This is a genomic window from Arthrobacter psychrochitiniphilus, assembly GCF_003185915.1.
Taxonomy (GTDB): Bacteria; Actinomycetota; Actinomycetes; order Actinomycetales; family Micrococcaceae; genus Specibacter; species Specibacter psychrochitiniphilus.
On record NZ_QHLZ01000011.1, the window covers coordinates 1 to 55,384 of the forward strand.

Sequence of the window (55,384 nt, forward strand, 5' to 3'; positions counted from 1 at the left end):
ATCATGGCCTCCGGCGTGTCCGTTCCCTGGGCGTTGGAAGCACAAAGAATCCTTGCCCAGGAATGGGGCGTCGCAGCCGATGTTTGGTCCGTTACCTCCTGGACCGAACTCCGACGCGATGGCCTCGCAGCCGAAGAAGAAGCCTTCCTCCACCCCGAAAATGAGCCCCGCACCCCGTACATCACCGCTAAAATGGCTGATGCACAAGGACCCATCATCGCCGTCACCGACTTCATGAAAGCCGTCCCGGACCAGGTACGCCAATTCCTGCCCAACGACTTCGCGACCCTCGGCGCCGACGGATTCGGATTCTCCGACACCCGCGCAGCAGCACGACGCTACTTCAAAATCGACTCACACTCAGTAGTAGTACGCACACTGCAAATGCTCGCAAAAGACGGCAAAATCAGCCCCGACACCGCACGCCAAGCAGCCACCAAATACGACCTGCTCAACGTCAACGCCGGCACCACCGGCAACGCCGGCGGCGAAGGCTAGTCCCCACGCCCTCCCGTTGTTTAGCTCGCAAGCGAGCTAAACAACGGGCCCCCCGGGCGCGGGGCCCCACCCACCGACTCACCCTCGCCGGCGTGGTCCCACCCCTCGCACTCCTCATAGAAGCAGCCGCCCGGTCTCACCAAAACGGTGGACCGGGCGGCTGCTTTTGTGCTTGCTACTATTCCACGCCCTGACTCTCTCTGGCTGCCTTCAACCCAAGATAAATCACGTCCCGGGCCAGCGGCAGCGAGGTGAAGCGCACACCCGTAGCATTGCGGATGGCGTTGGCCAGGGCCGGTGCCACAGGGTTAAACGGGCTTTCACTCATGGACTTCGCACCGAGCGGGCCCACTGTGTCATGGGTTCTGGCGAAGTAGACTTCGCTGCGCGGCACGTCAGCAAAGGTAGGAATATGGTACTGACGCAGGATGTCTGAGGCCACCGACCCGTCGGGGCGAATCAATACCTCCTCATACAAGGCAGCGCCTAGAGCTTGGGCTATCCCGCCCTCGATCTGGCCTCGGCATTGCCTCGGGTTGACCACCACCCCTGCATCCGCTGCCTGCACGCTTTGAAGGATGCGTAATTCTCCCGTCCCGGTGTTGACGGCCACCCGGAAGCCTTGGACGTTGAAGGCCACCGAACGGGGTGTCCCACCCCAGCGCCCATCTGCGCACAGTCTTTGCTTGTTGGACGCCGCCAACGAAAATACTCTGGTCAGGGGCAGCAGTGTCCCGCCGCAGTCAACACCATCTGGCACCAGCGTGCAATCAGCCGCGGCGGTTCCACTCATTGCTGCCGCCGCCTTGGTGATCTGCACCGCCAGCTCCTCTGCCGCCAACAGTGTGGCCTTGCCCGCCACCACGGTACCCGTGGAACCAAAGGCTCCTGTGTCATGTTCAGTCAGGTCAGTGTCAGATTGGCGAACAGAGACAAAGTCGGCGCGGCTGTTCAGCGCCGTCGCCGCTATTTGGGCATGGACTGTGGTGGTGCCGTTGCCGAATTCGGCCGTGCCCACCCTCACCTCAAAGCTGCCATCGGCCAACAGTTCCACCGCGGAGTGGGCAAAGTGTCCACGCGGCGGGACGGTGTCAATCATGCACAGCGCCGTACCCGTCCCAACGGCCCAATCGGGACCCAGATCATTTTGTCCGGCCTCTGCATACCGTTGTTCCCCGCGGGCCAAGGCGTCGGCAACGAGTTCCACACACTCATCCAGTCCATAGCTGCCGTAGTGAACGTCTGCCTGCGGTTCTTCCGAGGCCGAAAGCATGGGCGTCCCATCCCGCACCATATTGCGACGGCGGAATTCCAGCGGGTCCATGCCCAGTGCAACGGCCAGCTCGTCCATGGCCGATTCCACGGCAAAAAACATCTGGCTCAGTCCGTAGCCGCGGAATGCTCCCGAGGGCAGGGTGTGCGTGTACACGGCACGGGCGTCGATCTTCTTATTGGGGCATTGATAGAGGGCCAAGGATTCCCCGCAGCCGTGGAACATGACCCCGGGGGCATGGTTGCCGTAGGCGCCGGTGTTCGTCACCACATCCACAGCGAGGGCGGTCAGTGTGCCGTCATTTCTGGCCCCGGCAGCGATCTTGATGGTGAAGGGGTGGCGTGTGGTGGATGCTGTGAGCTGCTCGGTGCGTGTGTATTCCAGTTGCACGGGGCGGCGCAGAGCCAGCACCGCGAGCGCCACAATATCCTCCGTGAGCATCTCCTGCTTGCCGCCAAATCCGCCACCTACACGCCCTGCAACAACGCGCACATCCTCCTCGGGCAGACCGAACACACGGCACAGTGCCCGCCGGGTCAAAAAAGGGGTCTGCGTCGAGGAACGCACGTGGAGCCGCCCACCGGCGTCGAGGGTGCCAATGGCGGCGTGCGTCTCCAGCGCCGTGTGCTGCACCCGCTGAGTTGTGTAAATTTCCTCATGGAGCACGTCGGCGCCAGCCAGTCCCGCCGCCACATCGCCGAGCTCTGTGTGCAATTCCGCCACAATGTTCCGCACCGGGTCCCCAATACGGCTGGCTTTGGCGTCCTTGTCTCCGTGGACTGCCGCAGCTCCCGGACGCAGGGCCTCCTGCGGGTCAAAGACGGCGTTGCGTTCCTCATAGTTAACGACCAGGGCCCGGACGCCGGCTTCGGCCTCATGCACGGAATCGGCCACTACGGCGGCCACCCGTTGACCCACATAACGCATGATGGAATCCAGCACGAGGGTGTCATCCGGGTCATCGGTGAACAACTCGTGCTGGGCGGTGGAAAAAAGCTGTGCGGGTGAGTCGTGGTGAGTGAAGACGGCGCGCACGCCCGGCAGTGCCAGCGCTGCTGTGGTGTCGATGGAGAGTACCTTGGCGTGCGCGTGCGGGGAACGCAACAATTTCATGTGGAGCAGGCCGGGGTAGTCTGCGGGGTCCACATCGAGGGTGTACCGGGCTGCCCCTGTCACCACTGCTCGGCCGGCGGGAGCTCCCGGGCTGTCCCCCACATGCCCGCCACAGCTTTGCTCTGTTTCCGTGGACACCCCGAGCACAGCGTCCTCTATGGCCCGGTAACCGGTGCAGCGGCACAGATTCCCCTTGAGGTTCCGCGGTAGGTTCTCTTTTTGCTTCTGGTCGAAGGTTACTGCCGTCATGAGCATTCCCGCCGTGCAGAAACCGCATTGGAAGCCCTGTGCAGCCAGGAACTGTTCCTGGACGGGGTGCAAGGTGCCGCCGTCGGCCAGGCCTTCCACCGTGGTGATGGATTTACCCTGCGCACGCACGGCGGGATAAAGGCAGCTGTGGATGGGGGTGCCGTTCACGTGGACGGTACAGGCACCGCAGTCACCGCCGTCGCAACCCTTTTTGACGCCTAGCGCGCCTTCTTCGCGCAGGAAGGTGCGCAGGCATTGGCCGGGTCGTGGCTCGTTACCGTGGTGTGTTCCGTTGATGTCCATAGCCATGGTTTAGTTTCCTTCCGGCAAGTAACCATCCGCCAGCGGCGCGTCCGGCAGGTGGCTCTGCAACAATTCGATCCGTATTTCCTCGGCCAGCCGGTAAGTCATGTCGCGGCGCCAGAGCGGATCTCCGTGGACGTCGTCGTGGTACAGGGTCCCGGGGATGGCCTCGTCCAGAGCCCGCCGAAGCGCCGCTGCGTCCGGACGGGGATTCTGCGGGAAAAGATGGCCGTGCACCACGGCCGCACCGGGCAGCGGCTGCACTGCCGCCGCACCGAAGCGCAACTGAACGGGGTGCTTCGTTGAGGCGGTCACGGTGATGACCAGCCCGCCCTCGTCCCCCAGCCTGCCAATCAACAGCACCCCGGAGCGCCCCAGATTACTCAGAGAGAGCCTGCGGAAAGCCGTTGTGGCGCGCAGTGCCGCGGCCGGCAGGTGAATGCTACGTAGTAACTCCCCCGCGGCCAAGGAGGTGCTGGCATCCCCCACCACAAGATCAGCCACGGGTACCTGACGCTGCCCGCCGGCGGGCGTCATCACCGTCGCCACCCCGTCCAGTGCGGAGCAGAAGCTTGTCATGGGCCCGGCGGGCAGTGCCGTGCAGATGTTCCCGCCCACGGTGGAGACGTTCCAGATTTTAAAGGACGCTACAAAGGCCTCGCAGCACTGGCGTACCAGTTCCAGTGCGGGCCAGTTGTTGGGCAGGCCCGCATGGGTGGGCAGTTCGTACAGTTCAGCAACAGTACAACTGGCGGCTAGATCCACCCCGTCCGGGGTGCTGGAGATCGCCAGCCAGCCGGCCGTGGTGAGATCCAACAGGCGGCGTATGGAGACGCTGCCATAGGAAAATAACACCGTACCTCCTGCAAGCCAGGCATCACCCGCGCGCCATTGGGCGGGATCTGTTGTGGGGACCACCGCCTCAATCGTGTTCATATCCATGATTCACTCCTAGGAGAGCTGGGAAAATGTGGCCATGAGCGCCTTGCGAAAACGGATGCTGCATTCGCACACGGGCACCTTACCCCCGGTTCATGGAGCGGGCCTAGTAATCAATCCGGGTCTCAAGCGCGTTCCAGGCGTTGAAGGGCGCTAACGCGTCCACGGCCCCTGGCTCTAGCTGGCGCACGGGCAGGGGACGCAGTTCCACAGGCGTATCGAAGTACTCGTAGAAGGCGGCATCGTCAAAGCCGGCCCGGGCGGCGTCGTGCCTGTCAGCGGCAAAGTAGATCTTCTCCACGCGTGCCCACAACGATGAAGCCAGGCACATGGGGCAGGGCTCGCAACTGGTATACAGCGTGGCCCCGGAGAGGTCGAAGGTGCCCAAACTGGCGCACGCGTTGCGGATGGCGGTGACTTCGGCATGAGCGGTGGGATCATTATTGGCCGTCACCCGGTTGATGCCTTCGAATACCTGGCCGTCCGCTGTGACAACAATGGCACCAAAAGGCCCGCCCTTGCGCAGAACATTTGCCGTGGCTAAATCTACTGCCTGGGCCAGAAAATCCTGGCTGTTGCTCTCGTTGCTCTTCATGATGACTTCCCTTGTCACTGGGGCAACCGGCGGCGTTGGTCTTGGCGGATGCGCAAGGAAACAACAACGGACCGGTTTGCGCTTGGACGTATTCAAGACTCGGACATATTCAAGAACAGCCCGGTAGATAGCCACCTCGAAGGGCGCCCGCCATAGACATGGTCATGACACTAACATCGCGCTGTGAGCTACGCAACAACATACGGGAAACCAATTTCATATGCCGGAAACAGCGGGTGGCCAAGGGCGCTAGCTCTGACGGAGCCTCACCTGCTCTGCACCGGCCCTGCAGCGGCCCAGCTCTGCTTGCGCCTGTTTTGCAAGCGCCGCTTCGCTGCGCGTTAGTTTCGGTTGAGTTCGGCTGAAATGACCGCCGCAGCCCTGCGCAGCATGGGAACCGCCCGCTCGGCAAAGGACTCATCAACGCGTTGGACAGGTCCCGAAACGGAAATCGCCGTCGGTGTGGGTGCATCGGGAACAGCCATGGCGAAGCAGCGGACGCCAATTTCCTGCTCTTCCTCATCGATCGCGTAACCGCGCTCCCGGATAACATCCAAATCTGCCAGCAGGCTCTCAACGGTGCCGTGGCTCTTGATGGTGGGGGTGGGCATCCCGGTCCGTGTCACAATGTTTCGCACAACGTCATTCTCAAGCTGCGCCAGCAGCGCCTTGCCCACGCCGGTGTCGTGAGTATGCGCACGGCGTCCCACCTCCGTGAACATGCGCATGGAGTGAGGCGAGGGAACCTGGGCAATGTAGATGACCATGTCAGTGTCCAGCACAGCCATGTTGGCTGTCTCTCCCAATTGCTTTACCAAACTATCCAGCTGTGGCATGGCCATCGCGCCTAGTTGCTTCGTGGCGCCTTCGCCGAGGCGGATCAGGCGGGGCCCCAAAGCGTACCTGCGGCTGGGAAGCTGGCGGATGTAACCCAGAGACACAAGAGTGCGCAACAGCCTGTGGATGGTGGGAAGGGGTAGCTCCGTGGAGGAGGAGAGCTCGCTGAGGGTCACATTGCCACCAGCTTCAGTGATGAGCTCTAGCAGTTCAAAGACGCGCTCCACGGACTGGACGCCGCCGCTAGCTTTTGCCGCCATGGTCAGTCTCCTACTAAGGGGTATATGTCAACGATTAATTCGCATGATGGTATTCAAGTTCCAAATCCCCAACATACATCATTCCGCACAGCGGAAGATAAACGCGGGCAGGGCTTGAATTTCCACCAGATAGATAATAATATCCATTCTACGAGAACAATCGTAAATGTCGACCGCCCTCACGGGCCTACCTTAAGGACCTTCAATGGCGAATCCTAGCCCCGGCAACTCCATCACCCTTCGCGTTAGCGCTCCCTCCAACTTCACGGTCACCAGCGAGCTCGCAGCAGCAGCCGCTTCGGCCGGCGCCGCAGTCACAGCCCTGGACATCGTGGAGTCCCAGCATGAGAGCATCGTTGTCGACATCACGGCCAACACCACCGACGACGCCCACGCTGACCGAGTCAAGGATGCCTTGGAAGCACTTGACGGCGTTCATGTTCAGCACGTCTCGGACCGCACCTTCTTGATGCACCTCGGTGGCAAGCTTGAGGTCAACTCCAAGTTCGTCATCCGTAACCGCGATGACCTCTCCCGCGCCTACACCCCCGGTGTTGCCCGTGTCTGCATGGCCATCGCCGAGGATCCTTCCGCTGCCCGTAACCTTACGATCAAGCGCAACACCATCGCTGTTGTCACCGATGGCACCGCCGTCTTGGGCCTGGGCGATATTGGCCCTGCCGCAGCACTGCCCGTCATGGAGGGCAAGGCCGCACTGTTCAAGCAGTTCGCCAATGTCGATGCCTGGCCCGTATGCCTTGACACCAAGGACACTGAAGAGATCATCATGATCGTCAAGGCCATGGCCCCGGTCTACGGTGGCATCAACCTAGAAGATATCGCCGCCCCGCGCTGCTTTGAAATCGAGCGCCGCCTCAAGGAAGAACTGGACATCCCGGTCTTCCACGACGATCAGCACGGAACCGCGATCGTGACCCTCGCGGCACTGACCAACGCGCTGAAGGTCGTTGAGAAGAACATTTCAGACGTGAAGATTGTTGTGGCAGGCGTAGGCGCCGCCGGCAACGCCATCATCCAGCTGCTGCTGGCCCAGGGCGCAAAGAACATTGTGGCCTGTGGACGCAACGGCGCCGTCAACCGCAGCGAAGAATACACTGACGCACACCGCACCTGGCTGGCCAACAACACCAACCCGGATAACTTCACCGGCACCCTCCACGAGGCAGTGGTTGGCGCAGATGTGTTCATCGGTGTCAGCGGACCCAACGTCATCGGCGAAGCCGAAGTGGCTGCTATGGCCCCGAAGTCCATTGTCTTCGCCATGGCCAACCCCACCCCCGAGGTTGATCCTGTGATCGCCTCCAAGTACGCAGCCGTGGTTGCCACAGGCCGTAGCGACTTCCCGAACCAGATCAACAACGTCCTGGCATTCCCCGGATTCTTCCGCGGATTGCTGGATGCGCACGTATCTGACATCTCGGATGAGATGCTTGTGGCAGCAGCTACGGCCATCGCCAACCGAGTCGATGCCTCCGAGCTGAACGCAAGCTTCATCATTCCTAGCGTCTTCGACCCGCACGTAGCCGGGGACGTAGCCGCCGCAGTGGCTTCCGCAGCCGCTTCAACACTCGCCGAGAGGGCCACCCTATGAGCACCCAGTCAGTAACCGTCACAGACCTTACACCCATCCCGCGGGCGGCTGAGATCCTCACGCCCGAGGCTCTGGAATTTGTGGGCGAACTCAACCGCCGTTTCAACCCGGTCCGTGAAGAACTCTTGGCTGCCCGCGGCACCAAGCGGGAAGTGGTTGCCGCCACCGGCAAGCTGGATTTCCTGCCGGAGACCGCCTCTGTGCGCGCAGGTGATTGGAAGGTTGCCCCCGCACCTGCCGCATTGACGGACCGCCGCGTGGAGATGACAGGACCTGCCTCACCGGCCAAAATGGCTATCAACGCGCTGAACTCAGGCGCCAAGGTATGGCTGGCAGATCTTGAAGATGCCTCCACCCCGCTCTGGGCCAACGTTGTTGACGCCGTCCTGAACCTCAAGGATGCCGCTGCCGGCACCTTGGAGTACACCTCCCCCGAGGGCAAGGAGTACCGGCTGCGCACCGACGCGCCGCTGGCCGTTGTTGTGGCCCGTCCCCGCGGCTGGCACCTGACGGAAAGCCATATACTCCTCGACGGCGCACCCACCTCGGGTGCACTCGTGGACTTTGGTCTGCTCTTCTTCCACACGGCCAAGGCACTCATTGCCAATGGTCAGGGCCCGTACTACTACCTGCCGAAGATGGAAAGCTACCTTGAGGCACGCCTCTGGAATGACATCTTCGTCTTTGCCCAGGACTACCTCGGAGTCCCCCAGGGCAGCATCCGCGCCACCGTGTTGATTGAAACCATCCCGGCCGCCTTTGAAATGGATGAGATCCTTTACGAACTGCGCGATCACGCATCAGGGCTCAACGCCGGGCGTTGGGACTACCTCTTCTCCATCATCAAGTACTTCCGTGATGCCGGCGAAGCCTTCACCCTCCCGGACCGTGCACAGGTAGCCATGACGGCCCCCTTCATGCGCGCCTACACCGAGTTGCTCGTGAAGACCTGCCACGCCCGCGGCGCCTTTGCCATGGGTGGCATGGCCGCGGTCATCCCCAACCGCCGCGAGCCCGAGGTAACGGCTGCAGCGTTTGAAAAGGTTCGCAATGATAAGACCCGTGAAGCCGGTGACGGCTTTGACGGTTCATGGGTTGCCCACCCGGACCTGGTTCCCGTGTGCCAGGAAGTCTTTGACGCTGTCTTGGGCGACCGCCCGAACCAGCTGGACAAGCAGCGCCCCGAGGTCAATGTCACCGCGGATCAGCTGCTGGATATTCCCTCCGCAGCAGGCACGGCAACAGAGGCGGGCCTGCGCCTGAACCTATATGTCGCCGTGGCTTACACCGCCGTCTGGATTTCAGGCAACGGTGCTGTGGCCATCCACAACCTCATGGAAGATGCCGCAACAGCGGAGATCTCCCGTTCACAGGTCTGGCAGCAGATCCGTAACAAGACCACCCTCGCCGATACCGGCAATGTTGTTACCAGGGAACTGGTCACCACCATCCTCGCCGAGGAAACGCAGAAGCTGCGCGGCGAAGTGGGCGAGGAGTCCTTCCAGAAGTTCTACAAGGATGCCAGCGCACTGATCAGCGATATCTGCCTCTCCGAGGACTACACGGACTTTTTGACCATTCCGGCCTACGAACTGGTGGGCTAAGAATGAGCGTTACCCCTTCACTAGACGCCGCCGATTTGGCGCACATCGAAGCTGCGTGCGCCGCAACGGATCAGTTGCTGGACCGCAACTACCCGGGCGACGATGGCAGCCGTCAGCCGGTTCACACTGTCTACGTTCCGGCAGATAAGTTCAACTCCACCTTTGCCGCCGACTGGGGCGCACAGGGCCTGGCCGCCATCGAGAACTATGGTGGTTTGGAAAAGCTCGGCACCTTGCTGGGCCAGGACGCCGAGCTGGCAGAGGCCGTGGCAACACGGGTGGCCGCCAAACTCACCAGTGAACCCATTGAAGATCTGCGCCTCGATTTTGAGGACGGCTTCGGGGATCGCGGCGACGAGGCAGAAGATGCTGCAGCAGTGGCAGCTGGCAAGGCTGTCAGTGCAGCAGTCAACGCCGGAACGGCACCGCCGTTCATCGGCATCCGTTTCAAGTGCTTTGAACTGGCTACACGGGCCCGCGGCGTGCGCACCTTGGACCTGTTTGTCTCGGCCCTGGCCGAGGCAGGCGAGCTCCCCGACGGGCTCGTGCTGACACTGCCCAAGGTGACCACGGTGGACCAGGTCAAGGCCATGGACTTCGCGGTTAGCCGCCTAGAGGAAATTCATGCTCTGCCCGCAGGGCGTCTCCGTTTTGAGGTGCAGGTGGAAACCCCGCAGCTCATTCTTGGCCCGGAAGGCACCTCTCCCGTGGCCCGGTTGGCCCATGCAGTGCCCGGACGCATCAGCGGCCTGCACTACGGCACCTATGACTACAGCGCTTCGCTGGAAATCTCAGCGCAGTACCAGTCCATGGAGCACCCCGTGGCGGATTTCGCCAAGGAAGTCATGCAGTTGGCTGTCGCTGGAACGGGCATCCGCCTCTCCGACGGCTCCACCAACATCATGCCTGTGGGCGATGGCGCCGAGGCTGCTTGGGCCTTGCACGGGCGCCTGGTGCGCCGCTCCTTGGAGCGCGGCTACTACCAGGGCTGGGATCTGCACCCGGCCCAGCTGCCCAGCCGTTTCAGCGCAACCTACGCGTTCTACCGTCAGGGGCTGCCCGCAGCTGCTGTGCGGTTGCGCAACTATGTTGCGCAGACCCCCGGTGCCGTCATGGATGAACCGGCCACGGCACGCGCCCTGGCGAACTTCATCCTGCGCGGACTTATCTGTGGCGCTGCCAGCGCAGAGGAAGTACTCTCGCTGACCAGCCTGGACCAAAACCAACTTACGGCGCTGGCTCACCCCCGGCTCGCTACCGTCTCTCGCTAAAGGACTTTACTCATGAGTAAGTACTACTCCCCCGCAGGCGGCCTGCCGCCGCAAACGCACCTGACCACAGAGCGCGCCATTGTCAAGGAGGCCTACACGGTCATCCCCAAGGGCGTCATGACGGATATTGTCACCAGCACCCTGCCGGGTTTCTCCAACACCCGCTCCTGGATTCTGGCCCGCCCCATCTCCGGCTTCGCCACCACCTTCTCCCAGCTCATTGTGGAGATTGCACCCGGCGGCGGCGCCCCGCGCGCCGAGTTCGAGCCCGGCGTCGAAGGCGTCATCTTTGTCACCAAGGGCAAGGTCAACCTCACCCTCGAAGGCGAACTTCACCAGCTTGAGGAGGGCGGCTACGCATACCTCGCCGCCGGTGACATCTGGGGACTGGAAAACGTCTCCGACGGCGTTGTCACCTTCCAGTGGATCCGCAAGGCCTACGAGCGCCTTGAGGGCTATGAGGCCACCTCCTTCGTCACCAGTGACGCTGAAGTGGAACCCACTGCCATGCCGGATACCAACGGCGCATGGAAGACCACCCGCTTCACGGACTCTTCCGATCTGGCACATGACATGCAGGTCAACATCGTCACTTTCCAGCCCGGCGGCGTCATTCCGTTCCCCGAGACTCACGTCATGGAGCACGGCTTGTATGTCCTGGAGGGCAAGGCCATGTACCTGCTCAACAACGACTGGGTTGAGGTGGAAGCCGGCGACTTCATGTGGCTGCGTGCGTTCTGCCCGCAGGCATGTTACGCCGGCGGCCCGGGCGAATTCCGCTACCTGCTGTACAAGGACATGAACCGTCAAATCAAGCTGACTTAAGCTGCCGCTACGGTTTATGCGCCCGCTTCCCATTTTTGCGCCCGGTCTACCGGGCGCGAGAACGGGGGGCGGGCGCATTTTTTTGGCTCTCCCTGCACTGGGGTGTGTCGAACCGGAGAAAACTCCCCTTGACGTGGGTCACATCATTCTCTAGACTTTTCATAAAGCAGAAACTAATTTCCACAATATGAAATGCATGGAATGAAGAATTCCTTGGAAGGACCTACAATGACGTACACCGTGAACTGCTCCATCCTCTTGACCGAACTGCCCTTGCTCGAACGCCCGGCCGCTGCAAAGGCAGCCGGATTTGATGCAGTTGAGTTCTGGTGGCCCTTCGAATCCAACGTTCCCGGCGATGCTGAACTCACCGCTTTTGAGCGCGCCATCACCGATGCCGGCGTCCAGCTCACAGGCCTGAACTTCAACGCCGGCAACATGCCCGGCGGTGACCGCGGTCTGGTCTCCTGGAAGGGCCGCTGCTCCGAGTTCAAGGACAACGTTGACGCCGTGGTCGGCATTGGTGAGCGCCTCGGAACCAAGGCTTTCAACGCCCTCTACGGCAACCGTCAAGACGATTACACCCCGGCGGAGCAGGACGAGCTCGCCGTGAAGAACCTGGTCTACGCAGCCCAGGGTGTAGCCAAGATTGGTGGCACAGTACTTCTGGAACCCGTCTCCGGAACCCCGGCCTACCCGCTGAAGACCGCTGCTGACGTTCTGGCAGTCATCGCCAAGACCCAGGAAGCGGGCGTGGATAACGTCAAGCTGCTGGCAGATTTCTACCACCTTGCAGTCAACGGTGACGATGTCCCGGCAGTGATTGAAAACCATGCCAAGGACTTCGGCCACATCCAGATCGCCGACGATCCGGGCCGCGGAGCCCCCGGCACCGGCACCCTCCCGCTGGGCGAATGGATCACTCGCAGCCGCGAGCTCGGCTACGCGGGCCCCATCGGCTTGGAATACAAGTCTGCCGCAGCGGATGCGTTCAGCTGGACCATCCGCCAGCAGGCCAACTAATCCACGCCTCCTCCTTCTTCACCTCCATACTTCACGCAAAGGACACATTATGAGCAACGTTGCAGTAATCGGACTCGGCATCATGGGACTGCCCATGGCAGTCAACCTCGTCAAGGCCGGCCACACGGTTTCTGGCTTCAACCGCAGCCAGGGCGCCATTGACAAGCTCGTCGCAGCAGGTGGCAACGGTGCCACTTCCATTGCTGACGCCGTCAAGGATGCCGAATTCATCATCACCATGGTTCCGGACTCCCCCGACGTCGAAGGTGTTGTCAGCGGTAAGGACGGCCTCTTCGCCACTGCCCGCAAGGGTGCCATCTGGATCGATGCCAGCTCCATTCGCCCGGACGTGGCCAAGCGCCTCTCCGAAGATGCGCTTGCAGCCGGTATCCGCCCCTTGGACGCCCCGGTTTCCGGTGGCGAGCAGGGCGCCATTGACGGAGTTCTCTCCATCATGATTGGTGGTGCCGCAGAAGATTTCGCTGCTGCACAGGACGTTTTGAACGCCGTCGGCAAGACAATCGTCCACGTTGGCCCCTCCGGCTCCGGCCAGACAGTCAAGGCTGCGAACCAGCTCATTGTGGCCGTCAACATCCAGGCCCTCTCCGAAGCAATCGTCTTCCTTGAGGCCTACGGAGTAGATACCGACGCCGCATTGAAGGTCCTCGGTGGCGGCCTCGCCGGCTCCAAGGTCCTGGATCAGAAGGGTGCGAAGATGCTCGCCCGCAACTTCGACCCCGGCTTCCGCCTGGCCCTGCACAACAAGGACCTGGGCATTGTCACCGCAGCAGCCCGCGAAGCAGGCGTCACAGTTCCGCTTGGCAGTGCAGTTGCCCAGCTCGTCACCTCCATGGTGGCCCAGGGCGACGGCGCCTTGGATCACTCCGGGTTGTTCAAGGCCGCACTGGCCTCCTCGGGCCGCAAGTAACCCCTTGCCCCACGGGTTCATCCCCACTAAACCTCCCGCCGTCGAGTGAGTGTCGAAGCGTTCGACGGCGGGAACCATCCCTTTCGCAGTACCGGCCGGCCCACAGCGGCTATGGCCCCACACATTTTGAAGGAGCAATACCATGGCAAAGATGCGTAGCGTAGATGCAGCCGTTTTGATTTTGGAAAAAGAAGGCGCCACCGAGATCTTTGGTCTCCCCGGAGCAGCCATCAACCCGTTCTACTCCGCCATGCGCGCCCATGGTGGATTGAACCACACCTTGGCACGCCACATGGAAGGTGCCTCACACATGGCTGACGGTTACTCCCGCGCAGCCGAAGGCAACATCGGCGTGTGCACCGGTACCTCCGGCCCCGCCGGCACCGATATGATCACCGGACTGTACGCAGCCCAGGCCGATTCCATCCCGATGCTGTGCATCACCGGCCAGGCCCCCGTTGCCAAGTTGCACAAGGAAGACTTCCAGGCTGTGGACATCGAGTCCATCGCAGCTCCCCTGACCAAGCTCTCCATGACCATCAAGGAGCCCGGCCAGGTTCCCGGTGCGTTCCAGAAGGCGTTCTACCTGATGCGCTCAGGGCGCCCCGGCCCGGTCCTGTTGGATCTGCCGATCGATGTGCAGATGGCCGAGATTGAGTTTGATATTGATGCCTACGAGCCCTTGGTGCCGAACAAGCCGGCCGCCACACGCAAGCAGGCTGGTAAAGCCTTGGATATCCTGCTGGCAGGCGAGAAGCCGCTGATCGTTGCCGGTGGCGGTGTCATCAACGCCAACGCATCAGAGAAGCTCGTCGAACTGGCTGAACTGCTGAACATTCCCGTCATCTCCACCCTCATGGGCTGGGGCACCATCCCGGATGATCACCCGCTGAGCGCCGGTATGGTGGGTCTGCAGACCTCGCACCGCTACGGCAACGCCACGTTCTTGGAGTCTGACACCGTCATTGGCATCGGCAACCGCTGGGCCAACCGTCACACAGGTGGCCTTGACACCTACCGCGGCAACCGCAAGTTCGTCCACGTAGACATTGAGCCCACCCAGATTGGCCGCGTATTCGCACCGGACTTGGGCATCGTCTCCGACGCTGGCGCAGCTCTGGACGTATTGCTGGAGGTCGCCCGTGAGCGTAAGGCAGATCTGAGCGTGCCGGACTACGGCCCCTGGTCCAAGGACTGCCAGGCTCGCAAGGGCTCGCTGCAGCGCAAGACCCACTTCGATAACGTGCCGATGAAGCCGCAGCGCGTGTACGAAGAAATGAATGCCGCCTTCGGCCCGGACACCACCTACGTCTCCACCATTGGTCTGTCACAGATTGCTGGCGCCCAGATGCTCCACGTCTTCGGCCCGCGCCAGTGGATCAACGCCGGACAGGCCGGCCCCTTGGGTTGGACCCTGCCTGCAGCCCTGGGTGTTGTCCGCGGCAAGCCGGGACAGACAGTTGTTGCCCTTTCTGGTGACTACGATTTCCAGTTCATGATTGAAGAATTGGCCGTTGGCGCGCAGTTCAACCTGCCGTACATCCACGTTGTGGTCAACAACTCCTACCTGGGCTTGATCCGTCAGTCCCAGCGCGGCTTCAAGATGGATTACCACGTCTCCTTGGCATTCGATAACATCAACTCCCCGGAGACCAACGGCTACGGCGTGGACCACATCAAGGTTGCCGAAGGCTTGGGCTGCAAGGCCATCCGCGTGGAGCGCCCCGAGGACATGGCTGCCGCCTTCGCCGAGGCCAAGCGCCTCATGGAAGAGCACAAGGTTCCTGTAGTTGTTGAAGCCATCCTGGAGCGCGTGACCAACATTTCCATGGGCACCGAGCTGGACAATGTCAACGAGATTGAAGACATTGCCGAGTACGCAGCTGACGCCCCCACCGCCATCTTGGCACTGCAGGGCTAGGGAGCAACCATGCGCGTCATCCTCGCCCCCGACAAGTTCAAGGGTTCCGTTTCCGCCCCTGAGGCTGCTCGGTTCCTGGCCGAAGGCCTGCGTTCAGTTGACCCTGGCCTGGACATTGTCCTGATGCCAGTGGCCGACGGCGGCGAGGGCACCATTGACGCCGTCACAGCCTCAGGTTTCACCCGGGTCGTTGAGAGAGTTCAAGGACCCACCGGCGAATCAGTTCAGGCTGACTTCGCTGTCCGCGGAACGGTAGCCGTCATTGAGATGGCTGCCGCCTCCGGGCTGGCTGTCCTGCACAACGGCACGCCCTCACCCCTGCTGGCCAGTACGTACGGTACCGGCCAGCTGGTGAAGGCGGCCCTGGACCGGGGCTGCACCGAGATTGTCCTAGGTGTTGGCGGCAGCGCCACCACCGACGGTGGGGCCGGCATGCTTGCCGCGCTCGGCGCCACTTTCAAGGACTCCGCCGGGCGGCATCTGCCACCCGGCGGAGGGGCCTTGGCCACGGTGACCAACATTGAGCTGGGCGGATTGGATCGCCGCCTCGGCGGGGTGCAGTTCACGCTCGCCAGCGATGTGGATAACCCGCTACTGGGCCCCGATGGGGCCGCGGCCGTCTTTGCACCCCAAAAGGGTGCCTCAGAGGCACATGTGGCACATTTGGAAACTGCCCTGGAGCGTTACTTCCGCGTCATGGCCAATGCCTTGGGCACTGCCGCCGTAGATGCCATTGACGCCCCCGGTTCCGGTGCGGCTGGTGGCACCGGCTATGCGGCACTTGCCGTGCTCTCAGCCAAGCGCCGGCCCGGTATTGACGTGGTCCTGGAGCTGACAGGCCTGGCCGATAAGATTGGCACAGCAGATCTGGTCATCACGGGTGAAGGCAGCCTGGATGAGCAAAGCCTGTTCGGCAAGGCACCCATGGGAGTTGCCACAGCGGCACGCGCCGCAGGTATTCCCGTGGTAGCCGTGTGCGGACGGACCACCCTCACCCCCGAGGTTTTGCATGGGGCCGGATTCGCCCACTGCTACGCCCTGACAGATCTAAATGCCGACACGGAGCACTGCATGAAAAATGCGGGCGCCCTGCTGACACAAATTGGTGCCACGATTGGCGCCCGGCTTGCCACAAGAGGCAAGGAAGAGGAGAACTCGTATGTCTAATCCTGCAGGAAGCCACGAGACCGCGGATATGTATGATCTCGTCATTCGTGGCAAGCGGGTGCTCACCACCGCCGGCATTGCCGCCCGCGAAGTGGGTGTCCGCAACGGCGTCGTCATGGCGTTGGAACCCTTGGGCAACGCGCTGCGCGGCCACACGGAAATTGATTTGGCTGATGATGAGACCCTCATCCCGGGCCTCGTGGACAGCCACGTGCACGTCAACGAGCCCGGCCGCACGGACTGGGAAGGCTTTGCCTCCGCAACCCGTGCCGCCGCAGCCGGTGGTGTCACCACCATCATTGACATGCCACTGAATTCCATCCCCGCCACCGTCAACGTTGACGCCCTGGAACTCAAGCGCAGCGTTGCGCTGGATCAGGCTTTTGTTGACGTGGGCTTCTGGGGCGGGGCCATCCCCGGCAACAAGGCTGATCTGCGCCCGCTGCATGACAACGGCGTTTTCGGCTTCAAATGCTTCTTGCTGCATTCAGGTGTGGACGAGTTCCCGCCGTTGGATCCAGATGAGATGGAAGAGGACATGCGGGAGCTCACTAACTATGACGCTCTGATGCTGGTCCACGCCGAGGATTCACGCACCATTGACCGTGCCCCCACAGCCCAAGGGGACCAGTACGGCAAGTTCCTGGCTTCGCGTCCCCGCGGCGCGGAGAACCTGGCCATTGCCGAGGTCATTGAACGGGCCCGCTGGACCGGTGCCCGGGCGCATATTCTGCACCTGAGCTCCTCCGATGCACTGCCCATGATTGCCAGCGCCCGCCGTGACGGTGTGAAGCTTACTGTGGAGACGTGCCCGCACTACCTCACGTTGATGGCCGAGGAAATCCCCGACGGCGCCACCTCCTACAAGTGCTGCCCGCCCATCCGCGAAGCCTCCAACCGGGAAAAGCTGTGGCAGGGACTCCGCGACGGTGTCATTGACTGCATTGTCTCTGACCACTCCCCCAGCACCCTTGACTTGAAGGACTTGGAAAACGGAGACTTCGCCGTTGCCTGGGGCGGTGTTTCCTCCCTCCAGCTGGGACTGTCACTGATCTGGACCGAGGCCCGCCACCGCGGCATCACCTTGGAGCAAGTGATCCACTGGATGTCCACGGCCCCGGCAGACCTCGTCGGTCTGCACAAGAAGGGCAAGCTTGCCCCCGGTTACGACGCCGACTTTGCCATCTTTGCCGCCGACGACGCCTTCATTGTTGACGTCACGAAGCTCAAGCACAAGAATCCCATCACCCCCTACGATGGCCGCGCCCTCTCCGGCGTGGTCCGGCGCACCTTCCTGCGCGGCCATGAACTCGATGGCATCACCGCCACCGGCAAGCTGCTGCGCCGCGGTGAAATCACAGTAGAACGGGCCACGAATGTCTGAGCCCTTGCTGTTGCCGGCACTCGGCGAGAGCGTCACCGAGGGAACGGTGACCCGCTGGCTCAAATCCGTTGGTGACCCTGTTGCCATCGATGAGCCACTGCTGGAAGTCTCCACCGACAAGGTAGATACAGAGATCCCCTCACCCTTCGAAGGAATCTTGCACAGCATCCTGGTCCAGGAGGACCAAACGGCAGAAGTTGGCGCAACACTGGCCATCATCGCGCCTGCAGACTCGGTGCCTGCGGCTGAGGCACCTGCGGCGGCGGACCAGCATTTTCCGGCGACTTCCCGGCCGGCGGCCGTGGACGGCCTTGCGGCCTCCTTGACGTCGCCTACAAAAATGCCGGCTCCGCCGCCGCTGGCCGTCCCTGTCGAAACCCCGGCTCCGCCGGTGGTTCAGGCTGTGGCTCAAACTAGCGCCGACGCTGGATCCGCAGGTTACGTCACTCCGCTGGTGCGCAAGCTTGCCCGCCAGCATGGGATTGACTTGTCCACGCTCACCGGCACCGGTGTTGGCGGGCGTATCCGCGGTGCTGATGTGAAGGCTGCGGCAGCTGCCCAGGCTCCCGCCGCACCGGCAACGTCGGCACCCGTGGCAAGTCCCGCCGTCGTGCCTGTTCCTGCTGTACCGGCAACGGCACCCGCAGCCGCGTCAGCAACGCTGCGTGGAACCACGGTGAAAGCGTCACGGATCCGTGCGGTCATTGCCAAGCGCATGCGTGAATCGTTGGATACGGCCACGCAGCTGACGCAGGTGCATGAGGTGGATGTGAGTAACATTGTGCGTTTGCGCGGCCGGGCCAAGGCTTCCTTCGCTGCGGCGCACGGGGTGAACCTGACGTACCTTCCGTTCATCGCTTTGGCGGTGGCGGAGGCGCTGAAGACCTTCCCCATGCTCAACGCCTCCTTTGATGAGGCTGCCGGGACCATCAGTTACCACGACGCCGAGCACCTCGCCTTCGCGGTGGACGCCCCCAAGGGTCTGCTGGTTCCTGTGGTGCGGGACGCCGGGGAGATGAATCTGGCCGGACTAGCCGCGGGCATTTCCGACGTGGCGTCACGGACGCGTGACGGTTCCATCAAGGCCGATGAGTTGTCCGGGGGAACGTTCTCCATCACCAACATCGGCTCGGTGGGTGCACTCTTTGACACTCCCATCATCAATGCCCCGCAGGTGGGTATTCTCGGTGTGGGCGCCATTGTCAAGCGCCCCGTAGTGGTTACCGGACCGGACGGGGATGATGTACTGGCCATCCGCCACATGATGTACCTGTGCCTGACCTACGATCACAGGATTGTGGACGGCGCAGACGCCGGACGCTTCATGAGCCATGTGCGTGCACGGCTTGGTGCTGGCGCCTTTGAATCTGAACTGGGTTTGTAACCGGTTCGTTGAGACCCGGCGTGCCCAGCCACGCCGACGCCTTGGACTGCACCGCCACGTGGTCCGGGCAAAATAAAGGAGTCGCAGCAATGATGCTGCGGCTCCTTTATTTTTTTATTACAGAGCTAAGTTCCAGGGAGTCCGGACTCCCTGCGGGGCTTAGTCCCAGATGTTGTCCCCGCGCAGCGAGGCATCGGCGCCGCCGTCAGTGTAAATGGTCTGACCCGTGGTGTGAGTGTTTTCCTCGCTCGTGAGCCACGCCAGCAGGCGGGAGATGACAACCGCTTCCGAGTGGTAGTTCAGCGGCATGGGCACGTGGGAATCCACCATGGCGCGGCCTTCCTCGGTGGCCAGCAGCTGGGTTGTCATGGGAGAAATAACGGTTCCGGGTGCCACGGCATTCAACGGGATACCGGCTCCGGCCCAGGTGGGGGTGATGCTTTCGCGGCGTACCCAGCGGCTCAAGGCGCGCTTGCTTGAGGGGTAGTTCAGGTAGCCGGCTTCGGGGCCCTGCTCAGCCAGTGCTGTGCCCACGGCCACCGCGGCGGCCTCGTCGCCGGAAAGCAGCGCGTCCACCAGTTCAGGTGAGTTGGCCTGCAGCGATGCCATGGAGCTGACGACGGCGGCACGGGGGCTGGCGCTCTTGGCCAGTTCCGGCGCGAGTAATTCCAGGAATTCGGTGACACCGAAGTAGTTCACGCTCACGGTGAGCGGGATGGGTGCGGAGATTCCAGCGCAAGCGATGATGGCGTCGATCTTGCCACCGGCTGCGGCCAGGGCGTTCGCGGCAGCTTCCTTACGGCCAGCTGAAGTGCTGAGGTCTGCTTCAACATCGGCACCGCGCAGGTCCACGCCCACCACGGTGGCACCGCGGTCACGCAGGAGGTTGGCGGTGGCCAGGCCAATACCGGATCCGGCACCGGTGACAATGTAGTTGCGGGAAGTTTCAGTTGCGTTAGTCATTATTTGCACTCCTCATGTTGTGATGTTGCGTGTTGTGGTGTTGCGCTCCGATGAACCGGAGGATGTCTTGTTCTGAAATTGTGCTGCCAGCGCCATGGTTGAGCGTTCCAGTTTTTGCAAGGATCGCAACAACTCATCGCGTTCAGTCGGGCTCCAGCCGTGGAGCAGGTCATCAACTAGTCCACTTCCTGCCCGGACAAAGGTGCTGGCCACCTGATAACCGGACTCTGTCAGGGCAAACTGGTGAGCCCTGGCGTCGTCCGGATCAGAGATTTTTTCGGCTAGGCCGGCAGCCATGAGCCGCTGGGCGATCTTGCTGACGTTCGAGGGCCCGGTGACCATGTTGCGGGAAAGCAGGGAGGGCCGTTGTGGTCCTTGGGTTGAGAGCATGGTGACCATTTTTATGGCCCCAGGATCCAACTCAACCCCTTCCCTGGCAACTACGCCAGTCAGAAAGTCCGGGGCTGACCATTCGCTGATGATGCGCGTGAGCGCTTCTATCAGAGCTGCCCTGTCCTCATCTGCGGGCGTGTGGCCTGCGCCATTAGGCATTTGTACCACCATCTACTGGCAGCACCACGCCCGTCACGAAGCTAGACTCTTCCGAGAGTAGCCAAACTACTGCGTTGGCGATTTCTTCGGGCTTACCGAGGCGGTGCATGGGGACTTCAGCGGCGTAGCCAGCCTTGGCCTCTTCCGGGAGCTCGGCCAGGGATGCCGTTTCAATTGCTCCGGGGGCCACTGCGTTGACCCGGATCCCCTGTTGGGCGTTTTCAAGAGCAGCGCTGCGGGTCAGGCTGATTACGCCGTGCTTGGCCGCACCGTAGGGCGTGAGCTGAGGCGTGGCGCGGATCCCGGCAATTGAGGCGATGTTGACAATGTTGCCACCGCCATTGGCCCGGAAGTGTGAGATCTCAGCCTGCATGGACAAGAACGTGCCGCGCAGGGTGACGTTGATGGTTCGGTCCCACTCAGGCAAGGTAAGGTCCTGCAGCTCCTTGGGCATGGATCCAATGCCGGCATTGTTTACTGCCAAGTGGAGTCCACCAAAAGTTTCCACCGCAAATTCTACGAGTGCGGTGACGTCCTCGGGAGAACTGACATCGGCACGCTGGTAGGCGGCGTTGCCACCAGCTTCTACGATGAGCGCAACAGTTGCCGCACCGGCCTCGTCATTGACATCCGAGACAACAACAGCTGCCCCTTCGGCTGCCAAACGCTGAGCAATGGCACGGCCAATCCCGGCGCCGGAAGCGGTGACAAGAGCTACTTTGCTTTCGAAAAACATGATTTCTCCTTTTTCTCAACCAATTATTTACTGTCCTAAAGACAGCATACTCCTTTTTACTGTCTTGTCGACAGCAAATTTTTAAGGTGTTCCTGGATCTGCATGAGGGCCCGCACGCGCCAGGCGTGAGGGCCCTCATGATGTGGCTCTTTTATTGGCTAGTACTCTCCGAGCACCACCGTGGCCACCTCGCAAAGGATAGCTAACCGGTGCTGTTCTAGAGGCAACTGAAGCTAGCACGGGTAGACTCCCTCATCATGAGCCTCGAGAGTCCTGCAAGCACCAAGACCATTCAGGCCGTCTTCCTTGACGTGGACGGCACCTACGCAGATTATGGGGTTGTCCCAGCCGCGCATGAACAGGCCGTCAAGGATGCAAGGGCGGCCGGACATAAGGTCCTTATCTGCACGGGACGGCCTCTGCCAATGCTCCCCCCAAGTATCCTTGGCGCCGGATTCGACGGCGTGGTGGCAAGCGCTGGCGCGTACCTTGACGTTGGCGGTGAGGTACTCATTGATCGACGCTTTTGCGCTGACCTCGCAGCTCGTGCCCTCGCAGTATTGGACGCACACAACGCGGTTTACATCCTCGAGGCGCAAGACGCCATTTATGTCTGCGCTGCAGCCGAAGCCCGGCTCCGGGCACACATCGAAGCGCACTTTGCCAACGCACCGGCGCAGCTGAGCAAAGGTTCCGCCTCCATCTTGGACAAGCTTGTCCCGTTGGCTGATCTTAGTTCCGTGGTATTCGCCAAGATCTCCGTCTTTTCCTCCCCTGCGCCCATGACGGAACTTGTGGCCCAGATCGGTGCTGGCATTGACGTGGTGGAAAATTCCATCGCCGCAGAGGGGCTCCACGCCGGGGAATTATTCCAAGCTGGAATCAGTAAGGCTGACGGCGTTGCTGCCGCCATTGCGTACCTTGGTATCACGCGAGAAAACACCATCGCTTTTGGTGATGGGCACAACGATCTGGAAATGCTCGCTTTCGCAGGGCTCGGCGTTGCCATCGAGGGATCCCCTACAGAATTGTTGACTATTGCAGATGCCACCGCCCCACCTCCACGTAAAAACGGTATCGCCACAGCTTTTGCCTTGCTCGGACTGAACTAATCTAAGCCAGTCCAGAACCAATCTAAGCCAGTCCAGTGTGCCGGGTTGCCCGGCCCACCGCGGACGGAAGCCAGCGCGTTGCGGCTCCTTCCTGCCCTTCTGGCACGCATCATTGAATCACTGCCGCTGTTCTGGCCCGGAGAGCATCTCATCCAAGCCCCAACCACTCGAAAGTTCACTATCAGCGCCTCACTCCTGAGCCACGCAAACAAGGTGCGAGTCATCGATTCTCAGGGTAAGGATTTGGCGCAGGGCTCCCCCACTCTCAGTGCCGAGGCACTAAAACACTCACTCGGGGCAGAGATACCCTGCGGTGAGTACAAGTCCCTGTACTGCAAGACGGGCACTCTGTATAGGATCGTCACCATGAGCAATACCGCTCAGTTCTCCCACCCCAAATCCGTGCGTTTAGCCCTTCTCTTAGCTGCCGCGGCCACGTCCTTAGCTCTTACTGGCTGCGGGTCCGCCAGTGGCCCCTCACACCACAACAACCCAGCTTCATGACGTCATCTCTGATGCGGGGGTATGAAAATGCAACCCAGGGAGGACGGTTTCATTGTTCCCGCCCAGGGTCAGAAAGCCGGAAATTCCACGGACGGTACGGGTTCATGGAATTTGGTGACGCGCGGGCCGTGCCAGGCCCAGGTTTTCACGCAGCGTACTTCCTTCATAGGCCGTACGGAACAGCCCGCGTTCCTGCAGGATCGGAACCACCAAGTCAACAAAGTCCCGCAGTGAATCGGGGTACGCGGGGCACATCAGGTTGAACCCATCGCACGCCCCAGATTCAAACCAGGCCACCATTTCATCCGCCACCTCGGTGGGGGTACCAATCATGGTGGCATGGCCTCCCCCGGCGGCCAGAAAACCCAGCAATTCGCGCAGTGTGGGCTTCTTGGTCTCGATAATGCGTGCCACGGTGAGGTACCGGCCTTGAGGGCCGGTAAAGGTGGAAGCTGGCGCCAATGGCGCCACCAGATCATCCAGCCCATGAGTACGGTAATCCATGCCCGTGAAAATATTGAGCTGAGTGATGGCCGCATCAATGTCCAAGTAGGCATCCAGCGCCCGTTTCTTCGCCAAGGCCTCTTCACGGCTTGCGCCCACATATGTCACAAGACCCGGGAGCACAGGAACCTGCGTCCCAGCACGGCCTGCAGCGTCCAGGCGCCTTCTGATGTCTGTGGCGAACTCAAGTGCGGAGTCCTGATCCCAAGACACCGAGTAAATAGCTTCGGCAAAATGAGCAGCAAAGTCCCGCCCAGCCTCGGAGGAACCGGCTTGAAAGAGCACCGGGCGCCCCTGCGGAGAACGCGGCACGTTCAGTGGCCCAGCCACCTGGAAGTACTTGCCAACATGGTTAATGGGCTGGATCTGCTCCGGATCAAGGAACATTCCCTTCTCCCGGTCTCTTGGCAATGCCTCATCCGACCAAGAGTCCCACAGTTGCCCTAACACCCGCACAAATTCATTGGCCCGTTCATAACGTTCCGCGTGAGAGGGCAGGGCCGCAAAACCATGGTTTTGCGCCTCGGCATCAAACATGGAAGTCACAATGTTCGCACCCACCCGGCCCCCGCTGATGTGATCCAGTGATGCCAGCATGCGTGCTGCGTGAAAGGGCGTGTAGAAACTTGAGGAGACCGTGGTGACCAGGCCAATGTGCGTTGTGGCCCGGGCCATGGCGCTCAACGCCGTAATCGGCTCAAGAAGCCCGGGTACCCCGGCAGAATACTGGCGGTTGACGGCGTGCCCGTCGGCGAAGAAAACCGCGTCAAGACAGCCGGTTTCGGCCAGCTGGGCTAGTTCCTCGAAATACTGTATTTGCCCAACCCGGGCTGCACTGGACTCAGGATGCCGCCAGCCCATGGTGTGGTGTCCGGCCCCGAAAAGGAACGCGTTGATGTGCATCGCCCGGATTGTGGGGCAGGAGAGCGTTTCCATCCTTAGTTCATGACCAATCCGCCGTCGACTACAAGGTTCTGCCCCGTGACGGCTCGGGACCAGGGTGAGGCGAAGAATAGTGCTGCGTCAGCAAATTCGGCCGGGGTAGTCACCTTACGCAGTGGGGTACCACCGGCAATCAGTTCAAAGACTTCCTCTGGGGTGGCCGCTGAGGCGTCAGTGGTGCGCAGCAATCCCCCGGAGACCATGTTCACGCGAATATTGGACGGGCCTAGATCGGCAGCAAAGGTCCGGGTCAGTGCCAGCAACGCCGCTTTGGCGGCGGTGTAGTCGTGGTAGGGCACTACCGGGTTTTGAAACAGGTTGGTGCCGATGTTGATGATGGAGCCCCACCCTGCAAGAGCCATGCCTGGAAGCGCCGCCTGAATCGTGTTAAGCGCACCTCCCACAACACCGGAGAACTGTGCCGTGAACTCACCGTATTCAATGGCATGGGCTTTGGAACGGCCGTCCCCGTTGAAGGAAAAATCAGGCAAGGCATTGTTGATCACGGTGGTAATGGGTGCAGAGAAATACTCCGCAGCAGCTGCCACCATGTCCTGTACCTCTTGGGTGTTGGTGACATCTGCCCTCAGCGCAATAGCTTGCTCGGGACCGCTTTCGGCGGCGAGTCTCTGGGCTGATTCCTCGCTGTTGCGGTAGTTCAGCACCACTTTGGCGCCTTCCCGGGCAAAGGAGCGTGCCACATCCGCGCCTAGGCCTCGGCCGGCTCCAGTGATCAGTACAATTTGGTCCTTGATTTGCATCGCATGCACCCTTCAGTAGTGCGAAAGGATGCCAGGAACGCTCCAATACGCCACCCTAAGGGCTACGAATCGTCATTGCTGCAGGACCGGCATCCCTTCGCTCGGATTATCGAGATCAGGTTCAACGGGTCTAGCTCTCAGCCGCCAGGCGGCACCCCGTGTCGTGTCCACCGCCCAAGCTACCACGGTTGCAACTCCGGGGCGCATCTGGGTCACAGTGCTTTAGGCTTTAGGCTTTAGGCTTTAGGCTTTAGGCTTTAGGCTTTACGCTGTGGGCGGGTCACCCCTTGGCGGGGTCGACGTCCTCCACGTACGTTTTTCCATCTGCTCCCGTTTTGATCAGGTAATCATTACCGGCTTGTTCCACGGCGTTTTCCCCTGCTTGAACAGCGCGGTCAGTGGCGGGTTCGTCAATGGCGGAACGTTCCGCGTCACCAAGAATAGCGCCCAGACCTTGGGAGTCTTGGGTTGGTTCTCCGGGCGGAATCACTTCCCCATGTCCACGGGCGTCAGGTGCCTCGCTGACGGCGGTCTGACTCATGTCCGCGAAGGTTTGCTGGCCTTGGTGAGACCAACTGACATGGACGGATGCCGAGCCGTCATCCGGTGTTTTCACCACCGTTTCGATGGCGTTTTCCGGCGCTCCCATTGCCTGCAGCTTCTGCTGGTAGGAGCCCACCAATTCTTTCAGGGATTCGGGCGTCCAATCGCCATCCTGGAGTCGGATGGAGATTTCTACTGGTTCAGCACTGTAATTCATTTTTTCTCCTGGCAGTTGGGCAGATAGTGGTTTGCTTACAGAGGGCATTGCTGGTCATGAAAGTAAGCGCGGCAACGCTTCCTTCGCGCGCTAACGGCCGGCGCACTCACGCCGGGATTTAGGATCAGCAACTAGACGCTTCCCGGGGGCAGGTAGGGCGGAACCTCAATCACAGCATGGCCAGCACCGTTTGCACCATCTTGGTCTCTGGCATCCGCCTGGGCCAGAGTGTCCGCGGCTGCCCTCAGTTTTTCAAGGGCTAGCTGCTCCCGTGAGTAGTTTTGACTCAAGAGTGGAACTGCTTCGGTGACGTCGAGGGATTTTGCTTGTAGGAGGAGAGACTCGTACACGGCCACCTCATGGTGCTGGCTTTCCAAAGCCCCGGCAACAACAACAGCGTCTACGAGTGTGTTGTCAGTTTTGGCCATAAAAGATTTCAATTCTTTGGCCAGACCCTTGGTAGTGGGCGAGGGATGCTGGCTGTTTTCCTTACCCATCAATGCCAGGCACTGTTCCAGATTCTCAATGTTCAGCCGGGTTTCTTGGGCATGTTCGTCAAAGAATTCCGTGAGAACACTGCGCATCGCTGACTTTGACAACTCCTCCATCAAATCCAAAGAATCGTGTTCCATGGTCAGCGCAGTTCCAAGCTTGTAGCAAAAAATCTCATCAAGTGTTGTGAATCGTTCAAACATAGCGTTTCCTCCACAATCGTTTTGGCACGTAGTGAAACAAGTCTTCTTGCTGCGTCAGTTCTAGGACGCCCTCCTCGTTTCTAGACTCTAACCACCCAGTGAACAAATATCCAAGATCTTCCTGAGGTAATCGCCGTGAAAATTCAGCGTTATCCGTATGGATATCTCCGTTGGGACGGCTCCTTGCAGGAACCCCGGCAGGAATCAATGTCACTGCTTTCCAGCAATACTCAGGACCGGCCTTCCACCGCAAATTTACGTATCTTGGCGTGCATTTAGTCCAAGAATGTGGTTAGGGTAGATGAGTCGATCCCGTTGGATCGATGGCAAAAACTCGAAATGCGTGCAGTATTGATGCACTGAGAGCAGTGCATGGAGACCGTTCTCAATTACGCCATACGAGTAAAGACTTTCTTGCACTTTAGGAGTAACCATGGGTTTCATCGGATGGATTATCTTGGGTCTAATTGTCGGCGCCATTGTTAAGGCAGTTCTGCCAGGACGGGTTAACGGCGGTTGGATCACCAGCCTTGTATTGGGTGTGGTTGGCGCCATTGTTGGAGGATGGATCGGAGACCTTCTCTTCGGCGGCGGAAAAATGGAATTTTGGAGCCTAGGCTCGTGGCTCCTAGCCATTGTTGGCGGCCTGGTTGTTGCGGGCGTCTACGGAGCCATCACCGGCCGCAACAAGTCAGCAGCCTAGCCAGAGCAGCGTGCTAACCAAAGCAGCGTCCACTTTAGGAGGAATGTCCCCATGTTAACGAACGAAGATTCAGCAACCGAAGACCTCAACAAAGTCCTGACGATCATCAATTCGCACCGCATTTGCATGTTCACTACCCAAGGCCCTGACGGCTTGCTCAGTCATCCAATGACGGTTGCCAAGGTCGAGGACAGCGGTGAACTGTGGTTTCTCAGCTCTGCTGGCACCTCCCCTGTTGAACAGGCGCAGCTGGCACCAGAGGTTAACCTTTCCTTCGCGGGAAAAGACCAGTGGCTCTCACTTCACGGACAAGCCGCAGTGATCACCAGTGAAGCGAAAGCGCGGGAATTGTGGAATCCGGCAGCCGCTGCTTTCTACCCGGATGGCCCCGAGTCCAAGGAATTGGTCTTGATCCGGGTGCGCCCCGATGGTGCTCAATATTGGGAATCTCCCGGCGGCGTCTTGGCCACTGTGTTCAAGTGGGCCAAGGCACGCATCAGCGGGGAAAGAATTGATGCAGGAGAAAGCGGCACTGTGGATCTCTGAGCGGTAGATCTCTGAAAGGGTGCTTGCTTTCTTCACGAGCGCAATTTTTCCCTAAAAAAGAGCCAAAACAGGACGGATGGAGTACGTATGAAAGCTAAGTTGACGTTCATTGCAGGCCTTGGCGCTGAATATATTCTAGGAAGTAGGGCCGGGAGGGCTCACTACGATCAACTGAAATCCTCGGTGCGGAAGCTCTGGAATAGAGATGAAGTGCAGGGCACCGTGGCGAGTGTCCAAGAGAGCGTGAAAGCCCAAGCTGGCGAAGCTGTGAACAAGCTGGTTCACCAGGTTCTCCCAGCCAGGGAATCCGTTGCCGAAAATTCCGATGCGTTCCGCTATGCCGGACTCCACAGTGGACGCGGCAGAGGCTAAGCACCGCGGACCAGGTTGACCACTTTGCCCTGTGCGAAGAGTTAGCGCTTGAGATGCGGGCGCGCATCTCAAGCGCAGCACCACCTAGCGCAGCACAACGGTCCGGTTACCGTGAAGAATAACGCGACCTTCACAATGCCCCTGGACTGCGTTACTCAATGCCTTGCACTCGGTGTCCCTGCCCGCCGCCACAAGATCATCGGGTCCGAAGATGTGGTCCACTTCCACAATTTGTTGGGAAATGATGGGCCCTTCATCGAGCTCGATGTTGACGTAGTGGGCAGTGGCACGCCCGTCCAGCTTCCGGGTCAAAACATCACTGAGCACCTGCATATAGCGGGCCAACACCACCAGCTCAACGTCCAGCTCATTTACCAATTCCAGTAACCGAGCCTCAGTAGCCGGCTTAGTCGCGGCGGAGATGGGGACATGGAAAAACTGTATGCCATGCCATTGCGCCAACCGCTCATGGTCCAGGTGGTTGGAGACTACAGCAACAATATCCACCGGCAGTTCCCCGGTCTGGGTCCTGAACAGCAAGTCATTGGGGCAGTGCTCAAACGTTGAGACCATGATCAACACCCGCCTTTTGGCGCCATGGGGGCGCATGAAGAAGTGCCCCTTGGGTTCACCTTGGTGACCGCTGGCCCCAACAGCGCCTTGATCAAGATGCCTGCGGTCACTAAATTGCAGGTTATCAATAATGTCCGCCTCGCGCTCCAGCCCTTACCCTTGGCCGGAATCATGGTGTGTGGTGGTCATGGCTCAGCACTCAATCGCGTTCACGGCCAGGCCCCCGCGGGAGGTTTCCTTGTACTTGCTCATCATGTCGGCACCTGTCTGACGCATCGTTTCGATCGCCTTGTCAAATGATACTTTTTGACTACCGTCACCGTGCGTGGTGCATGAGATCGCCAAGACCTTCCCCGATCAGAAATCCGCGATACCTGGGTGTGGTTCCGGTCAGGCATCAACACGGACGGTACCGTGTGCAAGGACATTGACACAGTCTTGGAACCAGGCATGGTGGTCTCCTTGGAGCCCATGGTCACCGTCATGGACGGTCAGCCCGGAGCTGGCGGTTACCGTGAGCACTGCATCTTGGTAATTGGCGAGGACGGCGCTACAAGTTGGGTCTGATCGCCGTGGCCGGGGCGCTCCTGGCGGAACTGGATGAACGCCGCGTGGCTTACCCCTTGCTCCAAGTCTTGCCCGAACGCACAGGGGAAACCAGCGCTCTGATGTTGTGGAATGGGCGCGAATCCATGTGTGTGCAACAATTCCCCAGCACCCAGCAGGTCAAGCACACCGCACCCTTCGGCGCCCGGTACAGTGACGCAATGAGCGCCTCCGTCCAAGTATTTTTGGCTCTGGAGCCGGAAGAAAGGGTCCGGGAACTGATGTTTAACGGCACCATTCGCTTTGCTGGTTTAGATGAAGCCGGGCTGGAGGCCTACGCAGTCCGGCTCGGAGACGTAGCAAAACGCGGATATGCCACCAACTATGGGGAATCGGCCTTGGACGAGGTGGGTGTGGCCGCCCCCGTCTTTGACCACCGCGGTCATCTGGTGGCCGCCGTACTCATCCCCGCGCCACGGTTCCGCGTCTCCCCCGAACAATTGGCAAATTTGGGCGAGGCCGCCAAAAAGTGCGCCCGCGCGATCACCTTGCGGCTGGGTGGCTCCTGAGCGGGCATGAAAAAGTTTTACCGACTGACGGCGGCGCGGCTAAGCCCGTGGGCCGATGACGTCACTGAGAAGTTAGCGAACGTGTCACTTTCCTCCGAAGAGCCGGCTGAACCAGCCGCCGGCAAGGCTCTAGACCGGGCGGGGTTTGGACTGGTCGCTGGGAGCCTGAAGGAATGTCTGGCCTCAGGCCACAGCGAAGACCTGGACAGCGGCAAACTGGAGAAGCTGTTCCTGTCCTTGGCGTAAAACGTGGCGCACCTTCACTGCGGCGGTTCAGCCCTGTTGCGCCCAGGCCACACCATTGAGGGAAATTTCTTGGCTCATGTCATCAAGGAAACGGATCACCACATCGCGTTCTGCCTGACTCAACCGCGCCGCCGCATAGAATCGCTTGGCTTGTTGGCGCCCCACCGTGTCCATGGCCGCTTGCCGGGTTTTCGCAGTGATGGTGATCGCCAGCGCCCGGCGGTCGGTGGGATGGGCCTGACGGATGATGTGTCCCGCACTTTCGAGCCGGTCCAGCAGCTTGGTGGTGGACGCCGTCGAGATTTTCAGGTGAGCGGCAATGGCACCGGGGGTGGCAATGTCTTGGGTGTTCGCCGCTACGATCAAGTAGTGCAGCGCCCGCATATCGGATTGGTTGAGTTTCATGTACCGCAGCGAGGCGTCCGAGAGCTCCTTCTCGGCAACGCGCAGCCTACCCAGCGCAGCCATAAGCTGGCCAATGCTCTCAATTTCGGCCGGGGCCATTGCCGCCCGGTCAATGAGCTGACTGTCGGGGTCGGCAGCATTCACATCGTAGAGGTTTCTCGGCAATGGAGCTTCATTTTCCTTGATACTTGCCATGAACATAATTCTATCCCAGCTCCTATATAAAGAGCTCCACTTGTTGCAAGCTTTAGTATTTACTAGCTAAACTAGATTAAAATTTGTTAGCGATGGAGAACTGAATATGAGCAGGCACAAAGCCAGCCCTCACGCCGGGACAAATCCCGGCAAACCACAGCACAAACCCCGAAAATGGCTGAGGACACTGCTGCCGGCGCTGATCATCATCGCTTGGTTTGTTGGCGGCTCCATTGGCGGACCCTACTTTGGCAAGGTCAGCGAGGTCTCATCTAATGATCCAACCACCTACCTGCCGTCCTCCTCTGACGCCACCCAAGTACAAAAACTGCAGAGTGATTTCCGTGACTCTGACGAGATTCCCGCCGTCCTGGTCTTCTCCAGCACCGACACCCTGAGCCCAAATGACATAGCGGCGGTGTCTGAGCAAGTTTCAGAACTGACCAAGATTGCCGGCGTGGGCCAGGACGTATCCCCTGCCATCCCCTCAAAAGACGGCCGGGCACTCCAGGCTTTCGTTCCCATCCAATCCGATGCCGACATTGGCGAGATCGTCACCACCATTGGCACTACTCTGCGCGCATCAGCACCTGAGGGCGTTTCAGTTCATGTCACCGGCCCGGCCGGATTCACGGCAGATTTGATCGAAGGTTTCTCCGGGATCGACGGGATCCTGCTCGGCGTGGCTCTTTTGGCTGTGTTCGTCATCTTGATTGCCGTCTACCGCTCCCTGTTGCTCCCGGTGGCCGTGCTGGCCACCAGCCTGTTTGCCCTGTGCGTGGCCCTACTGAGTGTCTGGTGGCTGGCGAAAGCTGGAATCCTGCTGCTGAGCGGCCAAACCCAGGGCATCTTGTTCATTCTGGTCATTGGCGCCGCCACGGACTACTCACTGCTCTACGTTTCTCGTTACCGGGAAGAGTTGCGTATCTCCACGGATAAATGGTCCGCGAGCATGGCGGCCATCCGCAAGTCCGCAGAACCGATTGCCGCTTCCGGCGGGACAGTTATTGTGGGCTTGCTTTGTCTGCTGCTCAGCGATTTGAAATCCAACAGTTCACTAGGACCAGTAGCTGCGATAGGCATAGTCTTTGCCATGCTTTCTGCCCTGACTCTCCTACCGGCACTGTTGTTCGCTTTTGGCCGCAACGCGTTCTGGCCGCGCCGGCCCAAATATGAACCAAACGTTGTGGCAGCAGAACATGGAGTGCACGCCACGGGTGTCTGGGCCAAGCTGTCCCGAACCATCAAACGCCGTCCGCGCTTGATCTGGATGGTGACCACCGCCGTCCTGCTGATAGGCGTCTTTGGCGCCACCACGCTCAATGCCAGTGGGGTTCCGCAATCGGAGCTGGTATTGGGCTCCTCCGAGGCACGTGATGGCCAAGCCATCTTAGGCCAGCATTTCCCGGGCGGCACCGGCAGTCCCGTGCTTGTTGTTGTGCCACAGGCGCAGTTGCAGGATGCGGCGGATGTGCTGTTGGCGCAGGAGGGTGTTGACTCTGTCTCAGTTGTTGCGGCAGATGCCCCCGGCGGCAGCGCCACTGTCACAGCCCAAGGCATTGGAGCCATGGGCGCACCCGGGGCAGCAGCTCCCCAACCCACAGTGGCCAACGGGGACATCATGCTACAAGGCACACTCGCTGATGCCGCGGATTCTGACGCTGCCTCCTCCGTGGTGCGCGAGCTACGGACCGGCCTCTCCGGCGTTGTCCCGCAGGCTCTGGTGGGCGGTGTCACGGCCACCTCGATTGACACTAACGACGCCTCCATCCATGACCGCAACTTGATCATCCCCGTGGTTCTGGTGGTCATTCTGCTCATCCTTATGATGCTTCTGCGTTCTGTCCTGGCACCGGCGCTGTTGGTCCTGACCACCGTGCTGTCCTTTGGCACGGCCTTGGGAGTGGCGGCCTTTTTCTTCAACCACGTGTTCCACTTCCCCGGCGCCGATCCCGCGGTCCCGCTCTTCGGATTCATCTTCCTTGTAGCCCTGGGCATTGACTACAACATCTTCTTGATGACTCGAGTGCGGGAGGAATCACTCAAACATGGCACCCATGACGGGATCATCCGCGGGCTGGTCATTACTGGTGGCGTGATCACCTCGGCAGGGCTGGTTCTGGCCGCTACTTTCTCGGCTCTTGGTGTAATTCCCATCCTCTTCTTGGCCCAGATTGCCTTCATCGTGGCGTTCGGGGTGCTGCTGGATACCTTTGTGGTCAGGTCATTGCTGGTCCCGGCCCTCAGCTACGATCTGGGCAAAGTCATCTGGTGGCCCTCCAAGCTCTCCCGGGCAGCCACGCACGCCAGCGGCCATGGTGACGGAGGTGCCGACGGTGAGGCTGACGGAGCTGGCGCCGGAGACGGGGCTCACGGCGGCCAGCTAGATACATTGTCCGCTCACCGAAGCTAAGGCAGCAGCTCGAGGCGGTGAGGCGCGCTAGAGCAGCGCCTCACCGCTTCGAGCGCTTTGCTTCATATGCTCATAGGCTGCAAGCGCAGCTGCACGTGATTCCTTGAGGTCTACAACTGGCTCGTGACTAAGTGTCGGGGCAAACTGTGCCTGGTACCGGCCGTGTGGATCGAATTTTTTGGCTTGCAGTACAGGGTTGAAGACCCTGAAATAGGGTGCGGCGTCAGTACCACACCCAGCTACCCACTGCCAGTTCGCCGGATTGGATGCCGCATCAGCATCCACGAGGGTGTCCCAGAACCAAGCCTCGCCGGCTCGCCAATGGATACCCAAATTCTTCACCAGCAAACTGGCAACAACCATGCGCACGCGGTTATGCATCCACCCGATCTGCCATAGTTGACGCATGCCGGCATCCACCAACGGGAACCCGCTCTCGCCTCGGCACCAGGCAGTGTAAAGCTCATCGATGATTGCTTGGCCCGGCTCGCTCTCACCGGATCCGCTCACAGATGCTCCGCTCGCAGCGCCCGCGCTACCGGGTACGGGCAGCACCGTGGTGGGCCAAGACCAATCAAAGCCGTCAAATTCCGGGCGAAGATTCTGCTGGTGTAAGTGCGGCTGGTGGTAGAGCTGGTTCCAGCAAAAGTCCCGCCAGGCCAGTTGGCGCATGATGGCCCGGGCGCCGTCGGCGGCTTCTCGGTTCGCCGCGGCCAAGGCGCCCAATGCTTCCCATACTTGGACAGGGCTCAGATGCCCCCAGCGCAGTGCGGGCGAAAGCCGGGAGGTTTCATCAGAGCCGGGCCGGTCCCGTCCTGTGAGGTATCCGGCGGCAACCTCATCAAGGACCAGCGCTAGCCTTTCATGGGCGGCGCCCTCACCAGGTGTCCAAGCGTTGGCTAGCCCTGCGGACCAATCCGGAGCCTTGGGCAGCAGTTCCCAACTTTCTAGATCGTCGCTGCTGCTTCCCGCCCTAAGCCCGTCAAGCTCCAGCTGTTCTTGGGCCCTCTCTGGTGCGGGAAATTCGGGGCGCAGCGGGAGGGCAAGCAGCGCGTTATAGAACGGTGTGAACACCTTGTAGTGCCTCTCTTCCTTGGTCTTAACAACCCAGGGTTCGTGCAACAAGGTGCCGGAATAGCTACTAACGGAACAGCCAAGTTCCCGCAGGGCTGCCTTGATTTCGGTATCAACGCTGCGTTCTCCCCCACCGTACCGGCGGTTCCAGTGCATGGACAGCCCGTTGGCGGGCAGCCCGAACAGTGTACACAGCTTGCTAACCAACTCAGTGACCAGCGGCGCTGCCGGCCCCTTCAACAGCACCAGCGGAACGTTCAGCGCGTCGAGATCCTTGGATAAGTCCACCAGACTGTGGTGCAGCCACCACTTTGCACCAGCACCCAACGGGCGGATGCCCTCAGACTCTTCATCAAGAACAAACACTGCCACGGTAGGCACGTGAGTATCTGCCATGGCTGCACTGAGTGCGGGGTGATCGGCTAGACGGAGGTCGTCACGGAACCACACAACGTTAATGGCGCTCAGAGCAGTTTTTCTCATGTCGATGCTATTCCTTCTCTCAGGCAGGTGGTAGGCGTCATCGGATAAAGGCGTACCAAATAAGAATCATGGTGATGAAGAAACCGGTCATGTAGTTGAGCCACAAGAAACGCACCCAGCCAGCGTGCGCCCGGCCAGAATCCTGCTCCCGTAAAAACAGATACGGCAACACATTCAAGATGTAGGGCAGTGCCAACACCGCGGCTAAGGGGCCTGGCCAATCAGTGAACAACAACAAAATGCCGCCTACCGCATAGGCGCCAGCCGCAAACCCCACAGTCAACCGGGCACCCAGCACCGTGCCAATGGAACTTAGCGAGGCCGCCCGGTCAGGAACAATGTCTTGAACCGCGCCGAAGGCCTGGGATGCAACGCCCCAAAGGAAAAATGCAGCAGTCACGGCAACCAATTCGGTGTTGAAATGGGCTCCCGCTAGGACCAGCCCGTAGACCATGGGAGAGACAAAGTGGATGCTGGAAGTCATTGAATCCAGAAAGGGGCGTTCCTTGAACCGCAGATGCGGGGCGCTGTAGGCCACCACTGCCGCCATGGAGAACAGCAACACCAGGTTCGCCTGCCAAGAGCCCACCACAGCCAACACAATGAGGAAGGGAAGCAGCCCTAGAACGCACGCAAAGAGTATTCTGCGGTGTTTGCTCGGATCCACCAGCGCACCCTCCGCGCCACCCTTGCGCGGGTTGAGCAGATCGGATTCGTAATCAAAAACATCGTTGATTCCGTACATGGCCAAGTTGTAGGGAATGAGGAAAAATAGTGTGCCCACCACAAAGATCCAGTCAATGGCACCCGTGCTTAATAAATACGCGGCAGCAAAGGGGTAAGCGGTATTGACCCACGAGACCGGGCGGGAGGTGGCGAAGAGTTCACGCAGCAAAATTCAGAGCCCTTTCCTTGTTGTCTTAGCTGCTGTTATCTTGGCCGCCGGCTGCTGTTCCACAGACCTCGCAGGTGCGGGCGCGCCCGGTGGGCGGCCGCCGGCAAGCCACCACAGCGCCGGGGCGAAAAACACCACACTCACCGGATAGCTGAAGTCTTCCAAGGGGGCCAGCCCCACCCGCACGCCCAGTAGGGTCTTTTCGGCATAGGCAAAAAGGCCTGAGCCAATCATCACATTGTCAAAAATAGCCGTCAGTAACACCAGGGCCAGCAAGGCAATGCCCAGCGCTGGCGCTACACTGCGCAAACTGATGCGCCGCACCCAAAGTGCTATAAAAAGCAACAACACCGAACCGGCCAAGAAATACAGCGAAAGCAAGGCAAAACTCACAGCTCCCCCTGATCTGCGCGCTGGGACTGAGCCGGGCCATTGGAACTAGGTGAGTGCTCTAGTTTAAGCAGTTTCCGGTATCCGCTCCAGCGCAGGAATCCTAGCACTGCCAACATGCTCTGGTAGCAGAGGAAGAAAAGAAAAAACGCTTCTTCCATCGGCAGCTGATCGCCCAGCATGATCCCCGTCATGAGAGGAGAATCAAGGTGCAAAAAGATGCCCTGTTCTATGGCGATGACATCCCAGAGCAGGAAAATGCCGGTCCCACCCAGCAGTGAGACCGCTGCCGGTAATGGTTGGGAAAAGAGGAACAGGCGGTATCTGGCATCCAGTAACGCCAGGCAAACAATGAGTACCAACAGAATCAGCAAGTACGTCACCGCTCTGCCCGCCTCTTGGCAGCGCTTTGAATGGCGGGACCAAATTCCAGCGGACCGGGTTTCTTGATCCCGTTGATGCGTTTGGTGACAAGTTCGGCACTGATCAGGCACATGGGGATACCGATCCCAGGGCGTACCGAACTGCCAGCATAATGCAGGCCAGCAACCTTGGGGTTGTGGTTTGCCGGCCGAAAAAATGCGCTCTGACGCAGTGTGTGGGCCAAGCCCAAGGCTCCACCCTGCCAAGCGTTGACGGTGTTGAGGAAGTCAGCAGGTCCGTAGCTTTGACGCACCACAATACGTTCGCGCAAGTCAGGGATCCCGGCCCAGGACGCAATCTGGTCAATCGCGGCGTCTGCTACTTCCTCCACTTGCGCGGCGCCCGTGCCGTCTGGTCCGCCGCCTCCCCACGCGGGCAGTGCCGGTGCGGGGACTAGGACAAAGAGGTTCTCGTGGCCGGCGGGTGCCACCGAAGGGTCAGTGTGGCTGGGCATGCACACGTACACACTGGTTTCCGGTTCGAGGTCTCGGCCTTGATGGATCCGCGCAAAATTTTCCTCCCAGTCTTTGGTGAAGAAAAGATTGTGGTGATCTAACTGTGGAATTTTCCCCTTAATACCTAGGCACAGCAGCACGGCGCTGGGGCCGGGGTCCCGGCGTTTCCACGAGGCTTGCGAATGTGCACGGAATTCCGGTTGCAGCAAGTCCGCTTCGATATGGTGCAGATCGGCTGCGCCCACGACAACGTCAGCTTCTTGAACATTGTGCTTTATCCCGGACCTAGCGGTATTAATCCACCGGACAGCCTGGACCTGGGGTTTGCCCGTGGTAGCAACATCTATGCCTTCAACCTGAGCCTCGGTGATGATCTCCACACCCGCTTGAAGACAGATCTGCTCCATAGCATCAACCAGGGCGGCAAAGCCTCCCATGGGGTACCCAACACCTTGGGTGAGGTCCAGATGACTCATCAAGTGATACAGGGCGGGGGTTCGCTGCGGGCTGGATCCTAGAAAAACTGCCGGATACCCCAAGATCTGGCGGAGCCTACCGTCGGTGAACCGCTTGGCTACATGCTTCTCCAAGGAGGTGCCCAGAAGCGGCGCAAGTTGTGGCAGCAGCTTCAACGTATGGGGGTTGATGAAGGATTTAATGGAAGAGAAATCGTCGTAGAGGAAATGTTGCAGGGCAAGGTTGTAGCTTTCCTTGGCCTGTTCACGGTATTGGCTCAGTGCTGCACCGCCCCCGGGCGCCAAGCCTTCAAAGACGGCGTCGGCGTTTTCTCCAGTGGAAAGGTCCACGGGCCCGGACTCTCCGGCAAACCACACTCTGTAACCGGGGTCCAGCGCCACCAGGTCCAAGGCTTCCTGCGTAGAACTGCCCATCAGCTCAAACCAGTGTTCAATGACCTCAGGCATCAGATACCAAGAGGGTCCGGTGTCAAAACTGAACCCGTCTCGGTGCAGGCGCCCGGCACGTCCACCTAGGTGCTTTTGTTGCTCTAACAAGGTGACCTTGTGGCCCGAGGCCGCCAATAAGCCCGCGGTGGCCAGCCCGGAAAAGCCTCCCCCGATCACCACCACCTGCTGTGGCCCCGCCGCAGGAGTCTGTTTCTTGTTGGTCTTCACGGTGTGCTGTGCTCCTTGTTTGTTCTGGCTCATCGGCGCAGCCGTGTCAGGGTCTGCGCGGACAATGCCCGAACCGCGATGGCTGCTTTGTGCAATGGCGCTACTGACACGCGCCGCCCCAGCAGCTCTGCTGCGCTGGTGCGGTCCAGCTGAGTGTTGAGCTCACTGAACAAACCATGAGCCACGGACACTGCCACAGCTGCACGTAACGGCAAGAAAGGTATCCCCTGTGCTGCGGCGTTGAGGTCCGCACGGATTTCAGCCACCAGTTGATCCTTGTGTTCTTCAGAGAAGTCTTGCGGATCCAGCCCGGGGAAATAGCTACGGCCCAGTTCGCTTGTATCCGAGGCCAGGTCACGCAGGAAGTTGACCTTTTGAAAGGCAGCTCCGAGCCGTCTAGCGGCAGCTTCCACTTCGGCGTTCTGGCCAGCGTTTGCCGTGGGAGAGGAGAGGAAAACCTTCAAACACATCAGCCCCACCACTTCGGCGGATCCGTAGATGTAGGTATCAAGTGAAGCCTCATCATGGTCAGAGACAGTCAAATCCTTGCGCATCGAGGCAAAAAATGGGCGCGTCAAGGTGGAATCAATGCCGCACTGCCTTGCTGTGCACGCAAAGGCGTGCACAATCATGTTGGTGCTGTATCCGCTAAGCAGAGCCGCCTCAGTCTCCGCTTCCAGCCGGTCCAGCGCTTCCTCCGTGGCGGCTACGCTCAGCCCGGCTTCCCTGGCCACGCCATCCACCACTTCATCAACAAGTCTCACCAAGGCATAGACGTTGGCAATATGTGTCCGTGACGCCTGCCCCAGCATCCGGCAAGCCAGCGAAAAGGATGTTGAGTAGGCACTGATGACCACCCCGGCGCTGCGTCTTGCTGTGGCTGAGTACAGCTCCAACGGCGTCAGACGCTCTGTGCGCGGACCTGTTTTTGCCGATGAATGCTCTGTTGTGTCATGACTCATGATTTAGGCCCCCCTGTTCAAAATGAGTAGCGCGAAGTCCTGGAATTGTTCGCTCACATGTTCCGGTAACCGCATTTGCTGTGCAGACACGATCGCCTTCTCACACAAGTCTTGAGCAAGAGCCCGCGCCTGGGCTTCCACATCCGCAGCTTCCAAAACCGAACGAAGCGATTCCACGGAGTCGGTGTGGGCGCGCAGCATGCTCAGGCTCGCCCCGAATTCGGGCTGTTGGGCTACGAGCGCGGTCAAGATGGTACTTTTCCCCTCACGCAAGTCAGAGTCTATTGACTTTCCGGTCCGGGCTGGGTCCCCAAAAGTTCCCAAAACGTCATCGATCAGCTGATACGCCACCCCGAGCTGGCCGCCAATACTAGCCAGTGCCTCAGCCGCCTCCATGCTCGCACCGGCCAACAACGCACCTGTGTGCAGTGGGAATTTGAAGGAATACGAGGCCGTTTTGAGCTCCTCCATGAGCAACACATCCCGAACCTTTGCCGGGGTTCGGCCCAGCGAATACAGCAGGTCCTCCAGCTCCCCAGCGCCTGCGTGATGGATGGCCCGCTGAAAGGAACTCTCCAAGGCTGCCGCGTGCGGATGGGAGCCGCCGGCGCGCAGCGCCAGTGAAATGGAGGCAGAGAGCAGCAAGTCTCCGGCGATGATTGCGGCACTGTGACCTGCATGTTCGGCATCAATCAAGCTCTCGCCGGTGTGGAGGGCATCATCACGGTACAGGGCGGAAAGGGTGGGGCGCCCTCTGCGCGTGAAGTCCCTATCAATCACATCGTCATGAAGGAGCAACGAGGTGTGCAGCAGTTCAAAAGCGCAACCCATACTGACGATCCGGTCATTGCTTGGCCTGCTCCCGCGCAACGCTGCAGACCCTTCTCGAGCAAAGGCGTCATGGCCAAGTTTTACTAGGCGGGGACGGGTCAGTTTGCCGCCGTGCAGCGATCCACCAATCCGTGACCATAAAACTTCTGTTGCCGGCGAATACTGTGCGGCGTCTGTTGTGTAGTTTTGCACTATCTGGGAAAGTTCTCCGCGCACACTAGCGTCAAAGGCCGCTTCCTGCTCGGTGCTAAAACCAGCTGGCTGCGGCGTGGTGGTGGTGGTCCAGGTCGACAAGCTCATAATTGTGTTCCCCTTTTCGCCGTCGCGGCCGCTGCCAAGGTGTCAATGCGGCCATGAATTGCTGCGAGTACATGTTCTAGATAGCTTGTCACTATCTGCTGCTCATGAGCGGAGATGTTGTTCATTGATTCACTGGAAGCGTCAAAAAGCGGACGCATGGCCGCCACTACCAGTTCCACTGTGCCGGTACTGGGACGAATCAAGATACTTCTTCGGTCTGCGGGGTTGGGTGTGCGAACAACCCTGCCGCGGGCGCTGAGCCTGTCAATCAGCGCGGTGGTGGCTGCAGTGGATACCCGCAGTTTTGCGGCCAACTCGCTCGGTGTCAGAGGCGTTCCAAAGGTGAGGTGTTGCAGCGCGTCAAAATCTGTTTCGTTGATTTCGAGCTCGCGGCACAAGGAGTGCTTCAGCGAATCATTAAAGAGAAGAACCTCATGTAGCAGCCGTGATGCGCCCTCTTTGGCGGGATCTTGGAAAGTTTCTGACATTTTTTACCTCGATGGGTTGATTGCTCTCCTATCTAGATACATTATGGGGTAAGTAACTAACAACTGTCGAGTAGGTGAACCTTATGAGTAACATTGCTGTCACGGGCGCCACGGGATACATTGGCGGGCGTCTGATTCCCATTCTGCTCCAACAAGGTCATGATGTGCGTGTATTGACGCGACGGGCCAATGCCCTACGGGACGTGCCGTGGAGTAATCACGTCAAAGTGGTTGTCGGTGATCTGGCAGATCCGCACGCGGTGGAAGAACTCTGTGATGGTACGGAGGTTCTGTACTATCTGGCGCATTCCATGAGCGGAAGCCAAGATTTTGGCCCGGTCGAGGAACGCTGCGCGAAGGTCGTAGCAGCCGCAGCGAAGGAAAAAGGGCTCAAGCGGCTGATTTACCTTTCCGGCCTGCACCCACAGGGTCCGCTGAGCAGGCACCTGAGCTCCAGGGTCAAGGTGGGCGAGATTCTAGAATCTAGCTCCATCCCTACCCTGACATTACAGGCAGGGCTGATCATCGGTTCCGGTTCGGCTAGTTTTGAAATGGTCCGGCACCTCACAGACGTGCTTCCTGTAATGCCCGCCCCCAAATGGGTACTCAACCGAGTCCAGCCCATCGCGGTCCGGGACGCCCTGCACTACCTGACCAAAGCCGCTGCACTCCCGCCTGAGGTTTTTGGGCGATTCGATATTGGCGGCCCGGAGGCGCATAGCTATGGAGATCTCATGCGCCTTTATGCTGATGCTGCCCATATTCGGCGTCCCCAGATAGTCCCGTTACCGGTCCTGACGCCGTGGCTGGCCGCACAATGGGTGAACTTGGTAACCCCCATTCCGCGATCCTTGGCCATTCCGCTGGTCGAATCCCTGCAGCATGACTGTGTCATGGAGAACCGTGACATTGACACTATTATTGACCGCCCGGAAGGCGGGCTGATGGACTATTCACAGGCGGTGGAGTTGGCGCTGACCAAGTTGCGGGAGGACACCGTGGAGACCACTTGGGTCACAGCCCACGCGTTGGAAGCTCCTGCGGATCCATTGCCCTCAGATCCTCAATGGACGGGGCATACTGTCCTGACTGACGTGCGCAAACGCGAAACGAAGGCCAGCCCCGCCAGCGTTTTCAAGGTCATTCAAGGCATCGGCGGGGAAACTGGCTATTACTCCCTACCGAGCGCATGGGCACTGCGCGGCATCATGGATAAATTAATGGGCGGAGTCGGGTTGCGCCGTGGCCGGCGTAGCCGCGAGAATCTGGCCCTTGGCGACGCTGTGGATTGGTGGCGGGTTGAGGAGATAGTCCCCAACCAGCTCTTGCGCCTGCGCGCCGAAATGCGAGCCCCGGGGCGTGCTTGGCTGGAATTCTCGGTGGAACCTGCTGGTACCGGAAGCCACTACATCCAGCGCGCTGTGTTCTTCCCCCACGGCCTAGCTGGGCGCCTGTACTGGCTGGCCATTCTCCCCTTTCACGGCCAGATCTTTTCTTCCATGTCCAAGCGCATCACCGCGGCTGCAGAGGAGCTAGAACGCCAGCCGCGGCCTTAAAGAAACTTCCTGCGGTAGGCCACCAAGGCAAAGGTGTACGCCACCATCAGGATGCCCCCGCACCAAGCAAGCGCAACCCAGATGGTGCCACCCACCGGTGCCTGCGCCAGCAGTTCCCGGATCGCTCTAACAATGGAGGAGACAAGCCGATGCTCCGCGAACCACTGGACCGCTCCAGTCATGGACGCAGCGGGCACAAACGCCGAGCTGATGAAGGGCAGAAACATCAGCGGATAGGAAAAAGCGCTGGCACCATCAACTGTTGTTGCGGACAGTCCGGCAAAGACGGCCAGCCACGTCAGAGCCAAGGTAAATAACACCAGAATCCCGGTAATAGCCAGCCAGGCCAATACGCTGGCTCCTGATCTAAAGCCCATGATCAGGGCCACGAGCACCACCACAATAACGGAGACCAGGTTGGCCACCAAGGACGTCGAGACGTGCGCCCACAGGACGGATGGGCGGGCAATCGGCATGGATTGGAAACGCCCAAAGATGCCACCCTTTAAGTCATGGAAGAGCCGGTAAGCGGTGTAGGCCCCACCCGAGGCGATCGGCATCACAGTGGTGGTGATGATGGTGTCCGGGCAGCGGGTGATGTGCCGCAGGGAGCGGCCAAGCAGCACGGGGGCCCCTTGGACAGCAAGTTCCTTCACAGCCGCCCACACTTCCAGGCGTGCCTGCGGGTCAAGGCCCGAGTGGATCTCATCCACGGCGGCGAACTGGCCGGTGAGGCTGATTGACTCGCGTACCTGTTGACTCGTGTACCTGGGCCGGCGCGGTGGTGACGGAAAAGCCATTGACGGCGCCAGCTCCGGCGTCGGGCTTCAACAGGGTGGAAAGGATCTTGATGAGAGTGGTTTTGCCGGCACCGTTGGCGCCAAGCAGGGCGAGAATGCTGCCTGTGGCAACCTCACGGTTGACACCGCGCAACCCCTTCGCGCTCTTGTAAGACTTGTGCATGCCCGCACGTGGATCATGGGGGCCGGGGCGTTCATGGCTCCTGCCCCTGCGCCACCGCCCGCTCGATCGATGTACTCAGCCGGGCCCGCTCCTTCCTGATCCAGCTGCCGCCACCGTAGTTGTCCATAAAGAGCTCCGCGAACTCCACAGGATTGGCCCCGAGCACATCGCGGACGGGGGTACCGGCCGCCGCGCTCTGTTCAAGCAGCTCAACCAGGTCATCCAGCATTGCGATGAGAGATTTTCCGTCATTGCTGGGCCCCATGAACATAAGGTAGCGCTCCAGTGCGGCCGCCGCCTGGCGATACCCGCCGGGCAGAGCCTTCACCCGCGCCTTGTAGTCCCGGTACGCCTTCTTTTGCTCGAGCGGTCCGGTAACTTTTTCAATCCAGCTCATGCTTCATTCCTTCCATGGTGGAGCGTCTCGAGCCGCTGCGAGAGGAAGCTCCAGGTTTTCCAAAATTCCGCCAGGTAGTCCCGCCCCTGAGCGTTCAAGGCGTACACCTTGCGTGGCGGCCCTTTCTCGGAGGGCACCTTTTCGACCTCAACCAGGCCGTTTTTTTCAATTCTCACCAAGAGCGCGTAGACGGTTCCCTCGGCAATATCCGTAAAGCCTTGCTCACGTAACCTCGCCGTCATGTCATACCCGTAGGCGGGTTTCACGGCGAGCGTGGCTAAAACAATCCCCTCGAGCGTTCCCTTGAGCATCTCGGTCATTTGCTTGCCCACAGGCAACATCCCCTTGCTACTAAGTAGTATTGACTACCACTACATAGTAACACCAGCTAGTGGGCGCGGAAGGGCTTTTGCTCGCGTTATTTGCCCGCCTTATTTACAGCGCTATTTACCCGCGGGCGACGCCGTCTGCGAACCTACCGCCGCACGCTCACCTGCGCAGGGCGGGCGCGTCTTGCGCCGTCGGGCGCGTCCCGCAGGCAATTGCCTGCTGGTGGGTCAGATAGTGTGGGCAAAACACGGGACAGACCACTATGAGGAGTCCACCATGAGCTGGATGCGTGCCCTGCGAGCCATCATGGCCGCACTGATTTCCTGCCTGCTGATGGCCTCCTGCGCCAGCGAACCACCTACTCCCACGCGGTCCGCCTCGGCCCAGTCCACGCCCACACAGTCCACGCCCACACAGTCCACGCCTATACAGCCCACGGCCACCCAGCCCGCACCTTGGGGCCGTGTTTCACAGGTGGCGTCAGGACTGGAAGCACCCTGGTCCATTACGTTTCTGGACGGCGCCGCTCTGGTCAGCGAACGGGACAGCGGACGTATTATGGAACTCTCCGCCGACGGCACACCACGCACCATCGGCACTGTCCCTGGAGTGCTGCACGGGGGCGAGGGTGGCTTGCTCGGTTTGACGGTTGATCCCCAAAACCGCTTATACGCATACTCCACGGGCGCGGGAGGCAACCGCATCCAACGCTTCGAGGTCACAGGCACGGCAGGGTCGCTGGCACTGGGCGCGCCGCAGAGCCTCCTCGAGGGGATCCCAGCAGCCGGGAATCACAACGGCGGCCGCCTCGCCTTTGGTCCGGATGGGCTCCTTTACGCAACTACTGGGGACGCCGGCCAACGCTCACTGGCCCAGAATCTTCACTCGCTGGGCGGCAAGATTCTGCGTATGAGCCCCGACGGCGGTGTGCCTCCAGATAATCCTTTTCCCGGCTCCTACGTTTACAGCTACGGGCACCGCAACCCGCAGGGCCTGGCGTGGACAGAGGATGGGACGTTATTCGCCACAGAATTCGGCCAAAACACGTGGGATGAGCTCAATATCATCACGGCAGGGAACAATTATGGCTGGCCCACAGTGGAAGGAATCGCCAGGACTGAAGCGTTCACCGATCCAGTGCAGCAGTGGCGCCCCGAGGAGGCGAGCCCCAGCGGCATCGCCTACGCCAACGGCGCACTGTACGTTGCCAATTTACGCGGGGAGGTGCTGCGCAGGATCCCCGCTACTGATCCCACAACGGCCAAGGATTGGTTTACCGGTAAGTATGGACGCATCCGGGACAGCGCCCTGGCCCCGGACGGTTCCCTGTGGCTGCTGACCAACAATACCGACGGCCGAGGCAATCCGGGACAGGGCGACGACAGAATCATTGCGCTGAACCTCAACGGGGCTAGTGAAAAATGAAATATCTGAAGGTAGAGCCATTTTCTCCCAGAAAGGTTCAGCCGTTGACCTGCGGTTCTGCGGTTCTACGGTTCTGCGGAGCAGGGTTGAATTCTCTGGCGAACGGTCATTACCGTTCCGGGACCTCACCCCATAGCCAGCTACAGCCTGACGCTTCCCTCAACGCAGCTCGTGACATGGCCACCCACCCAGATTGCCCCGTCATTGAGGCTCACATGCACTCGGCCCTGGCGCCCCAGTACCGTTCCCTGCGACGCAACGTAATGGTTGGCTGCTGCCCCGGTGTCGATCATCCAGCGGGCCAGGCCAGCATTGAGGCTTCCGGTTACGGGGTCCTCCCATACGGGATCTTCTCCGATGAAGGCACGTACTTCGAACTGGGATTCTTCCCCGGGTCCGTAGGGGCCCACCACTCCTATCTCAAGATCACCGGCCTTCCCCGGATCGGGCCGTAGACCAAGAACTTCCCGCGCCGAGGACAAGCGGACACCAATCCACTGGGGGCCATTGACCAGCCACGAAGCATCAATGATTTTGCCCCTGGAGATACCTAGGATCGTTGCTACTCGGTGAACGAGCATCTCATCTACGGGCCCGTACCGAGTGAGCGGCGGCGCCTCAAAAGCGATTCGACCATCCGCGACTCGGACGGGGATCAAGCCTGCTGCACATTCCTGCACGAGCATGCCGCCACTCCGTGGTGAGCCACCGGCCTCCAGCCATGCTTTGGCGGATCCAAGCGTTGGATGGCCGGCAAAGGGAAGCTCTTCCCTGGCTGAGAAGATCCTCACCCGGTAGTCGGCCTGCGGAACGCTTGGGGCGAGAATAAACGTTGTTTCAGACAGATTTGTCCAAGTGGCGAAGCGCTGCATCTCCTCGGCACTCAAACCATCGGCATCGTGAACAACCGCTAACGCATTGCCCCGATACGCCTCTTCGGAGAAGACATCCACTTCACTGTATCGGCGCATTTTCATGACGCCAATGTAGCAGGATCTGGCCGCCTCGCCCCAGTCTTTGAGGGCGAAAGACGGCGAGATTGACCCCGTCGGTTAAACCAGGCCACAGCGTAAGGATAGTCACTTTTTCACAAACCACTCCGCAGTGGACACGCTCAACACATTTGGAGTACATCCAGTGACACATCGAGTCACACGGCGCCCATCAAGAGACATCCCTTGACATCAAGTTATGCGTGCCTTGTACTGGAACAAAAGAAACAGGTGGGTAACATTCATCCATTGTTATCGATCACATATTATCGGTCCGCCCACAGGCAACCTGGCCTCGAACTATCACGCTCAACACTTAGCTCTCTTTGACGAGGAGTCCTCTAGATGATTTGGCCCAAATAGTACTTCCGGTCCGCCTCTGCGTGCTGGGCGAGCTTAGGCACGCCGCGCACAGCACACAGGCCATCCAACAGGGCCAACAGTTCCAGCCGGGCAACCGGGCAACGTCAGGCAGATTTACTCGCCTGAGATCTTGAGCCCCGCCAGGAAAATCCCCAGGCCAAAGTCAAAGGCCGCGTCGGCGTCGTGGTCCGGTTCTTCCAGAAGGCCCGCGCGGACAAGCCCCGCCCGGGTCTGTTCCTGCGTAACGGCACCAATAATGTAGTGAATGAGCGCCTCGGCAGCCCACTGATCTGCAGGCGCAGACATTCCTTGCACGGCCATCAAGGCACGCACCGCAAGCAGCGGCGAATCGGCGTGTGGCACCAGCACCTGAGCCAATGCCACCACCTCAGCGCCGTCGCGCACCGATAATAGCGCTGTACGAATAGCCATGGCCAGCTCCCGCAGAGACGCCGGCTCACCAACCGTGTCCAGGATCATTCCGGCCAGAACGGTCAGCAGTTCCTGCTTGTTTTTGATATGCCAGTACAAGGCTCCTGGCTGCACCTGGAGATCGCGCGCCAAGCGGCGCATGGAGAGGTCGGCCAGCCCGTATTCGCGCAGAATTCCCATGGCCGCCTCTACTATCTGCTCGCGTGTCAACGCCATGGAATGAGTGTCCTTATCAAGAGTGCCCGGATACCCCAACGGCACCCGTCCCATCTTCCCCCATGCCCCTCGCCTATCCTCATTCGCACCCCAGCTGCGAGCGCCTCAATTGACAGGGGCACCCTCAACACACAAACTTGAACGGTGTTCAATTACTTTGATGACCTAGCCACCCGCCAGCTGAGCGGCGCCACCTTGACCCGCCATGAGGCCCTTGCCATCCTCGAATCCACCGACGAGCAACTGCTGGAAGTGGTGGCTGCTGCTGCACGGCTGCGCCGGACCCATTTCAGCAACACGGTCAAGGTCAACTACCTCGTAAACTTGAAATCCGGCCTGTGCCCGGAGGATTGCACGTACTGTTCCCAGCGGCTGGGCTCGGCTGCGCAAATCCTCAAATACACGTGGTTGAAGCCGGAAGACGCCGTGGCCCAAGCCGCCACCGGAATTCGTGCCGGCGCCTCCCGGGTGTGTATGGTGGCCAGCGGCAAGGGCCCCACCGACCGTGACGTGGACCGGGTTGCCGGGATGGTCACAGAACTCAAGGACCAGCACCCGGACGTGGAGGTCTGCGCGTGCTTGGGCATCCTCAAGGAAGGTCAGGCCGGACGCTTGAAGGCGGCCGGAGTAGACGCCTACAACCACAACCTGAACACCAGCGAATCCATGTACGCAGAGATTTGCTCCACCCATGAATTCTCCGACCGCGTACAAACGGTGGAGCATGCCAAGGCCGCTGGCCTCTCCCCCTGCTCCGGCATCATCGTAGGCATGGGGGAAAGCCACGAGGATCTCATTGATGCCGTCTTCGCCCTCCGCGAGCTGGGCAGCGACTCCATCCCCGTCAACTTCCTCATGCCCTTTGACGGCACCCCGCTGGAAGGCACCTGGCTCCTGAGACCCGCAGCCTGCATGCGCGTTCTGGCCCTTGTCCGCTTTGCCTGCCCCAGCACTGAGCTACGCATGGCTGGCGGTCGCGAAATGCACCTGCGCACGCTCCAGCCGCTCGCCCTCCATGTGGCCAACTCGCTGTTCCTGGGTGACTACCTCACCAGCGAGGGCCAGGCCGGGCAGGCCGATCTGGCCATGATCGCGGACAACGGCTTCGTGGTCCTGGGCAGTCCGGAAGCCGCCACCCAGCAGGGGTGCGGGAGCCAGTCTTCCGGTGGTTGCGGTTGCCACGGCACGCACGACGCCGAGACCTCCTCCGGCGCCAATCCCACCATCCGCCGCCGGGGAGCAGGCACCCAGCTGGCCCCCAATGCCTGAGGCCTCCCTGATTGAGCGCGACCGCGGCTTGTTGTGGCACCCCTATGCGCCACTGGACGGGCACCCGCCGTACGCGGTACGTGGGGCAAACGGCACAAAGCTGAGCCTCACGGGTTCAGATGGCCGCAGCTTTGAGGCATTAGATGCCATGAGTTCGTGGTGGTCGGCCATCCACGGCTACCGGAACCCAACGCTCGACGCGGCCTTGGTGGAACAGAGTGGACGGTTTAGCCACGTCATGTTTGGCGGGCTGACCCACGAACCTGCTGTCCGGCTCGCCGAACAGCTGACAGAGATGACAGGTCTGGACCATGTGTTCTTTGCCGATTCCGGCTCCGTATCGGTGGAAGTGGCGCTGAAACTGGCCGTGCAATACCAGCTGGGACAGCACCAGTTGGGGCGCGGCCGGCCCGGCCGCAACCGCTTCCTGGCCCTGCGTGGCGGTTACCACGGTGACACCTTTGCCGCCATGGGCGTGTGCGATCCCGTGGATGGCATGCATTCCGCGTTTCCGGCCAATATTGCGCAGCAACTGTTTCTGCCCCGCCCGCCCGCAGCACACCTTGTCAACGGAACGCTCGTCTCCGATGCGGAGTCCGTGTCCCGGTGGATTGCCGTACTCGAGGAGACGGTGCGCAGCCATAGCAACGAGCTGGCAGCCATCATTGTTGAGCCAGTGGTTCAGGGGGCCGGAGGCATGTTCTTCTATGCCCCGGAGGCTCTGACGGCCGCACGCCGCGTGGCGAATGAGCACGGGCTGCTGTTGATTGTTGATGAAATTGCCACCGGCTTTGGCCGGACCGGGAAGCTGTTTGCCTCCCAATGGGCAGATGTTGCCCCGGACATCATGTGCGTGGGCAAGGCTCTGACAGGGGGCTACCTGAGCCTGGCTGCCATGTTGTGTTCGGCACGCGTGGCCGCCGTGGTCACCGAATCACCACTGCGGGCGCTGCTGCACGGGCCCACGTTCATGGCCAACCCCCTCGCGTGTGCTGTTGCGTCAGCATCCATGGACCTGTTGGCGGGAGGGACCTGGCAGCAGCAAGTTGCTGGAATTCTGCAGAGTCTGGAACAAGCACTGGCACCGGCCATGGAGCTGGAATCTGTGCGCGAGGTGCGGGTCTTGGGTGCCGTGGGCGTAGTGGAACTGCATGTTCCCGTGGATGTGCCGGCTGTGACAGCGGCTGCCCTGGACCATGGTGTGTGGGTCAGGCCGTTCCGGAACCTCATTTACACCATGCCGCCGTTCATCAGCACGCCCCACGACGTGGCCACCATTGGCGCAGGCATCTGCGCCGCAGCGTCCCAGGTGCACGGCTAATGCCGGGTGCACCACCTACCGCAGCACCAACAGCCGGCCCACAAACTGCCATGGACGCCTGGCTCCACTCTCGCGCCGAGGTCCGGGAACGCCGCGGGCTGCAGCGCAGCGCAACACCGCAGGGCACAGTCATTGACCTAGCCTCCAACGATTATCTGGGCCTCTCCGCCGATGCGCGCGTCATTGAGGCGTCCACCCAGGCACTGCACGACCACGGCGCCGGGGCCCGGGCTTCCCGCGTGGTGTGCGGCACCAATCAGGCTCACCAGTACCTCGAGGAGCAATTGTGCCTGCTCACGGGCCATGACTCGGCACTGGCATTTTCCAGCGGCTACACCGCCAACCTGGGCGTGCTCGCGGCGTTGGGTGGCCCGGGAACCCTGATGATCTTTGACGCCCACGTCCACGCTTCCCTGCGTGACGGGATCAAGCTCTCCCGCTCCCCCGCGGTGGAGGTGCCCCACAATGACCTGAACGCGATTGCCGCCGCACTGGCCGGGCGCACCCAGCCGAGGGCCGTCGTCGTGCTTGAATCCATTTACTCAGTCTTAGGGGACGCGGCAGATCTTGCGGCCGCCGCCGGGCTGTGTGCCACGTACGACGCCCTGCTTTTGGTGGATGAGGCGCACGGGATTGGTGTTGCCGGCGGCGGGCGGGGGGCTGTTGCTGCGGCGGGGTTGGCCGGGTCGGTCCATGTTGCCGCGACTGCCACCTTATCCAAGGCACTCGGCTCCCAGGGCGGCGCCGTGCTGGGGTCGACACTGTTGCGCGAGCATCTGGTGAACACGGCCCGGACGTTCATTTTTGATACCGCGTTGGCACCTGCGGCAGCTGCTGCGGGCGCACGTGCTGCCGCCATTGTCCGGGAGGAGCCCGGGCTGGCCGCCGCACTGCTGCGCAATGCAGAGGTTTTGGCGCAGCGTTGCGGGGTGGCCCCGTCAGCCGGAGCCGTGCAGTCAGTCCCTGTTGGGTCCGCGGCACTGGCTGCCGAAATCGCCACGGAGCTGCGGTTGGAGGGGGTGTCGGTGGGCTGTTTCCGTCCGCCCAGCGTGCCCGACGGCGTGTCCCGGCTCAGGCTCACGGCCCGCGGCAACCTCACGGCCCAAGAACTCGACACCGGCACCACTGCCGTGGCCCGAGTCCTGGCTGCAGCCAACAGTGCCGCTGAAAACAGTGCCATGGCAAGCATCAACCACGGAAAAGCGAGTAATCCGGCATGAGTTATTTAGTCATTGGCGAGCCCGCCCAGGTCAAGGAGGTCATGGCCCGCACGGACGACTTCGCGCCTACGAATGCGCTGACGTCGGTGGTGCCGCTGGCTCCTGCCACCCTGCGCATTCTCAGCAAGGCGCGTTTTGCGCTGCCACCCGTATTGGCCTCCGCCACAGGCGCCCAGCACCGCGCCGTGCGCACCATGGTGGGGAAATTTTTCACCCCGGCCAAGGTGGCGGCGATCGAGCCGCGCGTGCGCGAACTCTCGCAGCAGCGCCTGGCTGCCGCGAAGCTTGAACTTGCGCACGGTCCGCTGGATCTGGGCGATGCCGTGGGCCGGCACATTCCACCCTTGGTCATGGCCGAGCTGACGGACCAACCCACCCCGGACTTGGACCTGTTGAACCGCTGGAGCAGGGACTCCCTGGAGCTGTTCTGGGGCTGGCCCGATCCCGAGCGGCAGGTGGAACTGGCCCACAGTGCGGCCGAGTTCTATGTGTGGCTGCGCCAGGAAGTTGCGGCAGCCAAGGGCACGGCATCGCTGTTTGGTGTTTTGGATGCTGCCGGGCTCACGAGCGCTCAAGTCTGTTCGCTGGGCTATTTCCTCGTCATTGCGGGCCAGGAAACCACCTCGTTACTGATCAATACGGCGCTTTACCGCGGGCTGGAACTCGGGCAAGTAGCGGGAGGGTGGGCATCGCTCGCGGACCCGGAGGCCGCCCGCGCCCATATCAAGGCCGTGTTGGCCACGGAATCCTCCGTCCACACGTGGCGGCGGGCTGCCCTGCATGACACCGAACTACAGGGCACCGCCATCCCGTCCGGGGCCGAGATCCTGCTGGAGCTGACAGGCCAACACCCTGAGAACGCGGCTGCTTCGGCGTTCTCGTTGGCGTTCGGGTACGGCCTGCACCGCTGTCTGGGCGCCAAACTGGCCGAGCTGGAAACCGCACTGGTGGTGGAGGAAACGGCCCGAGCCCTGCCCGGCCTCATGCCCGCGGGAGATCCGCCGCAGTGGCTGCGGTTGCTCTCATTCCAGGCACCGCTGACGGTGCACGCCACTCAACCTCACTAAATCACGCCTATTTATAGGTATCCGGAAAGGAACCCCATGAGCGAATCCACCATCAGCTATGTCACCGGCACCGACACGGACGTGGGAAAGACAATAACGACGGCGGCACTCGCCGCAGCGCTGACAGCGGACGGTGACACTGTGGCCGTGTACAAGCCGACGCAGACGGGTGTCTCCTGCGACGACCCCGCAGACATGGCCGAGGTGGCCCGGCTCAGCGGCGTGAAAAACGTCCACGAGGGCATTCGGCTGAGGTATCCCATGGCCCCGGATGCGGCTGCACTGCGTGAAAACCGGGACCTTCCCTCCCTGGCCGACCATGCCGCACGCATCCTCGAGCTGGCGGCAAGCCACGACCATGTCCTCGTTGAAGGGGCTGGCGGACTGCTTGTGACCCTGGACGGACAGGGCAATACCATTGCCGAACTGGCTGCCCTGGTTGACCAGAGAGTTGTTGAGCGTGCTGCAGCCCAGGGATCTGACGCGCTCACCATCCGGACGGCGTTCGTGGTGGTGTGCCGCAGCGCCTTGGGGACGTTGAACCATACGGGGCTCACGTTGGAAGCCCTGCACCACAGGGGTGTGGCTGCGCCCGCATTGGTGATTGGTGCGTGGCCCGCGGCGCCGTCGTACGTGGAAGTGAGCAATCTGGATTCGCTGCAGGGGCAGGGAGTGAACTTCCTGGGCACCCTGCCAGCCGGCGCAGCCCAACTGGCACCGGAGACGTTCCGCGCCCAGGCCTCAGAATGGCTCAAACTGCCGAATTGGTCCTAGGGACAGTCGCAGGCGGCGGTGGCGGGAAATCGAGCGTATCCCTGACAGGGGGCTGCCAGAGTCGCGAGCTAGAATCGAGAGGCTCAGGGCCCGCTCCACCGCACCAGAAGGAAACCATCAGCAATGCCAGCCCGCCACGAATTGCCGCTCGAGACCCTCAAGATGTTCCGCACCGGCATTGCCCGGTTCATGCTCTCCTACCAATTCGGCATTGACGAGATGATGACAAAAATCAACATCCTGAAGTCTGAATTTGAGCATCTGCATGACTACAGCCCCATTGAGCACGTCAGTTCACGGCTGAAGACGCCTGAGAGCATTTTGGCAAAGATCAGCCGCGATGGGATGGAGCCCTCGTTCGCTGCTATCAGCGGGGACATCCACGACATTGCGGGCATTCGCATCACGTGCAGCTTCATCTCCGACGTCTACCGTGTGGCGGAGATGATTTCCTCCCAGCGGGACGTGACCGTCTTGCGGGTGAAGGACTACATTGCCTCCCCTAAAGCAAATGGGTACAAGAGCCTGCACCTGATTGTGTCCGTCCCGGTCTTCCTATCCGCCTCCGTTGAAACGGTGAGCGTGGAGATCCAGATCCGCACCATCGCCATGGACTTTTGGGCGAGCTTGGAACACAAAATTTATTACAAGTTCGACGAGGAAATTCCCGCGGCCCTGCTGCAGGAACTCCAGGACGCTGCCCGGGTGGCCAACAACCTGGACGTCAAGATGGAACGGATCCATGAGGAGGTCCTGGCCGTACGGCACAAGTCCACAGAAACGGACGAGGTCAGCGACTAGCCCTCGGCGTGCTCGCGGTTGCGAGGTGATCGCGGTTGCGGCTCAACGATCGTCCTACTTTCCGCCTAACAGCCTGCTGAACCAGCCGCCGGAGCTGGCCTTGGGGGCCGCAGATTTCGGTGCCGCAGATTTGGGCGCATTGCGGTCACAGGAGCAGCGCTCCGCTTTGGGGATATGGCGCATCACCTCATCAACGTGGTTGCCGCAGCCGGCCCAGGTGGTCTTGTTGCAGCTCTTGCAGTTCACGGCGCGGCACATGCGGTTTCTCCTCATTCCTAGATACCCCTGTGGGTATCTCCAACTCATACTTTACATACCCCCTAGGGTATTATGTCAAGTCCACCTGAAAGAACCAAGGAGTGCCAAGCAGCTGTCAGGGGAAGACTCAAAGCCCATCATCAACCGTCCCGCCGTGCCAAGGGCCGGCTGGCGGGCGTCATTAAGATGCTTGAGGAAGGGCGCGACTGCGAAGACATCGTGATGCAGATGGCCGCCGTCGGCAAGGCTCTGGATCGGGCAGGCTTCGGACTGGTCGCGGGCAGCCTGAAGGAATGCCTCGCCTCAGGGGAAAGTCAGGACCTGGACAGCGGAAAGCTGGAGAAACTGTTCCTGTCCCTGGCCTAAATGGGGCCAGCCTGGCTGCGCCTCACTGCCCCGCGGCCCGGAACATGGCCGCCCTGAAACATCCGCTACCGCTCCCCCATTCCGCGCCCGCTAGACCGGGCGCATTTAGGGGAGGCGGGCGCGGATCTTGTTGACGCAGGCGGGGACGGGTGCGCGCCACCCAGGAGTAGCCTTGAAGAGCTCCTCCTTTCACCCCGCACAGGACGGAAAGCACCATGACCACCTTCAAGGAACTTCACTACACCGACGCACCGCTTTTGCTGCCCAACGCTTAGGACGTGGGCTCTGCCCTTGCGTTCGCACAGGCCGGTTTCCCAGCGGTGGGAACCACCAGCTTCGGTGTTTGCGCCAGCGCTGGAATGCCCGACGGCGGGCACGCCAGCAAAGCGGCAACGCTCGCCTTGGTATCGGGGTTGGGCAGGATTCCGGTACATGTCAGCGCCGACATTGAAAACGGCTACTCCGACGACCCCGAGGAAGTTGCTCGATTCGTGGCCAAGCTGTCAGCACTCGGCGTGGCCGGGGTGAACTTGGAGGACAGTACGGACGGGCATTTGGTGAACCCGGCGCTCTCAGCGGCAAAGATTGCGGCGGTAAAGCGCGGCTCCCCTAACGTGTTTGTCAACGCCCGGGTGGACAACTACTGGTTTGCCGAGGAGGCCACGGTGGATGCAGTGGGGCTCCGGGCCCAAACCTACACCGATGCCGGCGCGGACGGGATCTTCGTCCCGGGTGTGTCCGCCGCAGACGACATCCGACGCATCGCCGCAGGAATCGAGCTGCCGTTGAACGTCCTTGCGCACGCAACCCTGACGGTGGCCGAACTGGAGCGGCTCGGCGTCCGCCGCGTCAACTCAGATTCTCTTCCTTACCGCGTTTCCGTGGATGCCGCCGTCAACGTGGTTGGCGCCCTGCGC

At 60.7% G+C, this 55,384-nt stretch carries 55 protein-coding genes, 4 pseudogenes and 1 riboswitch (1 of these 60 cut by a window edge); of the genes and pseudogenes, 30 read left to right on the forward strand and 29 right to left on the reverse strand.

The window, feature by feature from the left end:
• Positions 1-498, forward strand: a 498-nt coding sequence (locus tag CVS29_RS14775) for a transketolase-like TK C-terminal-containing protein (RefSeq protein ID WP_425451165.1), incomplete at its 5' end; no start/stop codon positions are given.
• Positions 499-676: 178 nt separating this feature from the next.
• Here the strand turns inward: CVS29_RS14775 and CVS29_RS14780 are convergent.
• The 4 genes from CVS29_RS14780 to CVS29_RS14795 all read right to left on the reverse strand — a co-directional run bounded on the left by CVS29_RS14780 (position 677) and on the right by CVS29_RS14795 (position 6,067).
• On the reverse strand, positions 677-3,442 hold the full coding sequence (locus CVS29_RS14780) for a molybdopterin-dependent oxidoreductase (protein ID WP_110107106.1): 2,766 nt from the start codon (positions 3,440-3,442) through the stop codon (positions 677-679).
• A 3-nt stretch (positions 3,443-3,445) separates the two neighbouring features.
• Positions 3,446-4,378, reverse strand: a complete 933-nt coding sequence (locus tag CVS29_RS14785) for an FAD binding domain-containing protein (RefSeq protein ID WP_110107107.1) — start codon at positions 4,376-4,378, stop codon at positions 3,446-3,448.
• A gap of 103 nt (positions 4,379-4,481) precedes the next feature.
• The gene (locus tag CVS29_RS14790; protein ID WP_110107108.1) at positions 4,482-4,970 is read right to left on the reverse strand and encodes a nucleoside deaminase; all 489 of its coding nucleotides are present in this window, start codon (positions 4,968-4,970) and stop codon (positions 4,482-4,484) included.
• Positions 4,971-5,311: 341 nt separating this feature from the next.
• Positions 5,312-6,067, reverse strand: coding sequence for an IclR family transcriptional regulator (locus tag CVS29_RS14795; RefSeq protein ID WP_110107109.1), 756 nt, complete (start codon positions 6,065-6,067; stop codon positions 5,312-5,314).
• Between the two features lie 205 nt (positions 6,068-6,272).
• On the opposite strand from CVS29_RS14795, the gene CVS29_RS14800 reads away from it, so the two are divergent.
• From CVS29_RS14800 to sucB, 10 genes are all read left to right on the forward strand, one after another.
• A complete protein-coding gene (locus CVS29_RS14800; protein WP_110107110.1) occupies positions 6,273-7,679 on the forward strand; it encodes an NAD-dependent malic enzyme in 1,407 nt (468 codons plus the stop codon).
• Positions 7,676-9,283: a malate synthase A gene (aceB, locus tag CVS29_RS14805; RefSeq protein ID WP_110107111.1), complete on the forward strand. Its 1,608-nt coding sequence runs from the start codon at positions 7,676-7,678 to the stop codon at positions 9,281-9,283. The genes CVS29_RS14800 and aceB overlap by 4 nt, the downstream gene beginning before the upstream one ends.
• A gap of 2 nt (positions 9,284-9,285) precedes the next feature.
• The gene (locus tag CVS29_RS14810; protein ID WP_110107112.1) at positions 9,286-10,554 is read left to right on the forward strand and encodes a DUF6986 family protein; all 1,269 of its coding nucleotides are present in this window, start codon (positions 9,286-9,288) and stop codon (positions 10,552-10,554) included.
• Positions 10,555-10,566: 12 nt separating this feature from the next.
• Positions 10,567-11,379: a bifunctional allantoicase/(S)-ureidoglycine aminohydrolase gene (locus tag CVS29_RS14815; RefSeq protein ID WP_110107113.1), complete on the forward strand. Its 813-nt coding sequence runs from the start codon at positions 10,567-10,569 to the stop codon at positions 11,377-11,379.
• A 228-nt stretch (positions 11,380-11,607) separates the two neighbouring features.
• On the forward strand, positions 11,608-12,402 hold the full coding sequence (locus tag CVS29_RS14820) for a hydroxypyruvate isomerase family protein (protein WP_110107187.1): 795 nt from the start codon (positions 11,608-11,610) through the stop codon (positions 12,400-12,402).
• A gap of 49 nt (positions 12,403-12,451) precedes the next feature.
• Positions 12,452-13,330: a 2-hydroxy-3-oxopropionate reductase gene (locus CVS29_RS14825; RefSeq protein WP_110107114.1), complete on the forward strand. Its 879-nt coding sequence runs from the start codon at positions 12,452-12,454 to the stop codon at positions 13,328-13,330.
• 142 nt (positions 13,331-13,472) lie between these two features.
• Positions 13,473-15,251, forward strand: coding sequence for a glyoxylate carboligase (gene gcl, locus CVS29_RS14830; protein WP_110107115.1), 1,779 nt, complete (start codon positions 13,473-13,475; stop codon positions 15,249-15,251).
• Positions 15,252-15,260: 9 nt separating this feature from the next.
• Positions 15,261-16,418 (forward strand): glycerate kinase, encoded by a 1,158-nt coding sequence (locus CVS29_RS14835; protein WP_110107116.1) that lies wholly within the window; start codon positions 15,261-15,263, stop codon positions 16,416-16,418.
• Positions 16,411-17,802, forward strand: a complete 1,392-nt coding sequence (gene allB / locus CVS29_RS14840; RefSeq protein ID WP_110107117.1) for an allantoinase AllB — start codon at positions 16,411-16,413, stop codon at positions 17,800-17,802. Before CVS29_RS14835 ends, allB begins: the two co-directional genes overlap by 8 nt.
• The gene (sucB, locus tag CVS29_RS14845; protein WP_110107118.1) at positions 17,795-19,186 is read left to right on the forward strand and encodes a 2-oxoglutarate dehydrogenase, E2 component, dihydrolipoamide succinyltransferase; all 1,392 of its coding nucleotides are present in this window, start codon (positions 17,795-17,797) and stop codon (positions 19,184-19,186) included. The genes allB and sucB overlap by 8 nt, the downstream gene beginning before the upstream one ends.
• Positions 19,187-19,345: 159 nt before the next feature.
• Here sucB and CVS29_RS14850 read toward each other — a convergent pair whose 3' ends face one another.
• The 3 genes from CVS29_RS14850 to CVS29_RS14860 are packed head-to-tail and all read right to left on the reverse strand — an operon-like array spanning position 19,346 to position 21,437.
• Positions 19,346-20,149, reverse strand: a complete 804-nt coding sequence (locus tag CVS29_RS14850; RefSeq protein WP_110107119.1) for an SDR family oxidoreductase — start codon at positions 20,147-20,149, stop codon at positions 19,346-19,348.
• 12 nt (positions 20,150-20,161) lie between these two features.
• On the reverse strand, positions 20,162-20,701 hold the full coding sequence (locus CVS29_RS14855) for a MarR family winged helix-turn-helix transcriptional regulator (RefSeq protein WP_170121000.1): 540 nt from the start codon (positions 20,699-20,701) through the stop codon (positions 20,162-20,164).
• Positions 20,694-21,437: an SDR family NAD(P)-dependent oxidoreductase gene (locus CVS29_RS14860; protein WP_179442354.1), complete on the reverse strand. Its 744-nt coding sequence runs from the start codon at positions 21,435-21,437 to the stop codon at positions 20,694-20,696. Before CVS29_RS14860 ends, CVS29_RS14855 begins: the two co-directional genes overlap by 8 nt.
• Positions 21,438-21,694: 257 nt before the next feature.
• Here CVS29_RS14860 and CVS29_RS14865 point away from each other — a divergent pair, with 257 nt between their 5' ends.
• Both CVS29_RS14865 and CVS29_RS14870 read left to right on the forward strand, forming a co-directional pair.
• On the forward strand, positions 21,695-22,549 hold the full coding sequence (locus CVS29_RS14865; RefSeq protein ID WP_110107122.1) for an HAD-IIB family hydrolase: 855 nt from the start codon (positions 21,695-21,697) through the stop codon (positions 22,547-22,549).
• Positions 22,550-22,594: 45 nt separating this feature from the next.
• Positions 22,595-23,053 carry a hypothetical protein gene (locus tag CVS29_RS14870; RefSeq protein ID WP_146213072.1) on the forward strand — a complete coding sequence of 153 codons (459 nt, stop codon included), beginning with the start codon at positions 22,595-22,597 and terminating at the stop codon, positions 23,051-23,053.
• 102 nt (positions 23,054-23,155) lie between these two features.
• Here CVS29_RS14870 and CVS29_RS14875 read toward each other — a convergent pair whose 3' ends face one another.
• From CVS29_RS14875 to CVS29_RS14890, 4 genes are all read right to left on the reverse strand, one after another.
• Positions 23,156-24,460 (reverse strand): LLM class flavin-dependent oxidoreductase, encoded by a 1,305-nt coding sequence (locus tag CVS29_RS14875; protein WP_245932263.1) that lies wholly within the window; start codon positions 24,458-24,460, stop codon positions 23,156-23,158.
• Positions 24,461-24,495: 35 nt separating this feature from the next.
• Complete coding sequence (locus tag CVS29_RS14880; RefSeq protein WP_110107125.1) at positions 24,496-25,260, reverse strand: 3-oxoacyl-ACP reductase; 765 nt, start codon at positions 25,258-25,260, stop codon at positions 24,496-24,498.
• A 75-nt stretch (positions 25,261-25,335) separates the two neighbouring features.
• A riboswitch (TPP riboswitch) is annotated at positions 25,336-25,429 on the reverse strand.
• Between the two features lie 111 nt (positions 25,430-25,540).
• Complete coding sequence (locus CVS29_RS18705; protein WP_179442352.1) at positions 25,541-26,020, reverse strand: hypothetical protein; 480 nt, start codon at positions 26,018-26,020, stop codon at positions 25,541-25,543.
• A gap of 131 nt (positions 26,021-26,151) precedes the next feature.
• Complete coding sequence (locus CVS29_RS14890) at positions 26,152-26,715, reverse strand: YciE/YciF ferroxidase family protein (RefSeq protein ID WP_110107126.1); 564 nt, start codon at positions 26,713-26,715, stop codon at positions 26,152-26,154.
• Between the two features lie 433 nt (positions 26,716-27,148).
• On the opposite strand from CVS29_RS14890, the gene CVS29_RS14895 reads away from it, so the two are divergent.
• From CVS29_RS14895 to CVS29_RS14905, 3 genes are all read left to right on the forward strand, one after another.
• On the forward strand, positions 27,149-27,418 hold the full coding sequence (locus CVS29_RS14895; protein ID WP_110107127.1) for a GlsB/YeaQ/YmgE family stress response membrane protein: 270 nt from the start codon (positions 27,149-27,151) through the stop codon (positions 27,416-27,418).
• A 51-nt stretch (positions 27,419-27,469) separates the two neighbouring features.
• On the forward strand, positions 27,470-27,964 hold the full coding sequence (locus CVS29_RS14900; RefSeq protein ID WP_110107128.1) for a pyridoxamine 5'-phosphate oxidase family protein: 495 nt from the start codon (positions 27,470-27,472) through the stop codon (positions 27,962-27,964).
• Positions 27,965-28,051: 87 nt separating this feature from the next.
• A complete protein-coding gene (locus tag CVS29_RS14905) occupies positions 28,052-28,336 on the forward strand; it encodes a YtxH domain-containing protein (protein ID WP_110107129.1) in 285 nt (94 codons plus the stop codon).
• Between the two features lie 84 nt (positions 28,337-28,420).
• Here CVS29_RS14905 and CVS29_RS14910 read toward each other — a convergent pair whose 3' ends face one another.
• Positions 28,421-29,059 (reverse strand): formyltetrahydrofolate deformylase, encoded by a 639-nt coding sequence (locus tag CVS29_RS14910; protein WP_146213073.1) that lies wholly within the window; start codon positions 29,057-29,059, stop codon positions 28,421-28,423.
• A gap of 42 nt (positions 29,060-29,101) precedes the next feature.
• Positions 29,102-29,233 (reverse strand): annotated as a pseudogene (locus CVS29_RS14915) (L-serine ammonia-lyase, iron-sulfur-dependent, subunit alpha); the annotation flags it as partial.
• Position 29,234: 1 nt separating this feature from the next.
• Between CVS29_RS14915 and CVS29_RS14920 the strand changes: the two are divergent.
• From CVS29_RS14920 to CVS29_RS18710, 3 genes and pseudogenes are all read left to right on the forward strand, one after another.
• Positions 29,235-29,476: pseudogene (locus tag CVS29_RS14920) on the forward strand (hypothetical protein); the annotation flags it as partial.
• A pseudogene (locus tag CVS29_RS14925) lies at positions 29,458-30,024 on the forward strand (IclR family transcriptional regulator); the annotation flags it as partial. The pseudogenes CVS29_RS14920 and CVS29_RS14925, both read left to right, overlap by 19 nt.
• Before the next feature lie 6 nt (positions 30,025-30,030).
• Positions 30,031-30,270: a hypothetical protein gene (locus CVS29_RS18710; protein ID WP_179442350.1), complete on the forward strand. Its 240-nt coding sequence runs from the start codon at positions 30,031-30,033 to the stop codon at positions 30,268-30,270.
• Between the two features lie 27 nt (positions 30,271-30,297).
• Here CVS29_RS18710 and CVS29_RS14935 read toward each other — a convergent pair whose 3' ends face one another.
• Positions 30,298-30,870 carry a MarR family winged helix-turn-helix transcriptional regulator gene (locus CVS29_RS14935; protein ID WP_110107188.1) on the reverse strand — a complete coding sequence of 191 codons (573 nt, stop codon included), beginning with the start codon at positions 30,868-30,870 and terminating at the stop codon, positions 30,298-30,300.
• A gap of 106 nt (positions 30,871-30,976) precedes the next feature.
• Between CVS29_RS14935 and CVS29_RS14940 the strand changes: the two genes are divergently transcribed.
• Positions 30,977-33,283 (forward strand): MMPL family transporter, encoded by a 2,307-nt coding sequence (locus tag CVS29_RS14940; RefSeq protein WP_110107131.1) that lies wholly within the window; start codon positions 30,977-30,979, stop codon positions 33,281-33,283.
• 27 nt (positions 33,284-33,310) lie between these two features.
• Here CVS29_RS14940 and CVS29_RS14945 read toward each other — a convergent pair whose 3' ends face one another.
• Genes CVS29_RS14945 through CVS29_RS14980 form a run of 8 tightly spaced genes read right to left on the reverse strand, consistent with a single transcriptional unit; the run spans position 33,311 to position 40,717 of the window.
• Positions 33,311-34,840, reverse strand: a complete 1,530-nt coding sequence (locus CVS29_RS14945; protein WP_110107132.1) for a cryptochrome/photolyase family protein — start codon at positions 34,838-34,840, stop codon at positions 33,311-33,313.
• 37 nt (positions 34,841-34,877) lie between these two features.
• Entirely contained in the window at positions 34,878-35,735 is an 858-nt protein-coding gene (locus CVS29_RS14950) for a prenyltransferase (protein WP_110107133.1), read from the reverse strand.
• A 3-nt stretch (positions 35,736-35,738) separates the two neighbouring features.
• The gene (locus CVS29_RS14955) at positions 35,739-36,128 is read right to left on the reverse strand and encodes a lycopene cyclase domain-containing protein (protein ID WP_110107134.1); all 390 of its coding nucleotides are present in this window, start codon (positions 36,126-36,128) and stop codon (positions 35,739-35,741) included.
• On the reverse strand, positions 36,125-36,508 hold the full coding sequence (locus tag CVS29_RS14960; protein ID WP_110107135.1) for a lycopene cyclase domain-containing protein: 384 nt from the start codon (positions 36,506-36,508) through the stop codon (positions 36,125-36,127). Before CVS29_RS14960 ends, CVS29_RS14955 begins: the two co-directional genes overlap by 4 nt.
• Complete coding sequence (gene crtI, locus CVS29_RS14965) at positions 36,505-38,169, reverse strand: phytoene desaturase family protein (RefSeq protein ID WP_110107136.1); 1,665 nt, start codon at positions 38,167-38,169, stop codon at positions 36,505-36,507. Before crtI ends, CVS29_RS14960 begins: the two co-directional genes overlap by 4 nt.
• Complete coding sequence (locus CVS29_RS14970; RefSeq protein WP_110107137.1) at positions 38,166-39,098, reverse strand: phytoene/squalene synthase family protein; 933 nt, start codon at positions 39,096-39,098, stop codon at positions 38,166-38,168. Before CVS29_RS14970 ends, crtI begins: the two co-directional genes overlap by 4 nt.
• 3 nt (positions 39,099-39,101) lie before the next feature.
• Positions 39,102-40,229: a polyprenyl synthetase family protein gene (locus CVS29_RS14975; protein WP_110107138.1), complete on the reverse strand. Its 1,128-nt coding sequence runs from the start codon at positions 40,227-40,229 to the stop codon at positions 39,102-39,104.
• Entirely contained in the window at positions 40,226-40,717 is a 492-nt protein-coding gene (locus tag CVS29_RS14980) for a MarR family winged helix-turn-helix transcriptional regulator (RefSeq protein WP_110107139.1), read from the reverse strand. Before CVS29_RS14980 ends, CVS29_RS14975 begins: the two co-directional genes overlap by 4 nt.
• Positions 40,718-40,800: 83 nt before the next feature.
• On the opposite strand from CVS29_RS14980, the gene CVS29_RS14985 reads away from it, so the two are divergent.
• Positions 40,801-42,273, forward strand: coding sequence for an SDR family oxidoreductase (locus CVS29_RS14985; protein WP_110107140.1), 1,473 nt, complete (start codon positions 40,801-40,803; stop codon positions 42,271-42,273).
• Here CVS29_RS14985 and CVS29_RS14990 read toward each other — a convergent pair.
• The 4 genes and pseudogenes from CVS29_RS14990 to CVS29_RS15005 form a co-directional block, all read right to left on the reverse strand.
• Positions 42,270-42,899, reverse strand: coding sequence for an ABC transporter permease (locus CVS29_RS14990; RefSeq protein ID WP_245932273.1), 630 nt, complete (start codon positions 42,897-42,899; stop codon positions 42,270-42,272). The two genes, CVS29_RS14985 and CVS29_RS14990, sit on opposite strands and share 4 nt — an antisense overlap.
• A pseudogene (locus tag CVS29_RS14995) lies at positions 42,891-43,236 on the reverse strand (ATP-binding cassette domain-containing protein); the annotation flags it as partial. The pseudogene CVS29_RS14995 and the gene CVS29_RS14990, both read right to left, overlap by 9 nt.
• Before the next feature lie 31 nt (positions 43,237-43,267).
• The gene (locus CVS29_RS15000) at positions 43,268-43,633 is read right to left on the reverse strand and encodes a DUF1048 domain-containing protein (protein WP_110107143.1); all 366 of its coding nucleotides are present in this window, start codon (positions 43,631-43,633) and stop codon (positions 43,268-43,270) included.
• Positions 43,630-43,965, reverse strand: a complete 336-nt coding sequence (locus CVS29_RS15005; protein WP_110107189.1) for a PadR family transcriptional regulator — start codon at positions 43,963-43,965, stop codon at positions 43,630-43,632. Before CVS29_RS15005 ends, CVS29_RS15000 begins: the two co-directional genes overlap by 4 nt.
• Before the next feature lie 274 nt (positions 43,966-44,239).
• Between CVS29_RS15005 and CVS29_RS15010 the strand changes: the two genes are divergently transcribed.
• Positions 44,240-45,388, forward strand: a complete 1,149-nt coding sequence (locus CVS29_RS15010) for a PQQ-dependent sugar dehydrogenase (protein WP_245932264.1) — start codon at positions 44,240-44,242, stop codon at positions 45,386-45,388.
• A 140-nt stretch (positions 45,389-45,528) separates the two neighbouring features.
• Here CVS29_RS15010 and CVS29_RS15015 read toward each other — a convergent pair whose 3' ends face one another.
• Together CVS29_RS15015 and CVS29_RS15020 are read right to left on the reverse strand one after the other, a co-directional pair.
• On the reverse strand, positions 45,529-46,365 hold the full coding sequence (locus CVS29_RS15015) for a PhzF family phenazine biosynthesis protein (protein WP_110107144.1): 837 nt from the start codon (positions 46,363-46,365) through the stop codon (positions 45,529-45,531).
• Between the two features lie 492 nt (positions 46,366-46,857).
• Positions 46,858-47,391, reverse strand: a complete 534-nt coding sequence (locus tag CVS29_RS15020) for a TetR family transcriptional regulator (RefSeq protein WP_110107191.1) — start codon at positions 47,389-47,391, stop codon at positions 46,858-46,860.
• A 144-nt stretch (positions 47,392-47,535) separates the two neighbouring features.
• Here CVS29_RS15020 and bioB point away from each other — a divergent pair, with 144 nt between their 5' ends.
• The 6 genes from bioB (at position 47,536) to CVS29_RS15050 (ending at position 53,843) form a co-directional block, all read left to right on the forward strand.
• Entirely contained in the window at positions 47,536-48,660 is a 1,125-nt protein-coding gene (gene bioB, locus CVS29_RS15025) for a biotin synthase BioB (RefSeq protein ID WP_110107145.1), read from the forward strand.
• The gene (locus tag CVS29_RS15030) at positions 48,653-49,981 is read left to right on the forward strand and encodes an adenosylmethionine--8-amino-7-oxononanoate transaminase (protein WP_110107146.1); all 1,329 of its coding nucleotides are present in this window, start codon (positions 48,653-48,655) and stop codon (positions 49,979-49,981) included. The genes bioB and CVS29_RS15030 overlap by 8 nt, the downstream gene beginning before the upstream one ends.
• Positions 49,981-51,201, forward strand: a complete 1,221-nt coding sequence (locus tag CVS29_RS15035) for an aminotransferase class I/II-fold pyridoxal phosphate-dependent enzyme (RefSeq protein WP_245932265.1) — start codon at positions 49,981-49,983, stop codon at positions 51,199-51,201. The genes CVS29_RS15030 and CVS29_RS15035 overlap by 1 nt, the downstream gene beginning before the upstream one ends.
• Entirely contained in the window at positions 51,198-52,268 is a 1,071-nt protein-coding gene (locus CVS29_RS15040; RefSeq protein ID WP_110107147.1) for a cytochrome P450 family protein, read from the forward strand. The genes CVS29_RS15035 and CVS29_RS15040 overlap by 4 nt, the downstream gene beginning before the upstream one ends.
• A gap of 36 nt (positions 52,269-52,304) precedes the next feature.
• Positions 52,305-53,042 carry a dethiobiotin synthase gene (gene bioD / locus CVS29_RS15045; protein ID WP_110107148.1) on the forward strand — a complete coding sequence of 246 codons (738 nt, stop codon included), beginning with the start codon at positions 52,305-52,307 and terminating at the stop codon, positions 53,040-53,042.
• Between the two features lie 123 nt (positions 53,043-53,165).
• Positions 53,166-53,843: a GTP pyrophosphokinase gene (locus tag CVS29_RS15050; protein ID WP_110107149.1), complete on the forward strand. Its 678-nt coding sequence runs from the start codon at positions 53,166-53,168 to the stop codon at positions 53,841-53,843.
• Between the two features lie 54 nt (positions 53,844-53,897).
• Here the strand turns inward: CVS29_RS15050 and CVS29_RS15055 are convergent, their stop codons facing one another.
• A complete protein-coding gene (locus CVS29_RS15055; RefSeq protein ID WP_110107150.1) occupies positions 53,898-54,101 on the reverse strand; it encodes a hypothetical protein in 204 nt (67 codons plus the stop codon).
• Positions 54,102-54,173: 72 nt separating this feature from the next.
• Between CVS29_RS15055 and CVS29_RS15060 the strand changes: the two genes are divergently transcribed.
• Both CVS29_RS15060 and CVS29_RS15065 read left to right on the forward strand, forming a co-directional pair.
• Positions 54,174-54,467, forward strand: coding sequence for a metal-sensitive transcriptional regulator (locus CVS29_RS15060; RefSeq protein ID WP_110107151.1), 294 nt, complete (start codon positions 54,174-54,176; stop codon positions 54,465-54,467).
• A gap of 278 nt (positions 54,468-54,745) precedes the next feature.
• Positions 54,746-55,384: the 5' portion of an isocitrate lyase/PEP mutase family protein gene (locus tag CVS29_RS15065; protein ID WP_245932266.1), read on the forward strand. Its footprint extends 75 nt past the window's final position; only the first 639 of its 714 coding nucleotides appear in the window; it begins with the start codon at positions 54,746-54,748; its stop codon lies beyond the right edge, outside the window.

What these genes read in the sequence shown, in the direction of transcription:
- CVS29_RS14785 (WP_110107107.1), bottom strand. Translation starts at nt 4,378, where the DNA reads ATGGATATGAACACGATTGAGGCGGTGGTCCCCACAACAGATCCCGCC.
- CVS29_RS14900 (WP_110107128.1), top strand. Translation starts at nt 27,470, where the DNA reads ATGTTAACGAACGAAGATTCAGCAACCGAAGACCTCAACAAAGTCCTG.
- CVS29_RS14985 (WP_110107140.1), top strand. Translation starts at nt 40,801, where the DNA reads ATGAGTAACATTGCTGTCACGGGCGCCACGGGATACATTGGCGGGCGT.
- aceB (WP_110107111.1), top strand. Translation starts at nt 7,676, where the DNA reads ATGAGCACCCAGTCAGTAACCGTCACAGACCTTACACCCATCCCGCGG.
- CVS29_RS14940 (WP_110107131.1), top strand. Translation starts at nt 30,977, where the DNA reads ATGAGCAGGCACAAAGCCAGCCCTCACGCCGGGACAAATCCCGGCAAA.
- CVS29_RS18710 (WP_179442350.1), top strand. Translation starts at nt 30,031, where the DNA reads ATGAAAAAGTTTTACCGACTGACGGCGGCGCGGCTAAGCCCGTGGGCC.
- CVS29_RS14800 (WP_110107110.1), top strand. Translation starts at nt 6,273, where the DNA reads ATGGCGAATCCTAGCCCCGGCAACTCCATCACCCTTCGCGTTAGCGCT.
- CVS29_RS15010 (WP_245932264.1), top strand. Translation starts at nt 44,240, where the DNA reads ATGAGCTGGATGCGTGCCCTGCGAGCCATCATGGCCGCACTGATTTCC.
- CVS29_RS15055 (WP_110107150.1), bottom strand. Translation starts at nt 54,101, where the DNA reads ATGTGCCGCGCCGTGAACTGCAAGAGCTGCAACAAGACCACCTGGGCC.
- crtI (WP_110107136.1), bottom strand. Translation starts at nt 38,169, where the DNA reads ATGAGCCAGAACAAACAAGGAGCACAGCACACCGTGAAGACCAACAAG.
- CVS29_RS14795 (WP_110107109.1), bottom strand. Translation starts at nt 6,067, where the DNA reads ATGGCGGCAAAAGCTAGCGGCGGCGTCCAGTCCGTGGAGCGCGTCTTT.
- CVS29_RS14780 (WP_110107106.1), bottom strand. Translation starts at nt 3,442, where the DNA reads ATGGCTATGGACATCAACGGAACACACCACGGTAACGAGCCACGACCC.
- CVS29_RS14810 (WP_110107112.1), top strand. Translation starts at nt 9,286, where the DNA reads ATGAGCGTTACCCCTTCACTAGACGCCGCCGATTTGGCGCACATCGAA.
- gcl (WP_110107115.1), top strand. Translation starts at nt 13,473, where the DNA reads ATGGCAAAGATGCGTAGCGTAGATGCAGCCGTTTTGATTTTGGAAAAA.
- CVS29_RS14890 (WP_110107126.1), bottom strand. Translation starts at nt 26,715, where the DNA reads ATGTTTGAACGATTCACAACACTTGATGAGATTTTTTGCTACAAGCTT.
- CVS29_RS14855 (WP_170121000.1), bottom strand. Translation starts at nt 20,701, where the DNA reads ATGCCTAATGGCGCAGGCCACACGCCCGCAGATGAGGACAGGGCAGCT.
- CVS29_RS15015 (WP_110107144.1), bottom strand. Translation starts at nt 46,365, where the DNA reads ATGAAAATGCGCCGATACAGTGAAGTGGATGTCTTCTCCGAAGAGGCG.
- allB (WP_110107117.1), top strand. Translation starts at nt 16,411, where the DNA reads ATGTCTAATCCTGCAGGAAGCCACGAGACCGCGGATATGTATGATCTC.
- sucB (WP_110107118.1), top strand. Translation starts at nt 17,795, where the DNA reads ATGTCTGAGCCCTTGCTGTTGCCGGCACTCGGCGAGAGCGTCACCGAG.
- CVS29_RS15030 (WP_110107146.1), top strand. Translation starts at nt 48,653, where the DNA reads ATGCCTGAGGCCTCCCTGATTGAGCGCGACCGCGGCTTGTTGTGGCAC.
- CVS29_RS18705 (WP_179442352.1), bottom strand. Translation starts at nt 26,020, where the DNA reads ATGAATTACAGTGCTGAACCAGTAGAAATCTCCATCCGACTCCAGGAT.
- CVS29_RS14820 (WP_110107187.1), top strand. Translation starts at nt 11,608, where the DNA reads ATGACGTACACCGTGAACTGCTCCATCCTCTTGACCGAACTGCCCTTG.
- CVS29_RS14790 (WP_110107108.1), bottom strand. Translation starts at nt 4,970, where the DNA reads ATGAAGAGCAACGAGAGCAACAGCCAGGATTTTCTGGCCCAGGCAGTA.
- CVS29_RS14945 (WP_110107132.1), bottom strand. Translation starts at nt 34,840, where the DNA reads ATGAGAAAAACTGCTCTGAGCGCCATTAACGTTGTGTGGTTCCGTGAC.
- CVS29_RS14815 (WP_110107113.1), top strand. Translation starts at nt 10,567, where the DNA reads ATGAGTAAGTACTACTCCCCCGCAGGCGGCCTGCCGCCGCAAACGCAC.
- CVS29_RS15020 (WP_110107191.1), bottom strand. Translation starts at nt 47,391, where the DNA reads ATGGCGTTGACACGCGAGCAGATAGTAGAGGCGGCCATGGGAATTCTG.
- CVS29_RS14850 (WP_110107119.1), bottom strand. Translation starts at nt 20,149, where the DNA reads ATGACTAACGCAACTGAAACTTCCCGCAACTACATTGTCACCGGTGCC.
- CVS29_RS15035 (WP_245932265.1), top strand. Translation starts at nt 49,981, where the DNA reads ATGCCGGGTGCACCACCTACCGCAGCACCAACAGCCGGCCCACAAACT.
- CVS29_RS15040 (WP_110107147.1), top strand. Translation starts at nt 51,198, where the DNA reads ATGAGTTATTTAGTCATTGGCGAGCCCGCCCAGGTCAAGGAGGTCATG.
- CVS29_RS14825 (WP_110107114.1), top strand. Translation starts at nt 12,452, where the DNA reads ATGAGCAACGTTGCAGTAATCGGACTCGGCATCATGGGACTGCCCATG.
- CVS29_RS14975 (WP_110107138.1), bottom strand. Translation starts at nt 40,229, where the DNA reads ATGAGCTTGTCGACCTGGACCACCACCACCACGCCGCAGCCAGCTGGT.
- CVS29_RS14935 (WP_110107188.1), bottom strand. Translation starts at nt 30,870, where the DNA reads ATGGCAAGTATCAAGGAAAATGAAGCTCCATTGCCGAGAAACCTCTAC.
- CVS29_RS15050 (WP_110107149.1), top strand. Translation starts at nt 53,166, where the DNA reads ATGCCAGCCCGCCACGAATTGCCGCTCGAGACCCTCAAGATGTTCCGC.
- CVS29_RS14875 (WP_245932263.1), bottom strand. Translation starts at nt 24,460, where the DNA reads ATGCACATCAACGCGTTCCTTTTCGGGGCCGGACACCACACCATGGGC.
- CVS29_RS14860 (WP_179442354.1), bottom strand. Translation starts at nt 21,437, where the DNA reads ATGTTTTTCGAAAGCAAAGTAGCTCTTGTCACCGCTTCCGGCGCCGGG.
- CVS29_RS14865 (WP_110107122.1), top strand. Translation starts at nt 21,695, where the DNA reads ATGAGCCTCGAGAGTCCTGCAAGCACCAAGACCATTCAGGCCGTCTTC.
- bioD (WP_110107148.1), top strand. Translation starts at nt 52,305, where the DNA reads ATGAGCGAATCCACCATCAGCTATGTCACCGGCACCGACACGGACGTG.
- CVS29_RS14980 (WP_110107139.1), bottom strand. Translation starts at nt 40,717, where the DNA reads ATGTCAGAAACTTTCCAAGATCCCGCCAAAGAGGGCGCATCACGGCTG.
- CVS29_RS15000 (WP_110107143.1), bottom strand. Translation starts at nt 43,633, where the DNA reads ATGAGCTGGATTGAAAAAGTTACCGGACCGCTCGAGCAAAAGAAGGCG.
- CVS29_RS14970 (WP_110107137.1), bottom strand. Translation starts at nt 39,098, where the DNA reads ATGAGTCATGACACAACAGAGCATTCATCGGCAAAAACAGGTCCGCGC.
- CVS29_RS14905 (WP_110107129.1), top strand. Translation starts at nt 28,052, where the DNA reads ATGAAAGCTAAGTTGACGTTCATTGCAGGCCTTGGCGCTGAATATATT.
- CVS29_RS14835 (WP_110107116.1), top strand. Translation starts at nt 15,261, where the DNA reads ATGCGCGTCATCCTCGCCCCCGACAAGTTCAAGGGTTCCGTTTCCGCC.
- CVS29_RS15060 (WP_110107151.1), top strand. Translation starts at nt 54,174, where the DNA reads ATGTCAAGTCCACCTGAAAGAACCAAGGAGTGCCAAGCAGCTGTCAGG.
- CVS29_RS14895 (WP_110107127.1), top strand. Translation starts at nt 27,149, where the DNA reads ATGGGTTTCATCGGATGGATTATCTTGGGTCTAATTGTCGGCGCCATT.
- CVS29_RS14880 (WP_110107125.1), bottom strand. Translation starts at nt 25,260, where the DNA reads ATGCAAATCAAGGACCAAATTGTACTGATCACTGGAGCCGGCCGAGGC.